The sequence below is a fragment of the Mesorhizobium sp. M3A.F.Ca.ET.080.04.2.1 genome (assembly GCF_003952525.1).
In the GTDB taxonomy this organism is placed as follows: domain Bacteria; phylum Pseudomonadota; class Alphaproteobacteria; order Rhizobiales; family Rhizobiaceae; genus Mesorhizobium.
Genome location: NZ_CP034451.1, coordinates 403,701 through 460,315, shown reverse-complemented (window position 1 = coordinate 460,315; position 56,615 = coordinate 403,701). Strand labels below are relative to the sequence as shown.

General features: G+C 62.3%; 56 protein-coding genes and 3 pseudogenes (2 of these 59 cut by a window edge). 31 read left to right on the top strand and 28 right to left on the bottom strand.

The features are described from left to right. The 5 genes from trpD to lexA form a co-directional block, all read left to right on the top strand. Positions 1-628, top strand: partial view of an anthranilate phosphoribosyltransferase gene (gene trpD / locus EJ074_RS02065; RefSeq protein WP_095805883.1) — the 3' portion only. It extends 383 nt beyond the left edge of the window; the window shows 628 of its 1,011 coding nt (coding positions 384-1,011); the start codon falls outside the window, past its left edge; its stop codon occupies positions 626-628. Between the two features lie 4 nt (positions 629-632). After that, positions 633-1,445, top strand: a complete 813-nt coding sequence (gene trpC, locus EJ074_RS02060) for an indole-3-glycerol phosphate synthase TrpC (protein ID WP_095805884.1) — start codon at positions 633-635, stop codon at positions 1,443-1,445. Position 1,446: 1 nt separating this feature from the next. Next, positions 1,447-1,926 (top strand): cyclic pyranopterin monophosphate synthase MoaC, encoded by a 480-nt coding sequence (moaC, locus tag EJ074_RS02055; RefSeq protein ID WP_095805885.1) that lies wholly within the window; start codon positions 1,447-1,449, stop codon positions 1,924-1,926. Beyond that, positions 1,927-3,132, top strand: a complete 1,206-nt coding sequence (gene glp, locus EJ074_RS02050; protein ID WP_129552748.1) for a gephyrin-like molybdotransferase Glp — start codon at positions 1,927-1,929, stop codon at positions 3,130-3,132. 117 nt (positions 3,133-3,249) lie between these two features. Further along, positions 3,250-3,990 carry a transcriptional repressor LexA gene (gene lexA / locus EJ074_RS02045; RefSeq protein ID WP_095805887.1) on the top strand — a complete coding sequence of 247 codons (741 nt, stop codon included), beginning with the start codon at positions 3,250-3,252 and terminating at the stop codon, positions 3,988-3,990. Here the strand turns inward: lexA and EJ074_RS02040 are convergent. Then, positions 3,984-6,434 carry a ComEC/Rec2 family competence protein gene (locus EJ074_RS02040; RefSeq protein ID WP_129552747.1) on the bottom strand — a complete coding sequence of 817 codons (2,451 nt, stop codon included), beginning with the start codon at positions 6,432-6,434 and terminating at the stop codon, positions 3,984-3,986. The genes lexA and EJ074_RS02040 overlap by 7 nt on opposite strands. A gap of 102 nt (positions 6,435-6,536) precedes the next feature. Between EJ074_RS02040 and gltX the strand changes: the two genes are divergently transcribed. After that, positions 6,537-7,961 (top strand): glutamate--tRNA ligase, encoded by a 1,425-nt coding sequence (gene gltX, locus EJ074_RS02035; protein WP_095805889.1) that lies wholly within the window; start codon positions 6,537-6,539, stop codon positions 7,959-7,961. A gap of 180 nt (positions 7,962-8,141) precedes the next feature. Further along, positions 8,142-9,470 (top strand): citrate synthase, encoded by a 1,329-nt coding sequence (gene gltA, locus EJ074_RS02030; protein WP_095805890.1) that lies wholly within the window; start codon positions 8,142-8,144, stop codon positions 9,468-9,470. A gap of 111 nt (positions 9,471-9,581) precedes the next feature. On the opposite strand, the gene lpxB is transcribed toward gltA, so the two are convergent. The 15 genes from lpxB to EJ074_RS01955 all read right to left on the bottom strand — a co-directional run bounded on the left by lpxB (position 9,582) and on the right by EJ074_RS01955 (position 24,570). Continuing rightward, positions 9,582-10,757: a lipid-A-disaccharide synthase gene (lpxB, locus tag EJ074_RS02025; protein ID WP_095805891.1), complete on the bottom strand. Its 1,176-nt coding sequence runs from the start codon at positions 10,755-10,757 to the stop codon at positions 9,582-9,584. Then, entirely contained in the window at positions 10,747-11,655 is a 909-nt protein-coding gene (gene lpxI / locus EJ074_RS02020; protein WP_245420348.1) for a UDP-2,3-diacylglucosamine diphosphatase LpxI, read from the bottom strand. Before lpxI ends, lpxB begins: the two co-directional genes overlap by 11 nt. Beyond that, positions 11,636-12,472 (bottom strand): acyl-ACP--UDP-N-acetylglucosamine O-acyltransferase, encoded by an 837-nt coding sequence (gene lpxA / locus EJ074_RS02015; protein WP_095806144.1) that lies wholly within the window; start codon positions 12,470-12,472, stop codon positions 11,636-11,638. Before lpxA ends, lpxI begins: the two co-directional genes overlap by 20 nt. A gap of 15 nt (positions 12,473-12,487) precedes the next feature. After that, positions 12,488-12,949, bottom strand: a complete 462-nt coding sequence (fabZ, locus tag EJ074_RS02010) for a 3-hydroxyacyl-ACP dehydratase FabZ (RefSeq protein WP_095806145.1) — start codon at positions 12,947-12,949, stop codon at positions 12,488-12,490. Beyond that, a complete protein-coding gene (gene lpxD / locus EJ074_RS02005) occupies positions 12,942-13,997 on the bottom strand; it encodes a UDP-3-O-(3-hydroxymyristoyl)glucosamine N-acyltransferase (protein ID WP_095805893.1) in 1,056 nt (351 codons plus the stop codon). The genes fabZ and lpxD overlap by 8 nt, the downstream gene beginning before the upstream one ends. A 76-nt stretch (positions 13,998-14,073) precedes the next feature. Further along, a complete protein-coding gene (gene bamA, locus EJ074_RS02000) occupies positions 14,074-16,440 on the bottom strand; it encodes an outer membrane protein assembly factor BamA (protein WP_095805894.1) in 2,367 nt (788 codons plus the stop codon). 218 nt (positions 16,441-16,658) lie between these two features. Beyond that, complete coding sequence (rseP, locus tag EJ074_RS01995) at positions 16,659-17,801, bottom strand: RIP metalloprotease RseP (protein ID WP_095805895.1); 1,143 nt, start codon at positions 17,799-17,801, stop codon at positions 16,659-16,661. Positions 17,802-17,906: 105 nt separating this feature from the next. After that, on the bottom strand, positions 17,907-18,725 hold the full coding sequence (locus EJ074_RS01990; protein ID WP_095805896.1) for a phosphatidate cytidylyltransferase: 819 nt from the start codon (positions 18,723-18,725) through the stop codon (positions 17,907-17,909). 11 nt (positions 18,726-18,736) lie between these two features. After that, positions 18,737-19,456 carry an isoprenyl transferase gene (locus EJ074_RS01985; protein ID WP_095805897.1) on the bottom strand — a complete coding sequence of 240 codons (720 nt, stop codon included), beginning with the start codon at positions 19,454-19,456 and terminating at the stop codon, positions 18,737-18,739. Between the two features lie 32 nt (positions 19,457-19,488). Continuing rightward, positions 19,489-20,043, bottom strand: coding sequence for a ribosome recycling factor (gene frr / locus EJ074_RS01980; RefSeq protein ID WP_095806146.1), 555 nt, complete (start codon positions 20,041-20,043; stop codon positions 19,489-19,491). 104 nt (positions 20,044-20,147) lie between these two features. Next, positions 20,148-20,870: a UMP kinase gene (gene pyrH / locus EJ074_RS01975; protein WP_095805898.1), complete on the bottom strand. Its 723-nt coding sequence runs from the start codon at positions 20,868-20,870 to the stop codon at positions 20,148-20,150. Between the two features lie 299 nt (positions 20,871-21,169). After that, positions 21,170-22,090 (bottom strand): translation elongation factor Ts, encoded by a 921-nt coding sequence (gene tsf / locus EJ074_RS01970; protein ID WP_095805899.1) that lies wholly within the window; start codon positions 22,088-22,090, stop codon positions 21,170-21,172. A 118-nt stretch (positions 22,091-22,208) separates the two neighbouring features. Next, positions 22,209-22,988: a 30S ribosomal protein S2 gene (rpsB, locus tag EJ074_RS01965; protein WP_095805900.1), complete on the bottom strand. Its 780-nt coding sequence runs from the start codon at positions 22,986-22,988 to the stop codon at positions 22,209-22,211. Between the two features lie 391 nt (positions 22,989-23,379). Next, a complete protein-coding gene (locus EJ074_RS01960; protein ID WP_095806147.1) occupies positions 23,380-23,658 on the bottom strand; it encodes a DUF4031 domain-containing protein in 279 nt (92 codons plus the stop codon). Positions 23,659-23,739: 81 nt separating this feature from the next. Beyond that, positions 23,740-24,570: a cell envelope integrity EipB family protein gene (locus tag EJ074_RS01955; RefSeq protein WP_095805901.1), complete on the bottom strand. Its 831-nt coding sequence runs from the start codon at positions 24,568-24,570 to the stop codon at positions 23,740-23,742. 138 nt (positions 24,571-24,708) lie between these two features. Between EJ074_RS01955 and EJ074_RS01950 the strand changes: the two genes are divergently transcribed. The 4 genes from EJ074_RS01950 to EJ074_RS01935 all read left to right on the top strand — a co-directional run bounded on the left by EJ074_RS01950 (position 24,709) and on the right by EJ074_RS01935 (position 27,700). Then, positions 24,709-25,170, top strand: a complete 462-nt coding sequence (locus EJ074_RS01950; RefSeq protein ID WP_095805902.1) for a RidA family protein — start codon at positions 24,709-24,711, stop codon at positions 25,168-25,170. A gap of 11 nt (positions 25,171-25,181) precedes the next feature. Continuing rightward, entirely contained in the window at positions 25,182-25,910 is a 729-nt protein-coding gene (locus tag EJ074_RS01945) for a glycerophosphodiester phosphodiesterase (protein WP_095805903.1), read from the top strand. Between the two features lie 54 nt (positions 25,911-25,964). Then, complete coding sequence (locus EJ074_RS01940) at positions 25,965-27,179, top strand: GNAT family N-acetyltransferase (protein ID WP_095805904.1); 1,215 nt, start codon at positions 25,965-25,967, stop codon at positions 27,177-27,179. A gap of 89 nt (positions 27,180-27,268) precedes the next feature. Beyond that, positions 27,269-27,700, top strand: coding sequence for an HIT family protein (locus tag EJ074_RS01935; RefSeq protein WP_095806148.1), 432 nt, complete (start codon positions 27,269-27,271; stop codon positions 27,698-27,700). A gap of 81 nt (positions 27,701-27,781) precedes the next feature. Here the strand turns inward: EJ074_RS01935 and clpA are convergent, their stop codons facing one another. The 3 genes from clpA to EJ074_RS01920 all read right to left on the bottom strand — a co-directional run bounded on the left by clpA (position 27,782) and on the right by EJ074_RS01920 (position 31,185). Further along, positions 27,782-30,241: an ATP-dependent Clp protease ATP-binding subunit ClpA gene (gene clpA, locus EJ074_RS01930; protein WP_095805905.1), complete on the bottom strand. Its 2,460-nt coding sequence runs from the start codon at positions 30,239-30,241 to the stop codon at positions 27,782-27,784. Between the two features lie 6 nt (positions 30,242-30,247). After that, complete coding sequence (clpS, locus tag EJ074_RS01925) at positions 30,248-30,574, bottom strand: ATP-dependent Clp protease adapter ClpS (RefSeq protein WP_165350036.1); 327 nt, start codon at positions 30,572-30,574, stop codon at positions 30,248-30,250. 281 nt (positions 30,575-30,855) lie between these two features. Next, positions 30,856-31,185: a phasin family protein gene (locus tag EJ074_RS01920; RefSeq protein ID WP_095805906.1), complete on the bottom strand. Its 330-nt coding sequence runs from the start codon at positions 31,183-31,185 to the stop codon at positions 30,856-30,858. 286 nt (positions 31,186-31,471) lie between these two features. Here EJ074_RS01920 and EJ074_RS01915 point away from each other — a divergent pair, with 286 nt between their 5' ends. Then, complete coding sequence (locus EJ074_RS01915; RefSeq protein WP_095805907.1) at positions 31,472-32,932, top strand: D-alanyl-D-alanine carboxypeptidase; 1,461 nt, start codon at positions 31,472-31,474, stop codon at positions 32,930-32,932. A gap of 42 nt (positions 32,933-32,974) precedes the next feature. Here EJ074_RS01915 and EJ074_RS01910 read toward each other — a convergent pair whose 3' ends face one another. The 3 genes from EJ074_RS01910 to EJ074_RS01900 all read right to left on the bottom strand — a co-directional run bounded on the left by EJ074_RS01910 (position 32,975) and on the right by EJ074_RS01900 (position 35,716). Continuing rightward, positions 32,975-33,673 (bottom strand): molecular chaperone DnaJ, encoded by a 699-nt coding sequence (locus EJ074_RS01910; protein WP_095805908.1) that lies wholly within the window; start codon positions 33,671-33,673, stop codon positions 32,975-32,977. Between the two features lie 125 nt (positions 33,674-33,798). Next, positions 33,799-34,236 carry a DUF1489 family protein gene (locus EJ074_RS01905; RefSeq protein ID WP_095805909.1) on the bottom strand — a complete coding sequence of 146 codons (438 nt, stop codon included), beginning with the start codon at positions 34,234-34,236 and terminating at the stop codon, positions 33,799-33,801. 76 nt (positions 34,237-34,312) lie between these two features. Beyond that, on the bottom strand, positions 34,313-35,716 hold the full coding sequence (locus EJ074_RS01900; RefSeq protein WP_095805910.1) for an L-serine ammonia-lyase: 1,404 nt from the start codon (positions 35,714-35,716) through the stop codon (positions 34,313-34,315). 197 nt (positions 35,717-35,913) lie between these two features. On the opposite strand from EJ074_RS01900, the pseudogene EJ074_RS01895 reads away from it, so the two are divergent. Beyond that, positions 35,914-36,632 (top strand): annotated as a pseudogene (locus EJ074_RS01895) (DUF599 domain-containing protein). Here EJ074_RS01895 and EJ074_RS01890 read toward each other — a convergent pair. The 5 genes and pseudogenes from EJ074_RS01890 to EJ074_RS01870 form a co-directional block, all read right to left on the bottom strand. After that, positions 36,605-37,402: a YdcF family protein gene (locus tag EJ074_RS01890; RefSeq protein WP_095805912.1), complete on the bottom strand. Its 798-nt coding sequence runs from the start codon at positions 37,400-37,402 to the stop codon at positions 36,605-36,607. The pseudogene EJ074_RS01895 and the gene EJ074_RS01890 sit on opposite strands and share 28 nt — an antisense overlap. Positions 37,403-37,432: 30 nt before the next feature. Beyond that, a complete protein-coding gene (locus EJ074_RS01885; protein ID WP_095805913.1) occupies positions 37,433-38,998 on the bottom strand; it encodes an amidase family protein in 1,566 nt (521 codons plus the stop codon). Next, positions 38,998-39,456, bottom strand: coding sequence for a GNAT family N-acetyltransferase (locus EJ074_RS01880; RefSeq protein ID WP_095805914.1), 459 nt, complete (start codon positions 39,454-39,456; stop codon positions 38,998-39,000). Before EJ074_RS01880 ends, EJ074_RS01885 begins: the two co-directional genes overlap by 1 nt. Positions 39,457-39,459: 3 nt before the next feature. Next, a complete protein-coding gene (gene gatC / locus EJ074_RS01875; protein ID WP_095765337.1) occupies positions 39,460-39,747 on the bottom strand; it encodes an Asp-tRNA(Asn)/Glu-tRNA(Gln) amidotransferase subunit GatC in 288 nt (95 codons plus the stop codon). Positions 39,748-39,833: 86 nt separating this feature from the next. Next, positions 39,834-40,115, bottom strand: a pseudogene (locus EJ074_RS01870) (metal-dependent hydrolase); the annotation flags it as partial. A 278-nt stretch (positions 40,116-40,393) separates the two neighbouring features. On the opposite strand from EJ074_RS01870, the gene EJ074_RS01865 reads away from it, so the two are divergent. From EJ074_RS01865 to EJ074_RS01765, 18 genes are all read left to right on the top strand, one after another. Next, complete coding sequence (locus EJ074_RS01865) at positions 40,394-41,410, top strand: FAD-dependent oxidoreductase (protein WP_129552746.1); 1,017 nt, start codon at positions 40,394-40,396, stop codon at positions 41,408-41,410. An 834-nt stretch (positions 41,411-42,244) separates the two neighbouring features. After that, positions 42,245-42,685: a hypothetical protein gene (locus tag EJ074_RS01855; protein WP_129552744.1), complete on the top strand. Its 441-nt coding sequence runs from the start codon at positions 42,245-42,247 to the stop codon at positions 42,683-42,685. Between the two features lie 528 nt (positions 42,686-43,213). Further along, positions 43,214-43,894, top strand: a complete 681-nt coding sequence (locus tag EJ074_RS30060) for a hypothetical protein (protein WP_245454789.1) — start codon at positions 43,214-43,216, stop codon at positions 43,892-43,894. A gap of 677 nt (positions 43,895-44,571) precedes the next feature. Then, positions 44,572-44,745, top strand: a complete 174-nt coding sequence (locus EJ074_RS30050; protein ID WP_245454895.1) for a hypothetical protein — start codon at positions 44,572-44,574, stop codon at positions 44,743-44,745. A 204-nt stretch (positions 44,746-44,949) separates the two neighbouring features. Beyond that, positions 44,950-45,267 (top strand): helix-turn-helix domain-containing protein, encoded by a 318-nt coding sequence (locus EJ074_RS01830; RefSeq protein ID WP_129552741.1) that lies wholly within the window; start codon positions 44,950-44,952, stop codon positions 45,265-45,267. Then, on the top strand, positions 45,239-45,631 hold the full coding sequence (locus EJ074_RS01825) for a hypothetical protein (RefSeq protein ID WP_129552740.1): 393 nt from the start codon (positions 45,239-45,241) through the stop codon (positions 45,629-45,631). The genes EJ074_RS01830 and EJ074_RS01825 overlap by 29 nt, the downstream gene beginning before the upstream one ends. 139 nt (positions 45,632-45,770) lie before the next feature. After that, positions 45,771-46,580 (top strand): amino acid ABC transporter ATP-binding protein, encoded by an 810-nt coding sequence (locus EJ074_RS01820; RefSeq protein ID WP_129552470.1) that lies wholly within the window; start codon positions 45,771-45,773, stop codon positions 46,578-46,580. Then, positions 46,577-47,224, top strand: a complete 648-nt coding sequence (locus tag EJ074_RS01815) for an amino acid ABC transporter permease (protein WP_129552469.1) — start codon at positions 46,577-46,579, stop codon at positions 47,222-47,224. The genes EJ074_RS01820 and EJ074_RS01815 overlap by 4 nt, the downstream gene beginning before the upstream one ends. Further along, positions 47,221-47,883, top strand: a complete 663-nt coding sequence (locus EJ074_RS01810; protein ID WP_129552468.1) for an amino acid ABC transporter permease — start codon at positions 47,221-47,223, stop codon at positions 47,881-47,883. Before EJ074_RS01815 ends, EJ074_RS01810 begins: the two co-directional genes overlap by 4 nt. 36 nt (positions 47,884-47,919) lie before the next feature. Beyond that, positions 47,920-48,759 (top strand): transporter substrate-binding domain-containing protein, encoded by an 840-nt coding sequence (locus EJ074_RS01805; RefSeq protein ID WP_129552467.1) that lies wholly within the window; start codon positions 47,920-47,922, stop codon positions 48,757-48,759. Between the two features lie 71 nt (positions 48,760-48,830). Then, the gene (locus EJ074_RS01800) at positions 48,831-49,685 is read left to right on the top strand and encodes an NAD(P)H-binding protein (RefSeq protein ID WP_129552739.1); all 855 of its coding nucleotides are present in this window, start codon (positions 48,831-48,833) and stop codon (positions 49,683-49,685) included. 35 nt (positions 49,686-49,720) lie between these two features. Then, on the top strand, positions 49,721-50,089 hold the full coding sequence (locus tag EJ074_RS01795; RefSeq protein WP_129552738.1) for a nuclear transport factor 2 family protein: 369 nt from the start codon (positions 49,721-49,723) through the stop codon (positions 50,087-50,089). A 25-nt stretch (positions 50,090-50,114) separates the two neighbouring features. Beyond that, positions 50,115-50,879 (top strand): SDR family NAD(P)-dependent oxidoreductase, encoded by a 765-nt coding sequence (locus EJ074_RS01790; RefSeq protein WP_165349823.1) that lies wholly within the window; start codon positions 50,115-50,117, stop codon positions 50,877-50,879. Between the two features lie 33 nt (positions 50,880-50,912). Further along, positions 50,913-52,124 carry an acyl-CoA dehydrogenase family protein gene (locus EJ074_RS01785; protein WP_129553984.1) on the top strand — a complete coding sequence of 404 codons (1,212 nt, stop codon included), beginning with the start codon at positions 50,913-50,915 and terminating at the stop codon, positions 52,122-52,124. Next, complete coding sequence (locus tag EJ074_RS01780) at positions 52,111-53,142, top strand: phosphotransferase family protein (RefSeq protein WP_129552736.1); 1,032 nt, start codon at positions 52,111-52,113, stop codon at positions 53,140-53,142. Before EJ074_RS01785 ends, EJ074_RS01780 begins: the two co-directional genes overlap by 14 nt. A 21-nt stretch (positions 53,143-53,163) precedes the next feature. Beyond that, positions 53,164-53,928 (top strand): SDR family oxidoreductase, encoded by a 765-nt coding sequence (locus tag EJ074_RS01775; RefSeq protein ID WP_129552735.1) that lies wholly within the window; start codon positions 53,164-53,166, stop codon positions 53,926-53,928. 132 nt (positions 53,929-54,060) lie between these two features. Next, entirely contained in the window at positions 54,061-55,275 is a 1,215-nt protein-coding gene (locus EJ074_RS01770; RefSeq protein WP_129552734.1) for an acetyl-CoA C-acyltransferase, read from the top strand. A gap of 64 nt (positions 55,276-55,339) precedes the next feature. After that, complete coding sequence (locus EJ074_RS01765; RefSeq protein WP_129552733.1) at positions 55,340-56,305, top strand: D-2-hydroxyacid dehydrogenase; 966 nt, start codon at positions 55,340-55,342, stop codon at positions 56,303-56,305. 41 nt (positions 56,306-56,346) lie between these two features. Here the strand turns inward: EJ074_RS01765 and EJ074_RS01760 are convergent. Next, positions 56,347-56,615: pseudogene (locus tag EJ074_RS01760) on the bottom strand (GSU2403 family nucleotidyltransferase fold protein); it runs 198 nt beyond the window's last position.

The window sequence follows — 56,615 nt, the reverse complement described above, 5'->3', positions numbered from 1 at the left end:
TGGCGTCAAGATCGATATTTCGCCGGAGACGATCGGCCGCTGCATCCAGGAGGCGGGCGTCGGCTTCATGTTCGCGCCCGCGCACCATCCGGCGATGAAGCATGTCGGGCCGACGCGGGTCGAGCTCGGCACGCGCACCATCTTCAACCTGCTCGGGCCGCTGTCGAACCCGGCCGGCGTCAGCCGCCAGATGGTGGGCGTCTTCCTGCCGGAATGGATCGTGCCGGTGGCCGAGACACTGAAGGCGCTTGGCGCCGAGCATGCCTGGGTGGTCCATGGCGACGGCTATGACGAGATCACCACCACCGGCGAGACGCAGGTGGCCGAGCTTGCCGGCAGTGAAATCCGCACTTTCACCCTCACCCCCGAAGCAATGGGCCTGAAGCGGCACGCGAAGGAAGAGCTGCGCGGCGGCGATGCGGCCTACAACGCCAAGGCGCTGCGCGATATGCTGGGTGGCGCGGCCGGCGCCTATCGCGACACCGTGCTGATGAATGCCGGCGCCGGCCTAGTGGTGGCGGGCAAGGCGACGACGCTCGCCGACGGCATTGCGGCCGCCGCACAAGCCATCGACAGCGGCCGGGCCCTTGCGGTGCTCGACAAGCTCGTCGAGATTTCGAACGGTTAGAACCTTGTCCGACATTCTGCGCAAGATCGAGGCATACAAGCGCGAGGAGATCGCAGCGGCGAAGCTGGCCGTGCCGCTTGCCGAGATCCAGGCCAGGGCGAACGGCGCCGAACCGCCGCGCGGCTTCCTTGCGGCGCTCGAGGCGAGGCGGAAGGCCGGTGGCTTCGCGCTGATTGCCGAGATCAAGAAGGCCAGTCCCTCGAAGGGTCTGATCCGGGCCGACTTCGACCCGCCCGCACTCGCCAGGGCCTATCAGCAAGGCGGAGCGGCCTGCCTCTCGGTGCTCACCGACGGTCCGTCCTTCCAGGGCGCGCCAGGATTTCTGACCGCCGCACGGGCGGCCGTCGCGCTACCTGCCCTGCGCAAGGATTTCCTGTTCGATCCCTATCAGGTCTACGAGGCGCGCGCCTTGGGCGCCGACGCGATCCTGATCATCATGGCAAGCGTCGATGATGCGCTGGCCCGCGAACTGGAAGCGACGGCTTTCGGACTTGGCATGGATGCCCTGGTCGAGGTGCATGACGAAAAAGAAATGGAGCGTGCGCTCGCGCTTAAGTCCCGGCTGATCGGCATCAACAATCGCAACCTAAGGACGTTCGAGACCAGCCTCGAGGTATCCGAGCGGCTTGCAGCCATGGTGCCGGCCGAGCGGCTGCTGGTCAGCGAAAGCGGCATCTTCACCCATCAGGACTGCCGTCGGATGGAAGAGAGCGGCATCGGCACTTTCCTCGTCGGCGAGAGCCTCATGCGGCAGGATGACGTGGCGGCGGCAACGCAGCTGTTGCTCACCGGCAAGGCGCCTGCCGAGGCTGTTTGAGATGGCCGCCCTCACCCATCTGAGCGCCAAGGGCGAAGCCAACATGGTCGATGTCGGCGACAAGGCCGAGACGACACGCACGGCAATCGCCGAAGGCTTCGTCTTCATGCGGCCCGAAACCCTGGACATGATCCTGGCCGGCGACGCAAAGAAGGGCGATGTGCTGGGCACGGCCCGCATCGCCGGCATCATGGCGGCCAAGAAGACGCATGAGCTTGTGCCGCTCTGCCATCCGCTCCTTCTGACCAAGGTTGCCGTCGACATCGAGCCAGACCGTTCGCTTCCAGGCCTGAAGGTCACAGCGCTTGCCCGAGTCACCGGCAAGACAGGTGTGGAGATGGAAGCGCTGACCGCGGCATCGGTCGCCTGCCTCACTATCTACGACATGGCCAAGGCGGCCGACCGCGCCATGGTGATTTCCGGCATACGGCTGGTCGAGAAGACTGGCGGCAAGTCGGGCGACTACAAGGCAGGTGCCTAAATGGCGTTGGTGCCAGTCGCGGAGGCGCTCGAACGCCTGCTGGAAGGCGCCGCGCCACTGCCGGGTGAAAGCGTTCCGCTCGCCGATGCGGCAGGCCGTGTGCTGGCCGAGCCGGTGCTGGCGCTGCGCACCCAACCGCCCTTCGATGCTTCCGCAATGGACGGCTATGCCGCACGCTCCGCGGATGTGGCGTCGGTGCCGGCGCGTCTCTCCGTGATCGGCATGGCATCCGCCGGGCGCGGCTTCGCGGGGTCAGTCGGCCAGGGCGAGGCCGTCCGGATCTTTACGGGCGCACCAGTCCCCGAAGGCGCCGACACGATTGTCATCCAGGAGAACGTGCGCGACATCGGTGGCGGCAGCATCGAGGTGACCGAACCGACCAAAGCGGGCCGCAATATCCGCCTCCGCGGACTGGACTTCGGCCAGGGCGACATGCTGCTCGAGAAAGGTCGCCTGCTCGATCCGGCAGCACTTTCACTCGCGGCATCTGCCAATCATGCAAATGTCAATGTCGTCCGGCGGCCGCTGGTCGCGATCATCGCCACCGGCGACGAATTGCAGCCGCCCGGCAGCGAACTTGGACCCGACCAGATCATCTCGTCCAACGCCTATGGTGTCGCCGCCGTGGCGCAATCGGTTGGAGCACGCGCGCTCGACCTCGGCATCGCCGCGGACCGGCACGAAGCGATCGCAGCTCTGGTCAGGAAGGCCGTAGCGGCCGGCGCCGATGTCATCGTGACGCTCGGCGGCGCCTCGGTCGGCGACCACGATCTGATCCATGGCGTGCTGACCGGCGAAGGCATGCAGCTCGATTTCTGGAAAATCGCCATGCGGCCCGGCAAGCCATTGATGTTCGGCCGCCTCGGCAATACCCGCTGCATCGGCCTGCCTGGGAATCCGGTCGCAAGCCTTGTCTGCTCGCAGCTGTTCGTGAAGCCGCTTCTGGCGCGCCTCGCAGGCCGCAGCTTCAGCCAGGACGTTCGCAGGGCTCGGCTGGGCGCCGCATTGCGGGCCAACGATGTCAGGCAGGACTATGTGCGTGCCGTTGTGCGCGACGATCGCGGAGCGTTGGTTGCGACTCCGTTCGGCATCCAGGATTCCTCGATGCTGAGAATGCTGGCCGATGCCAACGGCTTGATCGTGCGCGAACCTTTTGCGCCGGCAGCTGAAGCCGGCGCCGCATGCAGCGTGCTGATGCTACGCTGAACAAAACGTCAACACATTCATTAAACTTTAAACGGTTGCGGAACACAACTGGAACAGATAGTGTTTGTTCTGGGTTTGTTTTTCCGATTCTGGTTCCAGAACCCGTTGGGGGCCGCCATGCTGACGCGTAAACAACATGAACTGCTGATGTTCATCCATGAACGGCTCAAGGAAAGCGGCATTCCGCCGTCTTTCGACGAGATGAAGGAGGCGCTCGACCTTGCCTCGAAGTCGGGCATCCATCGGCTGATCACGGCGCTGGAAGAGCGCGGCTTCATACGCCGGCTGCCGAACCGGGCGCGCGCGCTCGAAGTGCTGCGGCTGCCCGATTCGATCGCGCCCGGCCTCAACGCCGCCAAGAAGTTTTCGCCGAGCGTCATCCAGGGAAGCCTCGGACAAGGCAATCTCGGCCGGCAGATCAAGCCGGCGGCGCCCTCGCGCACACCCGCACCCAGCAATGACGATGACGCTGTTTCGGCGGTGTCCATTCCGGTGATGGGCCGTATCGCCGCCGGTGTGCCGATCGACGCCATCCAGCACCAGACGCATTCGATCACAGTGCCGCCGGACATGATCGCCGGCGGCGAGCACTATGCCTTGGAAGTCAAAGGCGACTCGATGATCGAGGCCGGCATCTTCGACGGCGATACGGTCATCATCCGCAACGCCAATACGGCGAGCCCCGGTGAGATCGTTGTGGCGCTGGTCGATGATGAGGAAGCGACGTTGAAGCGCTTCCGCCGCAAGGGCGCTTCGATTGCGCTGGAAGCCGCCAATCCGGCCTATGAGACCCGCATCTTCGGGCCGGACCGGGTCAAGGTTCAGGGCAGGCTCGTCGGGCTGATCCGCCGTTACTGAGCGGTTTGTGGCTTGGCGTCGGGCTTTTCGGGCCGCTTGTAAGGCGGCAGCCCCCTTGCCTCGCGCGAGTATTTTCGCTGCTCATGCCAGGGCCGATAGGGCCTGTGGACGGCATACTGAATCTCGGCTCGCGCGGTTGCCGATTGCGGGTCGAAGAAGACGGCAGCGCTTCCGTCGCGTGCCAATTGCCGCTTGGTCACGACGAGGATTCGGGGATCCCGGCAAGGATTGTAGGCCGTGGCGTCATTGATGACGATGAGATCGGCGAAGCCGCAGGCCGGCTTGGCGCTGTCGCGATTCTCTGCGAGCGCGACGATCGCACCGGAAGGATGCCGGCCGATGCAGAGGTCGCCGGTGCAATAGAAGGGCGAACCCGGCGGCAGGTCGACAGGATCGGCGATGTCCGTCGTCCCGTTTGCGAATGTCTCGGGCGGCACGATCGTTTCGGCCAGCAGCGCCCGTTTCCAGTTGTCGGTTATGAACTCGTTCGAGCTTGCTCGATTGATGGCGAGTTCGCCGCCGCCGATCGGCATCGCAACCAGATGCGCATCCTCGGAGATGAGCACATCCGGGGTACGGACATGCGGAATGGCCAACAAGGCCGCAATCGCGAAGGGAACGGCGCCGAGCCTGAGCCAGGTGGTCGCCATGGTCGCGATGACCAGCGCGACCGTCGCCAGCAGCACAGACTGTATCGAGATCAACCCCACTGCATCCACTGGTGAACGTTCGGAAAACCATCCCGAGATGGCGACCATCGCCGTCAGGCCTTTGCCCATCACATAGAGGAAAGGCCCGTCGAAGCCGAACGGCATCATCAGCACGCTGAAGACCGCGAACGGCATGACAACCAGCGAGACGATCGGCATCACTGCCAGATTGGCCAGCAGGCTGAGCGGCGATACGCGCTGGAAATGCCAGATGGCAAACAGCGCCGTTGCGCTTCCGGCGATGATTGATGTCATCGCGCCGCCGCCCACGCCAACCGCCAGCTTCCGGGACAGGTATCCGAGAAACGAGCGCTTTGCCGGTGGCGCTCTCACTTTGTCGGCGCGGTAGTCAGCCCAACCGGCATAGGCGCCGACAAGGGCGGCGGTCGCGGCGAACGACATCTGAAAACTTGGGCCGACCACTTCATGCGGCGAAACCACGATCACCGCGATTGCCGAAATCGCCAGGTTGCGCATGGTCAGCGCCGCCCGGTCGAAGACAACGGCAACCAGCATCACCGCCAGCATGATGAAGCTTCGTTCGGCGGCCACAACGATGCCGGAAATGACCAGATAGGCTGCAATCGACAGCAGCGCGATCGCCGCAGCATATTTCTTGACCGGCCGGCGGGAAGAGAAATCGGGAAGCAGCGCGAAGGCGCCGCGCAGCAAAAGCATGATCGTGCCGGCGACCAGCGCCATGTGCAGTCCCGAAATCGAGATGATGTGGTAGATGCCGGTCCTTCGCACCGCCTCGTTGATGTCTTCTGGAATGCCGGCGCGAACGCCAACGATCAGCGCCGCCGCGATCTCGCCTTCGGGACCGCCGACGGTGCTTCTGATGTGATCGGCAATGGTCTCGCGCGCGTTTTCTATTGCGGACGCGGTGCGTGCGCCGAACGGTGCCTCCGTTGCCGTCACAACCTTCGGATCGCCCAGGAAAAACCCGCTGGCGCCGATACCAGAAAAATAGCTGTCGAAGGAAAAGTCGTAGCTGTCGGGGCGAACGGGGCCTGTTGGCGATAATAGGCGTGCATAACCCGTCACCAGCGATCCAGCCGTCAAGCCTGGCGGGATCCGCCGTGCCGAAAGTCGGACGCGGTCGGGTGCATAGCGCAGCTTCGGGTGCGCGGTTGAGACCAGGTCGATGGTCAGCCTTACGCGGCCATTGGCCATCGGCTCCGCGATGACGACGCGACCTGTCAGCCTTGTCTGGATTTCGCCGCCGAGCATCGGCGTTGCCGCTCGCAAAGTCTCGACCTTCGCAGCGACAAAGCCGACCGCGCAAAACAGCGCGGCCATGAAGAGCAGATGCGTCTTCGGCCAGGAGCGCGAAACCGCGGCGCAGGCGGCCATAAGCGCGACTGTCGCCAGCGGCCTGTAGAGATCTGGTTCCGTAGACAGCGAGAAGTAGAGGATCACGCCGGCGGCAAGGAAAACCGGCACGAGCAGGAAGCCAATGCCGCGATCCAGCTCCTTCGTGCCTGCGGCAGCGACGCTTTGGCCGAACGCGGACAATGAGGCACGGCGGAACTGCCGGCGGACGCGATCGATGGTGGCCGGCGGAGGGCGGTCGACCGTGCCGTCGGGAGAAACAATCTGCGCAGGCTGGCGCGGCTCCAGGAGCAAGACCGGTCCTGCTTCAATCGGCGCAGTGCCGGCAAACAGCAGGCGTTCGCTGACGCCAGCTGCCGTCCCACCGCCATCCTCCGCACCCCGGCCACGTCCAGCCATCGGGCCTGCCCCTTGCGCCCCAGACCTCCTATGCTACATGAACGCCGTCCGCGCGAAAGCCCGCCGCAATCACGCCTGCTTCAGTGCTTCTTCGAGAGTCCCATGTCCGACAAGGTCGTCACCCGCTTTGCCCCCTCGCCCACAGGCTACCTGCACATCGGCGGGGCGCGCACCGCGCTGTTCAACTGGCTCTACGCCAAGCACACGGGCGGCACGATGCTGCTGCGCATCGAAGACACCGATCGTGAGCGCTCCACCGAGGCCGCGACCGCTGCAATCCTTGATGGATTGACCTGGCTCGGTCTTTCATGGGACGGCGAGGCGGTTTCGCAGTTCGAGCGCGCGCCGCGCCACCGCGAGGTGGCCGAGGAGCTCGTGCGCCTGGGCAAGGCCTATTACAGCTACGAAACCCCGGCAGAACTCGAGGCGATGCGTGAGGCGGCGCGCGCCAAGGGCCTGCCGCCGCGCTACAACGGACAGTGGCGCGACCGCGACCCGTCCGAGGCGCCCGCCGGCGTCAGGGGCGCGATCCGCATCAAGGCGCCGACCGAGGGGGAAACCGTGGTTCACGACCGCGTGCAGGGCGAGGTGCGCTTTCCGAACAAGGATCTCGACGACTTCATCATCCTGCGTTCGGACGGCAATCCGACCTATATGCATGCCGTCGTCGTCGACGATCACGATATGGGCGTCACCCACATCATCCGTGGCGACGATCATTTGACCAACGCTGCGCGCCAGACCGTGATCTACAACGCCATGGGCTGGGCCGTGCCGTCGATGTCGCACATCCCGCTGATCCATGGCGCCGACGGCGCCAAGTTGTCGAAACGCCACGGCGCGCTCGGCGTCGAAGCCTATCGCGCCATGGGCTATTTGCCTGAAGCGCTGCTCAACTATCTGGCCAGGCTCGGCTGGAGCCATGGGGACGATGAGGTGATGTCGATCAAGGACATGGTCTCATGGTTCGACATCGGCGATGTCAACAAGGGCGCGGCCCGGTTCGACTTCGCCAAGCTCGAGGCGCTGAACGGCGTTCATATCCGCAGGATGGACGATCAGGCTCTCCTGGACATCTTCGTCGCCACCCTGCCCTATCTCGAAGGCGGTCCGGCGCTTGCCGCGCGGCTCGACGATAAGCGCAAGGCACAGTTGCTCGCCGCCATGCCTGGTCTGAAGGAGCGGGCAAAAACCCTGGTGGAACTGGTGGACGGCGCCGCCTTCCTGTTCGCGGAGCGGCCGCTGACGCTGGATGACAAGGCTGCCGGCTTGCTCGGCAGCGATGCCCGCGCCATCCTGCGCAGCGCGCACGCCGCGCTGACCGCGCTGTCGGGCGATTGGTCCGCCGCGGCCGCGGAAGCTGCCGTCCGTGACGTTGCGCAGGCAGGCGGCCACAAGCTCGGCGCCGTGGCCCAGCCGCTGAGAGCAGCCTTGACCGGCCGCAGCACATCGCCGGGGGTGTTCGACGTGCTTGCCGTTCTCGGCCGCGAGGAGAGCCTGGCGCGGATTGGAGATCAAATCGATTAGCTGTGAACTGGCCCAAAAAGATTGGCATTGAAAGGATTGTTTCGCAGTGCAACATTAGGCCTTGGCCCAATCTGGCACGCACCTCCTAAAATGCGGTGGGTAGTTCGCGCATTCCGGTGATTTCGACGTGTCGTTTGCAGGAATTGCCTTGCCGGCATGAGAAACATAAAGGAGTTTGCAATGAGCGAAGCTGCGACGAAACTGGAACCGGCCGGCGAACCGCGCGAATCCACCGCAAGGCTGGAACTCGCGGGCAAGACGCATGAGCTCAAGGTGCGAAGCGGTTCGGTTGGGCCTGACGTCATCGATATAGGCTCGCTCTACAGCACCACCGGCGCCTTCACCTACGATCCTGGCTTCACCTCGACGGCAAGCTGCGAGTCGGCGATCACCTTCATCGACGGCGACGCCGGAATCCTGCTGCACCGCGGCTATCCGATCGACCAGCTTGCCGAACATGGCGACTTTCTCGAGGTCTGCTACCTCCTGCTCTACGGCGAACTACCGACCAAGGCGCAGAAGGACGACTTCGACTACCGCGTGACGCGCCACACCATGGTGCATGAGCAGATGTCGCGCTTCTTCACCGGTTTCCGCCGCGACGCCCACCCGATGGCGGTCATGTGCGGCGTGGTCGGCGCGCTGTCGGCCTTCTATCACGACTCGACCGACATCTCGGATCCGTACCAGCGCATGGTCGCCTCGATGCGGCTGATCGCCAAGATGCCGACGATCGCGGCGATGGCCTATAAATACCACATCGGCCAGCCCTTCATTTATCCGAAGAACGATCTCAGCTTCGCGGCAAACTTCCTGCACATGTGCTTCGCCGTGCCCTGCGAGGAATACAAGATCAATCCGGTGCTGGCGCGCGCCATGGAGCGCATCTTCATCCTGCACGCCGACCACGAGCAGAACGCCTCGACCTCGACCGTGCGCCTCGCCGGCTCTTCGGGCGCCAATCCGTTCGCCTGTATCGCCGCCGGCATCGCTTGCCTGTGGGGTCCGGCGCATGGCGGCGCCAACGAAGCGGCCCTCAACATGCTGAGCGAGATCGGCCATGTCGACCACATCCCGGAATTCATCGCCCGCGCCAAGGACAAGAACGACCCGTTCCGCCTGATGGGCTTCGGCCACCGCGTCTACAAGAACTACGACCCGCGCGCCAAGATCATGCAGAAGACCGCGCATGAGGTGCTTGGCGAGCTCGGCATCAAGGACGATCCGATGCTCGACATCGCGATGGAACTGGAAAAGATCGCGCTGACCGACGCCTATTTCATCGAGAAGAAGCTTTATCCGAATGTCGATTTCTATTCCGGCATCACGCTGAAGGCGCTGGGCTTCCCCACCACGATGTTTACCGTGCTGTTCGCAGTCGCCCGCACCGTCGGCTGGATCGCGCAGTGGAAGGAAATGATCGAGGATCCGCACCAGAAGATCGGCCGCCCGCGCCAGCTCTACACCGGCGCCACGGAGCGAGACTACGTGCCGATCGCGAAGCGGTGAACGATGAATGGTGAATGGTGAATGTGAATGGTGAAATAGTATAGCGAGGGACACCTTCTCACTCACTATTCACTATTCACTATTCACTATTCACTATTCACTATTCACTATTCACCACTTCCTCTTGATGCATTCCAGCACCACCTCGGCGGCGAGTTCTCCGGAGGGCTTCTCGGTCGCCATTCGCCTGGCGATCTCTGCGAAGCCGGCCTTCTGCCACGCCCGCATGCCGCTATCGGCGAACAGCGCTTCCAGCTGACGTGCCAGATTCTCGGGCCTGACAAACTGATTGTAGAATTCGGGAACCAGGACTCGATCGGAGATCAGATTGGGCAGCAGCGCTGACCAGGTCGTGATCAGATGCGGCAGCAATTGCCTCGCTATCGGATCGACCTTGTAGGTAGAGATCATTGGGACGCTGCAGAGCGCAAGTTCCAGCGAAACGGTTCCCGAGGCGATCAGGGCAGCATCGGCCTTGCCGAAAGCCTGCCATTTGCGCTCCGCATCGGTGATGATCTCGGGCTTCTCGTCCCAGGTCGCGATCGACGCCCTGACCAGTTCGGCGACATGCGGCACCGTCGGCAGCAATAGGCGCAATCGGTGGCCGCGCTGGTGCAGGACCGAGATTGTCTTGCCGAATGGCTCGAGCAGCCGGCGCACCTCACCGCGGCGCGACCCCGGCAGCACGAGCAGCGTCTTCACGCGGTCGGCGGAAAGGTCGCGCGGCGCCGCTTGCGCCTTGGCAGCACCAAGCACACCCTGATCCCGTGTCAGGCGGTGACCAACATATGTGCCGGGCGGGCCGCCGAGGGCAGCGAGCGCCTTGACCTCGAAAGGCAGGATGCAGAGGATGTGGTCGACATAGGGCTTCATCGCCACCGCCCTGCCCGGCCGCCAAGCCCACACGCTTGGGCAGACATAGTGGACGATCGGTATGGCCGGATTGGCGGCACGAACCTTCTTCGCGACGCGCAGCGAAAAATCCGGGCTGTCTATGGTGATCAGGCAGTCCGGCCGCTCGGCGGCGATTGTCGCGGCCGTCTGGCTGATGCGCCGCATCAGGCGCGGCAGGTCGCGCAACACCGCGCTGAAACCCATCAGCGCGATATCGCTGCCGTTGAAGAGCGGCGCGAGCCCCAGTTCCTGGAGATGGCGGCCGCCGATGCCGAGGAGTTGGATTTTGCGGCCCGTCGCCCGTTCGAGCGCCCGCACGATGTCGGCGCCCAGCAGGTCGCCGGATTCCTCCCCGGCCACGATCGCGATCCTGAGTGCCTTCTCACCGGCCATCGGCCGGCTCCGTCGCGGGCAGGCCGACGATGAACAGACCCAGCGCGTTGGCACGCGCCAGCGTCGCCGGGCCTTCGAGGATAAGCGAGCGACCGGCTTCGACAGCTATGCCGGCCAGGCCCGCGGCATGCGCCGCCTCGACCGTCTGCGGGCCGATCGAAGGCAGGTCGGCGCGCAGTTCCTGGCCGGGCTTGGCGCATTTGACCAGCACGCCGCGCGTCTTTCCGGCGAGCCTGCCGTGTCCCCGCAACTCCCGTGTTCTTTCGAGCAGGCCGTTGGTGCCCTCAATGCCTTCCAGCGCGATGGCCCGCCCGCCGATCGCAATCGCAGCCTGGCCGACATCCAGCGCGCCTATGGCCTTGGCCGCCGCGCGGCCCGCCTCGATGTCGCGCCAATCGGATTGCCTTGGTCCGGCCGTGGTGAGTGTGCCCTGGCTGGCAGCAAGCTCAGGAACAATCTCATGGGCACCGACAACCGTGATGCCGCGCCTTTCGAGCCAGCGTGTGAGAACTTTCAACAGCCCGTCGTCGCCACGCGAGAGTCCCATGATCACGGTGGGGATCATCGCCAGCAGACCCGGGGTGGGACGCAGTCTGGTCAGCCGTGGCCTGCGCCTGATCTCGCCGGCAAGAACCAGATGGCTGATGCCTTGACGTCTCAGCACGGGGAGCAGCGAACCGATGTCTTCCAGCGCGAGGGTCGCCTGTTCGTAGACGGCGAAGTCCGCCTCGCGATCCACCTCGCCTTCGGCGAGGATGACGAAAGGCGAATGTCCCTGGCTGGCCAGACCTTCCGCCACTTCAACCGGCAGGCTGCCGCCACCGGCGATGATGCCGACCCTGGAACCCGGCGCGAGTGCAGGCCCTTGTCCAGCGGGCTCAGCCCTCGTCATCGCCATCGTCATCGTCGCCGCCACCCTTGAGCGGCGGGACGGCATAGTGCCGCTTGCCACGACTGGTGATGAAGTCGATCATCTTCATCGCCGTCGGCGACGAGCCGAACTCCGCCTTGGCAAATTCGACATTCTCTCCGACGGTGCGGGAATGGTCGAAGATCATCCTGTAAGCCTTGCGCAGCAAATAGATTTCGGCACGCGGCAAACCTGAGCGCTTCAGGCCGACGATGTTGAGCCCGCGCAGCTTGGCGCGATTGCCGACGGCGATCGCAAAGGGAATGACGTCGCCGACTACGGCCGAGCAGCCGCCGATGAAAGCGTTGTTGCCGATGCGGACAAACTGATGAACGGCAGTGAGGCCGCCGATATAGACGTTGTCGCCGATCTCGCAATGTCCGCCGAGCGTCGCCCCGTTGGCGAAGGTGGCGTTCCTGCCGACGACGCAATCATGGGCGATGTGGGCATAAGCGAGGAAGTTGCCATTGTCGCCGACCGTCGTCTCGCCGCGGCTGGAATCCGTGCCGAGATGCATCGTGACGCCTTCGCGGATGGTGCAATTCTCGCCCACGACCAGTGTGGTGCGCCCGCCCTTGTGCTTGGTATTCTGCGGCGGCGCTCCGAGCGTCGCCATCGGATAGACCTTCGTCGCCGCGCCAATGGTCGTCGCGCCCATCACTGAGATGTGGCTGACCAGTTCGACCCGGTCCCCGATCACGGCGTCGGCGCTGACGTGACAGAAGGGCCCGATACGCACGCCCTCGCCAAGTTGGGCGCCCTCTTCGACGATCGACGAAGGATGGATTGATGTCTGGAGTTTCATAAGCATTTCAAACCGTCAGCCGGTGACCATCATAGCCGAAACCTCGGCTTCAGCGGCCTTTGCGCCATCCACCATCGCCTCGCAAGCGAATTTGAGCAGATTGCCGCGCTTCTTGATTTTCTTGACCTGGATCCTGAGCTGATCGCCAGGCACGACCGGCTTGCGGAATTTCGCGTTGTCGATCGTCATGAAATAGACCAGCGACGGCTTTTCCGTATTGAGGCTGCGGATGCAGATCGCGCCCGCCGTCTGTGCCATCGCCTCGATGATCAGCACCCCGGGCATCACCGGCTGTTGCGGGAAATGGCCCTGAAAATGCGGTTCGTTGATGGTGACGTTCTTGATGCCAACGGCGGAGTCGTCGCCGTCGATGTCGACGATGCGGTCGATCAGGAGAAACGGATAGCGGTGTGGCAGGAGCTTCATGAGCTCCATAATGTCAACCGCTTCCAGCGTCGTCGTCACCATGTCAGCCATTTCCATCGCCCTGCTTGCGCGTCCTTGCCAGCCTGCGCAGCATCGCGATTTCGCGCATGGCTTCCGCCATCGGCTGCGCCGGATAGCCGCCCCACACCTCGCCTGCCGGAACGTTGCTCATGAATCCGCTTCTTGCAGCAAGCTTGGCTCCTGGTCCAATCGTCAGATGATCGGCGAGGCCAACGCCGCCGCCCATGGTGACGCCGTCGCCGACGACGACGGACCCGGAAATACCCGAAAGCCCGGCTATGATGCAATTGCGGCCGATGCGAACGTTGTGGGCGATCTGCACGAGATTGTCGATCTTGGTGCCCTGGCCGATAATGGTGTCGGACATGGCGCCGCGATCAACTGTGGAATTTGAACCGATTTCCACGTCGTCCTGGATGATGACGCGGCCGATCTGCGGGACGCGCTCCGGGCCTTTGGCGCCGCCCACAAAGCCGAAGCCATCCTGGCCGATCCGCGCGCCGCCATGGATGATGACGCGATTGCCGATCAGCGCGTATTGGATGCTGGCGCCCGGGCCGACATAGCCGTCGCGGCCGATCTTGCAGGAACGGCCGATGACGGCATGCGGCGCAATGACGGTGCCGCTGCCTACCGATGCGTCCGGTCCGATCACGGCGCCGGCCTCGATGACCACGCCCTCTTCGACATGCGCCGACCGATCGATGTGTGCATGCGGCGAAACGCCGGTTTCGCCGGTCATCGGACCTGGTGTGGCGGCCAGCGGAAACAGCAGGCGTCCCACCATTGCGAAGGCCTGTTGCGGACGCGGATGCACAAGCACGGCAACGCCTTGTGGCGCCTTGCTGGCAAAGTCGGCTGGACACAGGACCGCGGCCGCCTTGAGCGACTGCATCAGGGCGAAATTGCGCTTGCCGTCAACGAAGACGAGCGCACCCTTGCCGCCCTCGTTGGCCGGGGCGAGCGCTTCGATAGCGATATCGGCCTGACCGGAATCGACCAGGGTCGCGCCGGTCAGATTCGCGACTTCGCCAGCCGTATACCGGCGTGAGGGCGCGAAGAACACCGGATCGGTCATCCAGAAGCAATATCCAGCTAGGTCGGATCAGTCACTTCCAGGCCGCCTGGCAGCCCGGAAGATCGCAACCCGCGGATCAGAAGCGGGTCGCTATGCCGAAGTTGAATTCCTGCACGTCGTCGGTCGGCTCTTTCTTGACCGGGACCGCGTAGTCGATGCGGATCGGGCCGAACGGCGAAGCCCACATCAGGCCGACACCAACCGATGCGCGCCACTTCATGTCGGTCGAGGACTGGGTGACACCAGGAGTGTCGATCGCGCTGCCATAAAGCGTCGCGGCATCGGCAAATACTGCACCGCGCAAACCGAAGCTTTCCGGTATGACAGGCAGCGGAAACTGTGCTTCGGCCGAGGCATTGAAATAGGTCGTACCGCCGAGATGGTCACCGGTGTTGGTATCCACAGGGCCGATGCCGCCATATTCGAAGCCGCGGATCATGCGATCGTTGCTTTGGAATTGATCGAAGATCCGCAGGCCATCATCGCCATAGCCCGAGACATGGCCAGCGCCGCCTGAGACGAGGCCGACGAGGTCGAGCTGCTCGGACAAGGTCTGGTAGACGCTCGCGCGTCCGGTCACCTTCACCCACTTGGCATCGCCGCCCAGACCGGCGACCTCGGTCGTGCCGTTGACGTATAACCCTTCATGCGGGTTCTTCATGTCGTCGATGGTGTTGTAGACCAGGCCAAGGCTGACCGACGACTTTATCCACGGGCTATCGGCGACGCCCTCCTGAATGGCCGCGGAGACATCGCACTTTGCTGGATCCAGCACGCCGTTGGTCAAACAGCTATCCGGATAGGAATATTCTTCCTTGGAGATGTTGTAGGCGAGCTGCGTCGAGACGCTGTCGGTGATCGGAAGACCGAAGCGGATAGTCGCACCGGTCGTTTCGGTGTCATAGTGATCGTATTCGCGGGTGGACTGATAGACATCGAAGCCCGCGGCGATACGCCGCCCGAGGAAATAAGGCTCGGTGAAGGAAATGCTGTAGTCGCGGGAGTGCTTGCCGCCGCCGGCCGCCAGCTTGATGTACTGGCCGCGCCCGAGGAAATTGCGCTCGGTGATCGAGCCTTCCACCGAGGGACCGGGCGTGTCGCCGCCGGTCGAATAGCCGGCGCCGATGGAGAATTCACCGGTCGACTTCTCGACCACGTCCACCACCAGGACCACCTGGTCGGGGGCAGAACCCGGAACGGTCGAGATTTCGACTTTCTCAAAATAATTGAGCGCTTCCAGGCGCTTCTTCGCACGCTGGATGAGCACCTGGTTGAAGGCGTCGCCCTCGCTGACGTCGAATTCGCGGCGAATGACATAGTCGCGGGTGCGGTCGTTGCCGCGAATCTCGATGCGTTCGACATAGGCCTTGGTGCCCTGGTCGATGGTGTAGACGACCGAGATCGTATGGTTCTCGAAATTGCGGTCGCCGCGCGGCGTCACCTGGGCGAAGGCATAGCCCGAACCCGCAACCTTCTCGGTCAGGGCTACGATCGTATCCTCGACATCCTTGGCGTTGTAAACGTCGCCCTTGTGGGTCTCGACCACTGATTCGAGCGACTTCGAGTCGACTTCGGGAATGGTGCTCTCGACACTGACGTCGCCGAACGTGTACCGCTCGCCTTCCTGCACGGTGATGGTCACCGTGTATTTGTTGGTCGCCTCGTCGAGTTCGCCGACGGCGGAGACGACCTGGAAGTCGGCATAGCCGTGATTGTAGTAGAACCGGCGCAGCAACTCCTGGTCGGCGCGCAGCTTGTCCTCATCATAGACGTCGTCACGCAGCACGAACGAAAGCCAGGTCGAGCGCTTGGTGTTGATGACGTCGGACAGGCGGCGGCTGGAATAGGCATGATTGCCGACGAAATTGACAGCCGCGATCTGGGTACGCGCGCCCTCGACGATGTTGAAGACGACGTTCACGCGGTTGTCGCCGAGATCCATGATCTGGGTCGTTACCGCGGCATCGTCACGGCCAATGCGCCGGTACGCCGCCTTGACCGATTCGACATCGGCATCAAGCGCTTGCTGCGAAAAGGTCGCGCGCGGCTTCAACTGGATCGCGGCCTGGAGCGCGTTGTCCTTGAGCTTCTTGTTGCCCTGGAAGAGGACCTGGTTGACGACCTTGTACTCGGAAACCTTGACGACCAGCGTGGAGCCGACCTGATTGATCTGCACATCCGAGAACAGTCCTGTGCCGAACAGCGCCTTCACGGCGTCGTCGATATCGGAACTGGAAAACGGCTTGCCAGGCTTGATCGTGATGTAGTTGCGGATGGTGTCGGCATCGACACGCTGGTTACCGCTGACCTCAACCCTCGAGATGACGGCCGCTTCGGCTGCCGATGTCGCAACGAACTGCATTGCGACCGCGCCTGGCAAAACCAGGGCGGCGGACAAAGCCGCCGCGGACGCGGCGCTTAAAAACTTGGATGCTGCCTTCATCGGGCTTTGGTACCTTTTTCTCGTAGTCCCCACGGCGAGAAAACCGGACGTGCGGTAATTTCCCGTACCGTATTAACCGGATTTTCCCTACACGCAAGGCTCCGGGTTAATTTGTATTTACTTAACCGTGATGCGTGGCTTTCGCGTCACGCATATCCCCACGCATGGTAAACGGCGTCTCAACATAGGTGGTGCCGAAGCCAAATTCCTTCATGATTTCAGCACCCAAACAGATCATTCCAGAAAACGAAGAGCATGAACCCGAGCACCAGAAACAGTCCTGTCCGGTAGGCCATTTCCATCATCCGTTCCGACACCGGGCGCCGGATGACCGCCTCGACCCCGTAGAACAACAGATGGCCGCCGTCGAGAGGGGGAATCGGCAGCAGATTGAGAATTCCTATCCCGACCGACAGGAATGCAACAAGCTGTACCAACCACTCGAAGCCGAGCCTTGCTGCCTGGCCAGACATTTTTGCGATCTTGATCGGCCCCCCCAGCTGGCATTTATCCTCGCGGCCGGCAACGAAACGCTTCAGGAACTGACCGGTCCGCTGGATGACATGGCCGGTTTCCTCGACCGCCGCGGCCAGCGCCCCGGCAGGACTGTAGGAAATCAGCCGGGGTTGGCCGAGTTCGGTGTTGTTCACCACTCCGATCACGGCCATTTTGACCTTGTTGCCCAGCGCGTCCTCTTGCTCCATGGGCTCTGGCGTCGCGGTTACGGTGACCTCCTTGCCGTCGCGCAGCATGGTGAAAGCGATGGCGTCGCCGGCGCGGCCGGAAACCATGCGCTGCACGTCGGCAAAGGTTTCCACCTTGCTGCCGTCGACTTTGACGAATCGGTCGCCGGGCTGGATTCCTGCGCGTGCCGCCGGGCTGCCGGTCGTGACCTCGGCTACCATCGGCTCCATGACCGGGCGGCCATAGACAGTGAACAGCACCGCGAAGACAGCTATCGTGAGCAGGAAATTGAACAGCGGGCCGGCGACCACGGTCACCGCTCGCTTCCAGATCGGCTGCGTATGGAAGGCAACCCGGCGCTCGGCCTCGCTCAGTGATTCGATGTCTTCGGCACTCGGCTGGCTCGATGTCGCGTTCATGTCGCCGACAAATTTGACGTAGCCGCCGAGGGGGATGGCGCACAGCTTCCAGCGCGTGCCATGGCGATCATTGAACCCCAGCAGCTCGGGACCGAACCCGATCGAGAAGGCCTTCACGCCAATGCCGCACCAGCGGCCGATCAGGTAATGGCCCATCTCGTGCACGAACACGACGACTGTCAGCACGAACAGAAACGGCACCAGCGTGCCGAGGACAAAGCCTTGCGTGCTGAAGACCGCGTGAAGAATCTCGTTCAACTCATGACCTCAAATTCGCCCGCAGCGAGCGACACTCTCCGCGACTGTGGCATCAATCCGGGCAAATGCGTGGCGCGCCCGGATTTTCGCCAAACGGCAACGCACTCAGTTCGGAAACAGCCCCAGTGCCGGATGGTCGGCGCCCGCCGCAATCCAACCAATGACGTACAGGGCGAAAGCCGCCGCGACAAGCCCGTCCACCCGGTCCATGACGCCGCCGTGGCCCGGGATGAGGTTGCTTGAATCCTTGCAGTCGTGCCGACGCTTGACCCAGGATTCGAACAGGTCGCCGATCTGAGAGACGATCGAGAGCGCCAGCGCAACGAAGCCAAGCTGAACGAGGTTGCCGGCTCCAGCCAGAACTCCCAGCAGCAGGCCGGCGACCACGCCGCCGACCGCGCCGCCAAGCGCGCCGCTCTGTGTCTTGCCTGGCGAGATCGATGGCGCCAATTTCGGTCCGCCGACAGCGCGACCGACGAAATAGGCGGCGATGTCGGTCGCCCACACCACCGCGAACAGGAACAGTATGGCGACCAGGCCGGAATGGTCGTCACCGCGCAGATAGGCCAGCGCAAAGCCGGAAAGTGCCGCATAGGCCAGCCCCGCGGCTTCCCACTGCGCAGTCCGCTGCATGCGTGTGGCGAAAGCCGCGACGGCGACGAGGATCGCGGCAAGGAGCAGCAGCCACAGGGCTGGCAGGCCGGCAATGAGCGCGCCGATGAAAACCAGAATCAGTGCTTCCGGGAGCAAGCCGAGCACGCCGCCCGCGGCGGTCGGACGCGACATGCGCGTCCATTCATAGAAGATGACGGCTGCGATCGCCGCGCAGAACAGGCGGAAAGGCAGTCCGCCAAGCCAGGTGAGCATCAGCGTGACGGCCGCCATAACGATGGCCGAGATGACGCGCTGCTGGAGGTTGCTCATCGCGCGGGTAGCTACGAGGCGACTTCATGGGCGGCCAGCCCACCATAGCGGCGCTCGCGGCCAGCGAAATTGCGAAGGGCCTCGGCGAAATACTCTGCGTTGAAGTCGGGCCAGTAGCAAGGCAGGAAGACGAGCTCGCTGTAGGCCGCTTGCCAGAGGAGAAAATTCGACAGCCTGAGCTCGCCGCTGGTGCGGATGACAAGGTCTGGATCGGGAATGTCATTGGTGTCCAGCGAGCCGGCGAAGCTCTCCGCCGTGATCGCATCGCAATCCATGTCGCCGCGCGCGACGGCAGCAGCCAGCTTGCGCGCCGTGCGCACGATCTCGTCGCGGCCGCCATAGTTGAAGGCAATGACCAGCGTCAGCGCCTCGTTGCCGGCGGTCAGCGACTCGGCCTCCTGCAGCAGCCCTCTGATGTCGGGCTGCAGCCCTTCCCGGTCGCCGATCACCCTCACCCGCACGCCGTTCTGGTGCAGTTCGGCGAGATCGCGGCGAATGAAGAGCTTCAGCAGGCCCATCAGGTCGCTGACCTCGGATTTCGGCCGCGACCAGTTTTCCGAGGAGAAGGCGTAGACGGTCAGGAACGAGATGCCGAGTTCGGGAGCCGCTCGCACCGTCTTGCGCAGGGCTTCGACGCCGGCGCGATGGCCGGCAAGCCTCGGCATGCCGCGCGCTTTGGCCCAGCGTCCATTTCCGTCCATGATGATCGCGACATGCGCGGGCGTTGTCATGGTCTCGCTTTCGAGCCGGTGAGCGACCGACTCTAAACCTGCATGATTTCAGCTTCCTTATCGGAAAGCAGGTGGTCGATGGTGCTGATCATCTCGTCGGTCAACTTCTGGACCTGATCGGAGCGCTTGCGGTGATCGTCCTCGCTGATGTTGCCGTCCTTTTCAGCCTTTTTCAGGAAGTCCATGCCGTCGCGGCGGACATGGCGAACAGCGACGCGGGCGTTCTCGGCATAGCCATGCGAGATCTTGACCAACTCCTTGCGGCGCTGTTCGTTCAGTTCGGGCAGCGGAATCCTCAGATTGGTGCCGTCGACGATCGGATTGAAGCCGAGATTGGCTTCACGTATGGCGCGGTCAACCGCGCCGACCATCGACTTGTCCCAGACCGAGACCGACAGCATGCGCGGCTCCGGCACCGAGATGTTGGCCACCTGGTTGATCGGCATCGCCGTGCCATAGGCCTGAACCTGGATCGCATCGAGCAGGTTGCTGGAGGCGCGGCCGGTTCTCAGCGAGGCGAGATCGTGCTTGAAGGCGGCGATCGCCCCGTCCATGCGTCGCTTGAGGTCGTCGTACTCGCCACTCATGTTCATCTCCTCGACCCGTTCGCCGGGTTCACTGCTTCTCTTCTAGCCCAGTTCTCTTCCAGCCAGGTCCAAAACCGGCGGTCATTCGGCCGACCTGGTCTCGATCAGTTGTCGGCGACGATCGTGCAACGGCCGCCGCCCCTGAGAATGTCGCCGAAACCACCCTTTTCGTGGATCGAATAGACGATTATCGGAATGTTGTTTTCACGCGCAAGTGCAATCGCGGCCGTATCCATGATCGTAAGGCCGCGTTTGATGACTTCGGCATGGCTGATGCGGTCGAAACGTGCCGCATTCGGATCCTTCTTGGGATCGGCCGAGTAGACGCCGTCGACCTGGGTGCCCTTGAACAGCGCGTCGGCGCCGATCTCGGCGGCGCGAAGCGCTGCGGCCGAATCGGTGGTGAAGAACGGATTGCCGGTGCCGCCGGCGAAGATGACCACCTTACCCTGGTTCATATAGGCGGTCGCCTGGCGCTGGGAGAAGCTCTCGCAGAGCTCCGGCATGGCGATGGCCGAAAGCACGACGGCATCGACGCCGATCTTGTTCAGCGACGTGCGCAGCGCCAGCGAGTTGATGACGGTAGCCAACATCCCCATGTGGTCGCCGGTGACACGGTCGCCGCCCTTGGAGGCGACGGCCACACCGCGGAAGATGTTGCCGCCGCCGATGACGACGCCGACCTCGATGCCCAGCGCGCGCGCCTCGGCAATATCGGCCGCGATACGGTCGACGACCGAAACGTCGATGCCGAAATGCTGTTCCCCCATCAGCGCTTCGCCCGAAGCTTTCAGCAAGACACGTCGATAGAGGGGCTTCACCGTCATCTGGTTCCTCGAAAATCTCGGCGCGGCAAATCTGGAGGCGGAAACTGCTCGCCTCGCCTGGCGGCGCTGGCATGACGGGTTGACCCGATACACGAAGGCCGCCGCGATGTCACGCGGCGCCCTTGCGCAAAATACCAGGCTTTTTCGATCATTTGCCATGCTGACCGCGTCGCCTTCTGCCGGGATCGGCGGGGACAGCCGGCAGAGCATTCATCGCCCCCCAAAACGAAAATCGGCCAGGCATCCTTGCGGACACCCGGCCGAGTTGCCTGAGCTGCTTAGCCTTGCTGTGCTTCGGGCTATTTCTTGACCGCGGCCGCGACTTCCGCCGCGAAGTCGGTCTCTTCCTTCTCGATGCCTTCGCCGAGCGCGTAACGCACGTAGCCGGTGATCTTGGCCGGGGCGCCGATCTCTTTCTCGGCATCCTTCAGCGCCTTCTCGACGGTGACGTCGGGGTTGAGCACGAAGGCCTGCTTCAAGAGCACGACCTCTTCATAGAACTTGCGCAGGCGGCCCTCGACCATCTTCTCGATGATCGCTTCCGGTTTGCCGGACTGGCGCGCCTGATCGGAGAAGATTGCCTTCTCACGCTCGACCAGTGCCGGATCGACTTCTTCCGCCGTCAGCGCAACCGGATTGGAGTTTGCGACGTGCATAGCGACCTGGCGGCCAAAGGCATTTGCGGCCTCCGCATTGCCGGTGGTTTCGATAGCAACAAGCACACCGAGCTTGCCGAGGCCGTCCGCGACTTTGTTGTGCACATAATTCGCCACGACACCGTGCGCGACCGCAAGCTTGGCCGAACGACGGAAGCCCATGTTCTCCCCGATGGTGCCGACCGCGTCCTTGATGGTGTCGGTAACCGACTTTTCGGAGCCCGGGTACTTGGCCGCTGCCACGGCCTCGGTCGCGCCGTAAGCGAGCGCGACCTTGGCGACGTTGGCGACGATCTCCTGGAAGGCCGCGTTGCGAGCGACGAAATCGGTCTCGGAATTGACCTCGACGATCGCCGCCTCACGGACGCCGGCATCGACGCCGATCAGGCCCTCGGCCGCGGTGCGGCCGGCCTTCTTGTCGGCCTTGGAGATGCCCTTCTTGCGCAGCCAGTCGACGGCTTCTTCCATGTTGCCGTTGGTTTCATTCAACGCCGCCTTGCAATCCATCATGCCCGCGCCGGTCAAGTCGCGGAGTTCTTTGACCTGTGCAGCCGAAATGCTCATTTTCGCCTCTTTGTTTCAAAAGCGCCGACGCACCATCGAATCTCGATGATGCGCCCGGCAAAAGCGCTCTAGCGCGCCAATTTATTGGAAAGATGAAGGCCGCAGGCGGCCTTCGCTATCAAGCTTCCGGAGCCTCGGCGGCCGGGGTGTCGAGTGCAGGCTCAACCGGAGCCTCGGCCGACGCGCCGATATCCATGCCGAGCGCGCCCTGCTGGCGGGCGATGCCGTCGATCGCAGCCTTGGCGATCAGATCGCAATAGAGCTGGATGGCGCGCGCTGCGTCGTCATTGCCGGGGATCGGGAAGTCGATCTTCTCCGGGTCGCAGTTGGAATCGATGATGGCGACGACCGGAATACCCAGGCGCTTGGCCTCGAGGATAGCGATCGCTTCCTTGTTGGTGTCGATGACAAACATCAGATCCGGCGTCGAGCCCATGTCCTTGATGCCGCCCAGCGCCTTGTTGAGCTTCTCGCGCTCGCGGTCGAGGTTGAGGCGCTCCTTCTTGGTCAGGCCCTGGGCCTCGCCGGCGAGCGTCTCGTCGAGCTTGCGCAGGCGCTGGATCGAGTTCGAGATCGTCTTCCAGTTGGTCAGCATGCCGCCCAGCCAACGCGAGTTGACATAGTACTGGGCCGAACGCTGCGCGGCGTCGGCGACGATGTCCGACGCCTGGCGCTTGGTGCCGACGAACAGCACGCGGCCGCCCTTGGCGACGGTGTCGGAAACCTGCTTCAGCGCCTGGTGCAGCAGCGGCACCGTCTGCGACAGGTCGATGATGTGGATGTTGTTGCGGGCGCCGTAGATGTAAGGCGCCATTTTCGGGTTCCAGCGATGGGTCTGGTGGCCGAAGTGAACACCAGCTTCCAAAAGCTGGCGCATGCTGAAATCTGGCAGAGCCATTCTTTAGTTCCTTTCCGGTTGGCCTCCACGGACACAGGCATTTCGGATGGATTTCCTAGATGCCACCGGAGGTTTCAGCCGGATTTCTCCCGGGCAGACACCAAAGTCCGTGTGTGGAATGAGCGCGCATATAGAGGGGAAGCGCCACAAACGCAAGCCGGGCGCCGGCAAACTGTCGTAAGCACATGGTTGTCCGGATTAGGCAGCAGATGATCTGTCCGGTTTTATCGGCAGTCCGATGGAGGCTGCGGACGGGCCGGACGGCATGGCAGAAGTTTCGGGACGTTTTGAGCCCGCTGGAACGCGGGGCGCCGTTTTGCCTGCGGCGATATGCGCAGCCAAAGCATGTGCGCCCAGAAACGTGCTGCGGTTCTGGGATAACGATATGCAGTCAGCGTCTTATCTTGCCGTTCGGCACCCGCACCCGGCGAAAGATAGCGACGATCTCCTCGCGGCTGCATTCGACCGCGCCCAGCCGCACGGCGCGGTCGCGCTCGAAACCGGTGATATCGTAATGGGGGGCCGAAGTCTTGGGCGGCCCCTGGTAGGACGAACGCTTGAGGCCGAGTTCGGCGGCAAAGCGATGGAGTTCGTCCGTATCGTCCGCCAGCAGGTGGCACCAGCGATGGCCGGCCCATTTCCAGATCGCCGCATCGACATAGACCGCCATCAGGTCCACCGCCTCGCAGAAGCCTTACGCATGGCATCGGAGCCAAGCGCACAAGGCGGGCCACCTGTCGTCAAAGCGCTGCTATTTGGAAGCCGGGCAAGGCTTGGTCTGATCGAATAGCGACAGGTTGACCAGCTTGCCGGTCATCGAGAAGTCGCCATAGTCCATGACCAGGTCGCGTGTGATGCCGTTCTCGTGCAGCTTGAAGCTGATCCGGTACTCCGGCACCTCTTCGCCGCTCTTGTCGGTCTCGTCGAAATAGGCGATGTCGACGGGCCAGTATTTGTCGGTCGCGAGCTTCGCCAGCGCCGGCGCTTCCGGGTCGGACTTGTCGGAATCCGTCTTCTTGCCGACCACGACCGTGGTCGTCATCACCTTGTTGGCGTCCTCCGAGCCGTCGAACAGATTGGTCTGGTAGAAGTTCTGGCCCTCCTCGGCCTTGCCGATGAGTTCGACGAGATGCTGGGTGGGAAACTGGGTGGCGGCGAGCTCGAGGGTGTTCTTTTCGGGCTTGTCGATATCGACCTTTAGGCCCTTGGCCTCTCTGATCGCGGTGCCCTTGACCTCCTTGTCGAGGTTCTGGTCGACGAAGGACTTTGTCACGAAGGAAAAGGTCTTGCCTTCCGCGTCCTCGAAGGTGGTCGTCTGCTGGTCGGTCAGCCTTGTGTTGTCGTTGGTCACGATCTGGGTGACGAAGCGAAACTTCACCGTGTAGCCCTCGCAGGGCGAGCCGTTGAACTCATACACCATGCGGCCGGAAATGCCGGTTATCCCCGAGCGGTCGGACGCCTTGTTGAGGGTCAGATCGTAAACGGCCCGATGCGCCTGCAGCGCGGGCACGGCAAAGGCCGGAGCCATCGGGATGGCCGTCGACAGGAGAGCGGCGGAAAGGAAAAGGCGCGTCACGCGCATGAAGTGCTCCGATCGTCGCGGCCGATGGCAAGCCGCAGGGAAAGATGGTCCAGCTTAAAAAAAGTCGTGGCGGAAGCGAGGCAAAAATAGCAATTTCGGCCCCACCGACGCGCCACCTTCCAGCAATAGGGAAAACCAATGAGCGAAACAATCGAAAAGCGGCTAAGCGATCTCGGCGTCACCATTCCGGCCGCCGCAGCCCCTGCCGCCAACTATGTGCCTTATTGCAGGACCGGCAACACCTTGTTCACCGCCGGCCAACTGCCCATCTTGGACGGCAGGCTGGTAACCGGGCTGCTTGGCCGCGACATCGACACGGCCGCCGCCAAGGAGGGGGCGAAGTTCTGCGCCATCAATATATTGGCGCAGGCTAAGGCCGCGCTCGGCGATCTGGAAAAGATCCGCCGGCTGGTCAAGATTACGGTGTTCGTCGCTTCGGCGCCCGACTTCGTCGAGCAGCATCTGGTTGCCAACGGCGCTTCCGATTTTCTGGTCGCCGCGCTTGGCGAACGCGGCAAGCATGCCCGCTCGGCCGTCGGCACGGCCTCGCTGCCGCTCAATGCCGCGGTGGAAATCGAAGCGATCTTCGAAGTCGAGTGAACGAGCCTGATATGACCGACCTTTCCTGGCTGATTGCGCGCCCCGTCGCGCATCGCGGCTTTCATGACACGAACAAGACGCGGTGGGAGAACACGCTGTCGGCCTTCGCGGCGGCAGCCGAGCGCGGCTATGCGATCGAATGCGACGTGCATATCTCGGCCGACGGCGTCCCGATCGTCATCCACGACGGTGATCTGAAGCGCCTGACCGGCGAGGACGGTTTCATCTGGCAGCGCACTGCGGGCGAACTGGCCACGCTCAAAGTAGGCGGCACCGCCGACCATCTGCCGACGCTGCAGGAAGCGCTGGATCTGATCGACGGCCGCGTCCCGCTTGTCGTCGAACTGAAAGGCGTGCCCGGCCATGACAAGGATCTGGTGGCGAGCGTCGGCCGGCTGCTCAAGCGCTACAAGGGCAAGGTCGCGATCATGTCGTTCGACCACTGGCTGATCCGCGATTTCGCCAGGGACGCGCCGGGCATTCCGGGTGGGCTGACCGCCTATGGCAAGGAGAACCAGTTGATCGAGGCGCATTTTTCCATGCTGGCGCATGACATCGCCTTTACCTCCTATGCTGCTGGCGACCTGCCGAACCCCTTCGTCAGCTTCGTGCGTGAAAAGCTCAAGATGCCGGTGATCACCTGGACCGTTCTCGACCAGCCGGCGGTCGACCTCACCTTTAGATATGCCGACCAGATGACCTTCGAGGGATTCGAGCCCGATCTGGTCAAAATCGCCTGAGGCAGTACCTGAAACGTGACTTGTAGCGCCCTCGGCAACGCTTAAATAAGCGCCATGGATCAGGGTGAAGACGACGATGGACACGCGGCGGATGCGAACTATGCGATCCGCGTCGCGGCGGGCATCGGCGCCTTTACCTGCGAGGAATGGAATGGCTTTGCCGGAACCTCGCGGGGCGACAAAGAAAACGGCTACAACCCGCTCGTTTCGTTCGCCTTCCTAAGCGCTCTCGAAGACTCCGGTTGCGCCGTGCGACGCACCGGCTGGCAAGGCCACCACCTGAGGCTGGAGACGGCCCAAGGCAAGCTGCTCGGCGCCGTTCCCTGTTATCTCAAGTCGCACAGCCAGGGCGAATATGTATTCGATCATGGCTGGTCCGACGCGTTCGAGCGCGCCGGCGGGCGCTATTACCCCAAGCTGCAGTGCTCGGTGCCGTTCACGCCGGTGACCGGCCCTCGCCTGCTCGTCGGCAAGGGTGAGGACGCCAGCGCCGTGAAGGCGGGCCTCGCCGCCGGTCTCAGGATGGTGACCGACAGGCTTGGCGTCTCCTCTGCCCATGTCACCTTCGCGAGCGAACCCGACGTTAGGACGCTGGAAGCGGCGAGCTTCCTGCACCGCACTGACCAGCAGTTCCATTTCTTCAACGAGGGGTTTTCCAGCTATGACGACTTCCTCGCCACGCTTGCCTCGCGCAAGCGCAAGGCGATGAAGAAGGAGCGGCGCGAGGCGCTGGCGGACGGCATCAGCATCGACTGGCTGACCGGCAAGGACCTGACCGAAAAGGTATGGGACGACTTCTTTGCCTTCTACATGGACACCGGCGGGCGGAAATGGGGCCGGCCTTACCTCAACCGCCAGTTCTTCTCGCTGATCGGCGAGCGCATGGCTGACGACATTCTCCTGGTGATGGCCAAGCGCAGCGGTCGCTACATCGCGGGGGCCATCAACTTCATTGGATCGGACGCGCTCTACGGCCGCAACTGGGGCTGCATCGAGGATCATCCCTTCCTGCATTTCGAAGTCTGCTACCATCAGGCGATCGACTTCGCGATCGAGCGCAAGCTGAAGGTGGTCGAAGCTGGCGCGCAAGGCGAGCACAAGCTGGCGCGCGGCTACCGGCCGGTGACCATGCATTCGGCGCACTACATCTCCCATCCGGGCCTGCGCAATGCGGTCGCCGACTATCTGCGCCGCGAGCGTCGCGAGGTCGAACGGATGGGCGAATATCTCGAGGAGCACACGCCGTTCCGCAAGGATCTCGGGGAATAGGCCCAGGCGTGTCCCGGCTTGCCGCACCGTCTTGCCGCTTGGAACCGGCTTCGCTACACCGGACGAAACAGCAATCGGGAGTGCCGATCATGACCGAAGCCGCTTACGACCCCGGCAACATCTTCGCCAAGATATTGCGCGGCGAGATTCCGTCGCAACGCGTCTATGAGGATGACGCTGTCGTTGCCTTCATGGACGTGATGCCGCAAGGGATTGGCCATACGCTGGTGGTGCCGAAGGCGCCCTCGCGCAACATCCTCGACGCCGATCCCGCCTCGTTCGGTGCGCTTTTTGCCGTTGTGCAGAAGGTGGCTGTCGCCGTGAAGAGAGCCTTCAGCGCCGACGGCGTCACCATCCTGCAGTTCAACGAGCCCGCCTCGGGACAGACGGTCTATCACCTCCACGTCCACGTCATACCGCGCTTCGAAGGCGTGCCGCTGAAGCCGCACAGCGGGCAGATGGAGAAACCTGAGGTGCTGGCGGAAAATGCCGGCAAGATACGCGCGGCGCTCGCAAGCTGAGACAGGCGCCTCTGCATTCTCGTGCGCCGCCCTAAAAAAAGCCCCGTCGCCGGGGCTTTTTTGCATTTTGAGAAGGACTTCTTAGCCCTTGCGCGGCAGTTGCGGCACCAGGCTGCGCTTGCCGCCGTCCTTGCCCTTCGGCTCCTGCTTCGCCACTGCCTTCTTGGCCGGCTTCTTCGCCGGGGCCTTGCGGGCTTTCGGCGCGTTCTCGGGCTCTTCCTTCTTCGGCTTCACCGGGGCCTCGTCGGCCAGCGACTCGAGCTTCAGCCCGGTCTCGCCGGTTTCCTTCTTCTCGACGGTGACGCGCACCGTGCCGCCCTTCTTCAGCTTGCCGAACAGCACCTCGTCCGCCAGCGGCTTCTTGATGTGTTCCTGGATGACGCGACCCAGCGGACGCGCACCCATGCGCTCGTCATAGCCCTTGTCGGCCAGCCAGGCGATCGCCTCGGGAGCAAGGTCGAAGGTAACGCCACGCTCGGAAAGCTGGGCTTCCAGCTGCATGACGAACTTCTGCACCACCTGATGGATCACCGGCACCGGCAGCGAGCCGAACGGAATGATCGCATCGAGACGGTTGCGGAACTCCGGCGTGAACAGCCTGTTGATCGCCTCGACGTCGTCGCCTTCCCGCTTGGTCGAGCCGAAGCCGATCGCCGCCCGCTGCGCATCCGACGCGCCGGCATTGGTGGTCATGATCAGGATGACGTTGCGGAAGTCGATCTGCTTGCCGTTGTGGTCGGTCAGCTTGCCGTGATCCATGACCTGCAACAGTATGTTGAACAGGTCCGGATGCGCCTTCTCGACCTCGTCGAGCAGCAGCACGCAATGCGGATGCTGGTCCACGCCATCGGTCAGGAGGCCGCCCTGGTCGAAGCCGACATAGCCGGGAGGCGCGCCGATCAGCCGCGAGACGGTGTGGCGCTCCATATATTCCGACATGTCGAAACGGATCAGTTCGACGCCCAGCGAGGCGGCAAGCTGCTTGGCGACTTCGGTCTTGCCGACGCCGGTGGGGCCGGAGAACAGGTAGGATCCGATCGGCTTTTCCGGCTCGCGCAGGCCGGCCCGCGCCAGCTTGATCGCCGAGGTCAGAGCGGTGATCGCGGTATCCTGGCCATAGACGACGCGCTTCAGCTCGACATCGAGGCCCTGCAGCACCTTCTCGTCGTCGGCCGAGACCGTCTTCGGCGGGATGCGCGCCATGGTGGCGATTGTTGCCTCGATCTCCCTGATGCCGATCGTCTTCTTGCGCTTGGCCTCCGGCACCAGCATTTGCGAGGCGCCGGTCTCGTCGATCACGTCGATCGCCTTGTCGGGCAGCTTGCGGTCGTTGATGTAGCGGGCCGAGAGTTCGACCGAGGCCTTGATGGCTTCGCTCGTGTAGCGGACCTTGTGGAACTCCTCGAAATAGGGCTTCAGGCCCTTCATGATCTCGATGGCGTCCTCGACCGTCGGCTCATTGACGTCGATCTTCTGGAAGCGCCGCACCAGCGCGCGGTCCTTCTCGAAGAACTGGCGGAACTCCTTGTAGGTGGTGGAGCCGATGCAGCGGATGGCGCCGGACGAGAGCGCCGGCTTCAACAGGTTCGACGCATCCATGGCACCACCGGAAGTGGCCCCTGCCCCGATCACCGTATGGATCTCGTCGATGAACAGCACCGCGCCCGGATAGTCCTCGAGTTCCTTGACGACCTGCTTCAGCCGTTCCTCGAAGTCGCCGCGATAACGCGTGCCGGCCAGCAGCGTGCCCATGTCGAGCGCGAAGATGGTGGCGTCCTGCAGCACTTCTGGCACATCGCGTTCGACGATGCGCTTGGCCAGGCCTTCGGCAATCGCCGTCTTGCCGACGCCGGGATCGCCGACATAGAGCGGGTTGTTCTTGGAGCGGCGGCACAACACCTGGATGGTGCGGCTGATCTCGCTTTCACGTCCGATCAGCGGGTCGATCTTGCCGGATCTCGCCTTGTTGTTGAGGTTGACGCAATAGGCCGTCAGCGCGTCCTGCTGCTTCTTCTTGCCGCTCTCTTCCTGCGGCTCGGCGCCGTTCTGGCCGCCCTGCTCGTCCTCTGCGCCGCGCGGCGTGCGCGACTCCGAGGCACCGGGCCGCTTGGCGATGCCATGCGAGATATAGTTGACCGCGTCGTAGCGGGTCATCTGCTGTTCCTGCAGGAAATAGGCGGCGTGGCTCTCGCGCTCGGCGAAGATGGCGACGAGCACGTTGGCGCCGGACACCTCCTCGCGGCCGGACGACTGCACATGGATGACGGCGCGCTGGATGACGCGCTGGAACCCGGCGGTCGGCTTGGAGTCTTCATCGTAGCCGGTGACGAGGTTGTCGAGCTCGGTGTCGATATAGGTCAGAACCGTGTGCTTGAGCTCGTCGAGATCGACATTGCAGGCGCGCATCACGGCGGCCGCCTCGGTGTCGTCGATCAATGCAAGCAGCAGGTGCTCGAGCGTGGCATATTCATGATGCCGCTCGTTGGCGAACGTCAGCGCCTGATGCAGCGCCTTTTCCAGGCCTTGTGAGAAAGCCGGCATGTTACCTCACTTCTTCTCCATCACGCATTGCAGCGGATGCTGATTCTGTCGGGCGAAATCCATGACCTGAGACACTTTGGTCTCGGCCACCTCGAATGTGTAGACCCCGCACTCGCCCACTCCATGATTATGAACATGCAGCATGATGCGTGTGGCGGCCTCGCGGTCCTTCTGGAAGAAACGCTCCAGCACGTGAACCACGAACTCCATCGGAGTGTAGTCGTCATTCAGGATGAGGACCCTGTAGAGACTGGGCTTCTTGGTCTTGGTTTTGGTGCGCGTGATGACAGCGGTGCCGCGACCGGGATCGTTGCGGTCGCCGTCATTCTGCATTCGCACCACGTCTGCCGTGGCAGTCAAACCGATCGTCACGTAGTCCTGCCTCTTCGAATCCCCATGCGAGTTCAACATGTAGGTTCTCGATGGCCGATTTTAAGCCCTTCTGTTTAGCTGACAATATGGCTAGGTGAGCAAACCTCAGCGAATTTCTCAATCGTGAATGCGGCAGGGGCCAAGCGGTTGCGGCCGCGCACAAAAAAACCCGGCCGCGCATGCGCGGCCGGGTCTCTTCTACGGGCCAATCGGCGGCCCTTGCCAGACAGTGACCGGCGAAATTACTTCGCTTTGGCGACGATCGATTCGAACGGCTTGTACGCTTCCTTGGCGAGTTCGGCATAGAGATCGCTGATCTTGCCGGCCTCGGCCACGAAGCTCTCGTAGCTCTGCTTGGCATAGTCGGTCTGGATCTCGATCACTTTTTCGATCGACTTGGCCGAGAACAGCTTCTCGAATGCGGCGCTGCCGGCTTCGAAGCTCTTCTTGGTGTAGTCGCCCGCCTCGGCGGCGATCGCCTGCGCGCCCTTGGTCAGCGAAGCGAAGCTCTTCAATCCGTTGTCGGCAAACTCCTTGCCGTATTTCGCGAAGTCCTCATAGGTCTGGGTCATTTCTCACTTCCCTTGGTTGAAACGCCCATTTTGCCCCGGGCGCCCTTGTGCAATGCACCCCAATATATTGTGCGCTGCACAAAAGTCAAGTTTCCCTTGATATGCAAGGGTTGCAGCGCCTGCAGCGGCTAAAAACCGAATAAAAAGAAGCTCAAATCGCCGCAAAATGGTGAACGCCGCGGTTACCATAAACGGATTGGTAACGCTGACCGCGATAGCTTGGCCGGAAGCGAGGCAGGCTCTCTCCCGCCGCCTCCGGGGCAACGAAAATTCAGGGTAAGTAGCGGTGCGTCAGACGTTGTCGGGCTTGGTCTCGAAATTCTCATTCAAGACCATCATGGTCGCCGCGCTCGCGGTCACGTTCGTCGCGGCGGATGCCGCTTCGGCTCTTGCCGCGAAGTCCGCGGCCATCGTCGTCGACGCCAAGACCGGCAAGGTTCTTTATTCGTCCGACGCGAACGGCCGGCGCTATCCCGCTTCGCTGACCAAGATGATGACGCTCTACCTGACCTTCGAGGCGCTGGCCAAGGGCAGGATCAGCAAGAACACGCCGGTGCCGTTTTCGGCGCACGCGGCCTCCGAGCCGCCGACCAAGCTCGGCGTGCGTGCCGGCGGCGCGGTGCCGGTCGAGACGGCGATCCTTTCCATGGTGACGAAGTCGGCCAATGATTCGGCGACCGCCTTGGGCGAGCTCCTCGGCGGCAGCGAAGACAATTTCGCGCGCATGATGACGGCAAAGGCACGCCAGCTCGGCATGAGCGGCACCGTCTTCCGCAATGCCAATGGCCTGCCGGATCCCGGCCAGTTCACCACCGCTCGCGACATGGCGACGCTCGGCATCGCGCTCAGGGAGCACTACCCGCAATATTACGGCTATTTCTCACAGCGCTCCTTCCTTTTCGGCCGTCAGCGCATCAACGGCCACAACCGCCTGCTTGGCAGAATCAAGGGCGTCGACGGCATCAAGACCGGCTACACCCGCGCTTCCGGCTATAATCTCGTCTCCTCCGTCGCCGACGGCGATCGCCGCCTCGTCGCAGTGGTGATGGGCGGTGCCTCCGGCCGCAGCCGCGACAATCAGATGGCCTCGCTGATCAACACCTACCTGCCGCGGGCCTCGACCCGCGGCGGCGGCAATCTGGTCGCCAAGGCAGGCAGCGACAGCCCGATCAAGACCTTGGCCAAGGTCCTGCTCCCCAAGCATGACGCGCCGACCCCGGACGAAAAGCCGGCGGTTGAGGACGTTGTGGTTGCGTCGGCGGATGACAGCGCGCCAGTCGTGGACACGCCAGTGGTGGACGCGCCGGTCGCTGAAGAGCCCAAGCCGCTTGTTCCGATCAGGAAAGTCAAGACGGTTGCGGTGTCCGCCATGGCTCCGGTCCCGGCGCCCCAGGACGTTCCATCCCAGGCTGAAACCACGTCCCCGGCCGTTGCCGCCTACGCCGAGCCGGCGCCGGCTGCCGCGCCGACCGTCGATCCGGTCAAGACGGCGTCGGTGCCTACGGGATGGGTGGTGCAGGTCGCCTCATCGCCTACGCAATCGGGGGCTCAGGCGCTGCTCGACAAAGCGAGCAAGCAGGCGCCGAGGATCCTCGCTGACGCTTCGGGCTTCACCGTCGCCTTCGACAAGGACGGGGCCACCTATTACCGCGCCCGCTTCGGCGGCTTCGGCTCGAAGACTGCTGCTTGGAAAGCCTGCGATGCGCTGAAGCGCAAGAAGATCGAGTGCTACGCCGTCCAGCAATAGGCGGTTTTTGAAATCTCCCGGAAAGTTCCGCGTCGAAGGAGACTAGTCGTGATTGGAGAGCAAGACGTCCTTGGCTTCATTGATCCGCGCCGCCAGGACAGACGTGCCGCCGACGTCGCCGTGCAGGCGCTGCATCAGGCGGCGGTGCGCCTTGCGGATATCCGCCGCGGCAGCCCCCGCTTCAAGACCAAGGATCTTGTAGGCCTCCTCCTTAGTCATGGCGCCAGGACCTGGCGCAACACTCAGCCCTTCGCCACGGTCCGGCTGCGCGTCCTTGCGCCAGACGGGAAAACGGCCGTCAAGATACGTCTCTAGGAGCTGTCGGCTCTCCGGGTCGGCGGCGAGTTCGCCGTAGAGCCGCTGCAAGTCCGCGATCCCCATGGCGCCGAGTATCTTGCCTTCGTAACGGCCTGCCAAGACAAGACCCTCGAGCTTGCCGCTCCTATGGTCGAGCTCCATCTCGAGTGCGGCAGTCCGCACGGTCGAGCGTCTCGAGGCGATAGCTCTAGCGGCTGGCCGCCTCGTCCGCATCCAAGCATACCAAAGTGCTGCCGCCGTCAGTATCAGGCCGCCAATGCCGCTGCGGCCGACCAGCAGCACCACTGCGCCGATCAGTCCCAGCAGCGCAGGTCCAAGGGTGCGCAGACTGTCCGCCATCTTTGCCGCGTCGGCACGCACGAAAATTGTCACGAAGCCGAAAAGCACCGCAAGCACAGCCGCCAATGCTATGATCACGCCCATCGGTTTGCACCGCCATCCAGATGATTGTGCATGCACTTCAAGGATGGGGTTCGGATCCGCCGCTTGCAAGTCCCACATCGGGCAAGCCGAAAGGCCAGCGCCGAAATGATGGCGCGAGCGCAGCGTTACAGGAGGCCGAGCTCGGCGAGTTCCAGCCGCAGTTTCGGAGGCATTTCGGCGAGCGCTGCCTTGCCCTTGCCGAGGTCGGCCGGCGCATCGGAAGGCTTGAGATAGCGCCAGCCCTGGAAGGCGCGGCGCGGCTGCCAGTCGGTGCGCACCACGTCAGGATCCAGCACCAGATGGCAGCGGCCGATGCCGTCGCCGTCGACGAAGGGCCGGATTTCGGTGATCAGCTGCCGGCACTGCACGTTGCCCTTGATCACCCAGTAGAGCGATCCGCCGTCCGTGATCTCTTCGCCGCGCGTCGGCACCATGCGCGTGGTATGCCAGTGCTCCGCCTTCTCGCCGGCGCGGCGCCGCTCGTCGAGACGGAAGGCGATCCACTCTTCCAGGTCCTCGACGCTGTCGCAGCCGACGCACAGTTTGATGAGATTGAGAGACATGGCCCCAAGATTTAGCCCTGCAGCCGGATGCGTCAACGCCCTGTGCGGCATCGTCCACAGGGCCAAACGACGCGGTTCAGCACTCGACCACGTTGACGGCCAGCCCGCCTAAGCTGGTTTCCTTGTACTTCTCGCTCATGTCCAGGCCGGTCTGGCGCATGGTCTCGATGGCCGCGTCGAGCGGCACGAAATGCGTTCCATCGCCCTTGATGGCAAGCGAGGCTGCTGTCACGGCTTTGACCGCGCCGAGCGCGTTGCGCTCGATGCAGGGCACCTGCACCAGACCGCCGACCGGATCGCAGCTCATGCCGAGATGGTGTTCGAGCGCGATCTCAGCTGCGTTCTCGACTTGCTGAGGCGTGCCGCCCATCACCGCGCAGAGCCCTGCCGCCGCCATCGCCGAAGCAGAGCCCACCTCGCCCTGGCAGCCGACCTCGGCTCCCGAGATCGAGGCGTTGAACTTGATGATGCCGCCCACGGCAGCGGCCGTGAGCAGGAAGTCCCGGATGCTCGGCTGGTCGGCCTCAGGGTAGAAATGCAGCCAATAGCGCAGCACCGCAGGCAGCGTTCCGGCAGCTCCGTTGGTCGGCGCCGTCACCACGCGTCCGCCGGCTGCGTTCTCCTCGTTGACCGCCATGGCGTAGATCGACAGCCAGTCGTTGGCAAGCAACGGATTGGGCCGGTTCTGCTGCCACTGCTCCTGCAGCTTCTCATGCAACCGGCGCGCGCGGCGGCGCACCTTCAGCCCGCCCGGCATGATACCGTCCTGCGACAGCCCGCGATCGATGCAGCCATTCATGGCGCTCCAGATCGCGTCGAGCCCGGTATTGAGCTCCTCGCGCGACATCTGCGTCTCCTCGTTGACGCGCTTCATCTCGGCAATGGAAAGCCCGCTCCTGGCCGCCATCGCCAGCATCTCGACGGCGTTGTTGAAAGGGTACGGCACCTTCTTGCCTTCCGTCCTCACGGAGCCCTTGGCCTTGATGCGCTGAAGTTCTTCCTCGGAGACAACAAAGCCGCCGCCGATCGAATAATAGATGCGCTTGACCAGCAGCCGGTCGGATGCGTCATAGGCATAGAAGGCCATGCCGTTGGCGTGGCCGGTGAGCCGCGTCTTGCGGTCGAGCACGAGGTCCTTTGACGGATCGAAACGATAGGTCGGATGACCGGGCGGCGAGATGTGCTTTTCATCGTTGATGCGCTCAAGGATTCCATCCGCCTCGTCCGGATCGACGGTCTGCGGCGTCTCGCCGGCCAGGCCGAGGATGACGGCGCGGTCGGAGCCATGCCCGACGCCGGTATAAGCGAGCGAGCCATGTAGGCTGGCGCCGATGCGCTCGACCTTGGCACCCGCCGGCCGGGGCCAGTCGCCGGCGAGAATTTCGTCCAGGAAACGGCGCGCAGCCGTCATCGGCCCCATCGTGTGCGAGCTCGATGGACCGATGCCGATCTTGAACAGGTCGAAAACCGAAAGGAACACGCGCCCTTGTCTCCTGAAGGCTGCTCGAATCCAAATATAGGAATTCCTACACACATATAGGAATTCGCACGATGTTTCCGCTGTTTTGAGTGTCGCGGCGCGGCCGCTGCCGACCCGCTTTGCCTCGACAGCGACATCGCCGGCGTCCAGCCTTCTCGGGCGTCGAAGCGTCCTCCGGACCTGTGTTAGAAGAATGGATGGGCGATTCCTTCAATCTGTCGACGGCCGATCTTGCGGCGCTCGCTTTCTTCCTACTCACATGGGTGCTGCACACGCTCGCCTCGGACGGCAGGCTCGTCAGCCGCGTTTCGCTGACAATGGCAATGAACGCCCAGCGCGAGGCCTGGATGCGCAACATGGCGAGCGGGAGGTGCGCATCGTGGATACCGCCATCATGAGCGGCCTGCAGCAAGGCACCGCCTTCTTCGCCTCGAGCTCGCTCATAGCGCTCGGCGGCTGCTTTGCACTGCTCGGGGCTTCCGACCGTGTTCTAACCGTGCTGGCCGACCTGCCGTTGGCGGCGACTTCTTCCCGCGAAGCTTTCCAGACCAAGGTCTTCGGACTGGTGCTGATTCTCGCTTTCGCATTCTTCAAATTCGGCTGGGCCTACCGCCTGTTCAACTACTGCTCGATCCTCATCGGCGCAGTGCCGATCCCGCATGGCGCGGCCTCGCGCAACCCCGTCAGCGAAACGGCGGTGTGGCGGGCGACGCGCATGAACATCCTCGGCGGCAAGCACTTCAATTCCGGCCTGCGCGCGGTCTTCTTCGCGATTGGCTATCTGGGCTGGTTCGTCGACCCCGTGGTGTTCGTGATTTCGACGCTGCTGCTGCTTGCCGTGCTGGTGCGCCGCCAGTTCTTTTCGGCTGCAAGGCAAGCGGTGATCGGTCAGGGACCTGGTGCAGGGAAGAACTGATCGATCTTGCCGGTCAGCCTATAGGCGAAGAGCCCTATCCATTCGCGGATGGCCATGGTGGTCGCCTCAAGCGAGTCGGCCGGGTTGTCGCGAAACAGGCCGATGCCTTCCCGGCCGCTGGTTCGGTAGTCGACCGGCCACGGAACTGTCGGAAAACCTGCCTTGTCGAACAGCGCCTTGGCCCGCGGCATATGGAAGGCGGAGGTCACCAAAAGCCAGGTCTCGCCCGGTTTCGGCTCGATCAAGTTGCGGGTGAAGACGGCGTTCTCGTAGGTGTTGCGCGACCTGTTCTCGAGCACCAGGCGATCGGCCGAAACGCCGAGCGCGCCGAGCAGGCGCGGCGCGGTGTCGCTATCGCCTTCGGCGTCGAGGAAAAGCGAGCCGTTGCCGCCGGACACGACCACTCTTGCTTGCGGGAAGCGGCGGGCGAGGATCGCGGCTTCCACCATGCGGTCGCCGCTGCTGTTCAGTTCGTAGCCACCGCGCGCAAAGTTGATGGCGCCTTCCAACCCGCCGCCGAGCACGATGATACCGTCGACGTTCTGCGGCAGCGGCGGCTTGGGAAAGCGCTCCTCCAGCGGGTTGAGCATCATCGCGCCAAGCGAAGTCCAGGCTGAGAGGGCAAGGATCAGGAACGCGAGCCCGCCAGCCCTGACAGCAAGGCGTTTGCGGCCCAAAGCTATTGCCAGCAGACCGGCAAGCAGCAGGAAGATCGCCAGGTTGAGCGGCTGGATGAAGAACCAGAAAATCTTGGAAAGGTAGAAGAACATCCCCCAGCCCTATTCAGATGAGGGAGGACGTTACCACCACTTTTCCGGCTGAAAATTACCGGCCGCCTGTTCGATGACATGCGCTGTCTGGAACAGCGTTTCCTCGTCGAACGGCCGGCCAATGAGCTGAAGCCCGAGCGGCAGGCCCTTGCCGTCGAGGCCGGCCGGCACCGAAATCCCGGGAAGGCCGGCCATGTTCACCGTCACCGTGAAGATGTCGTTGAGGTACATCTTGACCGGATCGGAGGCCATGTCCTCGTCGGCGATGCCGAAGGCGGCCGACGGCGTCGCCGGCGTCAGGATGACGTCGACGCCGGCGGCAAAGACGTTCTCAAAGTCGCGCTTGATCAGCGTGCGAACCTTTTGCGCCTGCAGATAATAGGCGTCGTAATAGCCGGCCGACAGCACATAGGTGCCGATCATGATACGGCGCTTGACCTCGCGGCCGAAGCCGGCAGCGCGCGACTTCTCATACATGTCGACAATGTCCTTGCCGGGCACGCGCAAGCCGTAGCGCACGCCGTCATAGCGGGCGAGGTTGGACGACGCTTCGGCGGGAGCCACGATGTAATAGGCTGGCAGCGCGTATTTCGTATGCGGCAGCGAGATGTCGACGATCTCGGCGCCCGCATCCTTCAGCCAGGCGATGCCCTTCTGCCATAGCGCCTCGATATCCTGGGGCATGCCCTCGATTCGGTATTCCTTCGGAATGCCGACCTTCATGCCCTTGATTGGTCTGCCGATTGCCGCCTCGTAGTCCGGTACTGGGCGGTCGACGGAAGTCGTGTCCTTCGGATCGACGGAAGCCATGGATTTCAGAAGGATCGCGGCGTCGCGCACATCGCGCGCGATTGGTCCGGCCTGGTCGAGCGACGAGGCGAAGGCAACGATGCCCCAGCGCGAGCAGCGGCCGTAGGTCGGCTTGATGCCGACGGTACCGGTAAGCGCTGCCGGCTGGCGGATCGAGCCGCCCGTGTCGGTCGCGGTGGCGCCGGCGCACAGGAAGGCGGAGACCGCCGAAGCCGATCCGCCGGACGAGCCGCCCGGCACCAGCTGGGCATTGTCCAGCGTGCGCGCCGTCTTGGTGCCGCCGTCGGAGACGAAGCCGCCGTCGCCCTGATGCGTGGTCGGCATCACCACCGTATCGAGACGCGAACGCCGCCACGGATTGATGACCGGGCCGTAATAGGAGGTCTCGTTGGACGAGCCCATGGCGAACTCGTCCATGTTGAGCTTTCCGAGCATGACGGCGCCGTCGGCCCACAGATTGGTGGTGACGGTCGATTCATAGTGCGGCTTGAAGCCGTCGAGCACATGGCTGCAGGCCTGGGTGTGGATGCCTTCGGTGGCGAACAGATCCTTGATGCCGAGCGGAATGCCTTCGAGCGCACCGCCCTCGCCCTTGGCGAGTTTCATATCGGAGGCCTTGGCCATGTCGCGCGCCTTGTCCCCGGTCACGGCAATATAGGCATTGAGCACTGGATTGGCGCGCTCGATCGCTGCGAGATAGGCCTCCGTGATCTCGGCGGCCGTGATCTCCTTGCCGCGCAGCCTGGCGCGGGCCTCGGAAATGGTCAGATGTGTGAGATCGCTCATCAGGCAAGGCTCTTTTCGTAAAACACCGACCACTCGGAGTCGGGATAATCCAGCACCGGCCCGCAGCGCGAGAATCCGGCGCGCTCATAGACGGCCCAGGCAGCGGGGTGGCGGTCCCCGGTTTCGAGAACCAGGCGCTTCAGTCCTTCTTGCCGCGCCAGCGCCTCGACCCGGGCGACGATCTGCGCGCCGATCTTGCGGCCGCGATGCGATGGCCGCGTGTACATGCGCTTGACCTCGCCAATGGCATTCTCATGCCGCTTCAGCGCGCCGCAGCCGATGGCCAGGCCATTGTCGCGGGCAATGAACACGGTCGTATCCTGGCCGGCCATCTGCTCGACGGTCAGGTGGTAGCAATGTTCCGGCGGCGTCAGCTCGAGCAGCGCGTCATTGAGCTCCGCCACCAGCGCGCGCACGTCGTCCTGCAAGGGCGTCTCGACGGCAATCTCGATGGCCACGCTTTACTCCACCACCTTCGGAACGAGGAAGAAATTCTCATCCGTTGCCGGGGCGTTGGCGACGATGTCGGCAGCCTTGTTGCCGTCGGTGACGGCGTCCTGACGCTTCTTCATCTCCATCGGCGTGACCGAGGTCATTGGCTCGACGCCCGAGACGTCGACCTCGTTCAATTGTTCGACGAAGCCGAGGATGGCGTTCAGTTCGCCAGTCATGCGCTCGGCATCCTCCTCGCTCACAGCAATGCGGGCAAGGTGAGCGACGCGCTTCACGGTCTGAAGATCAACGGACATGTTCTATTGCCTCGGGAAAACCAGTGCGGGCTATAGCGGCGCGCCGCTTGCCGCGCAACATCGATCGTGCCGGATGGCGGGATAGCCTAGACGGTGATCGCTTTGCCGATCTCCGGCAGCGCCACCTTGACCCCTGACCCCTCCATGCCTGCCACGAATTTGTCGGCGGTCTGATCAATCAGCGGGAAGGTGCCGAAATGACAGGGAACGACGGTATCGAAGCGGAAGAAGCGCCGGCAGGCCAGAGCCGCCACGGCGCCGCCCATGGTGAAGCGGTCGCCGATCGGCACGAGGCCGATCTTCGGTTCGTGCAGCTCATTGATCAGCGCCATGTCGGAGAAGATGTCGGTATCGCCCATGTGGTAGATGTGGTGCCTGATGGATCCTCGGCACCTAGTGTCGCGAGGCCAGGCGTAAGCCGTCGAAGTTCGATGCCGTGAAAAATGGCCGGGGAGGCTCCGCAACGCATTGACTACTTATCGAACAGTCGATAAGTTTTGGTCTATCGATCGTTCGATAATTTCGTTGAGGTGGCCTTATGACGGATCTTCCGATGGGGTGTTCTCAGGAATTTAGCCGGCCCTCTGGGCCTGCCACGACATTGGGATCTGAAAAGTGACGAGCGGATCGGATCGCAGGACTTTCGATGCAATCATTGTCGGCGGGGGCATTGTCGGCGCGCGCGGCAGCACGCGCGTTGGCCAGTGAAGGCCTCGACGTGGCCTTGTTTGAACGCAACCGGCTTGGATTCGGCGCTTCCTCGCGCAACATCGGCTTTGTATTTCTGCATGGCCGGAAAGGGGTGTCCTTGGATATTGCGCGGCGCAACCGCCTTCTCCTGGACAACTTTCATGATGAGATGGGCGGCGACTTTGAATATCGCAGGAACGGCGGCCTCGTCCTATGCGAGAGCCAGGGGCAGCTGTCACTGATCAAGGAGTTCGTCGACGCGCGCCGCCGCGACGGCCTGAACATCGAATTCATCGACCGGCAGTCGCTCCTCGAGCTCGCCCCCGACGTTGATGAAAACGTCGTCGGCGCGAGCTTTTGCAGCGAGGACGCCCAGATCGGCACGGCTACTGTGGTGAGAGCGTTGGCGGGGTCGGCCGTGAGATCAGGGGCGACCGTTCTCGAAGGTTATGAGGTTCTGGAGATATTGACGGCTGGCGGTCGTGTCACCGGGATAAGCACACATGCTGGCCGGTTCGATGCGCCTATCGTGGTATGGGCGACCGGGCCGTGGCACAGGATGGCCACGAGCAGCGGGCCGCTTGAGCTTCCGGTCAAGAGCATGAGGAATCAGCTCATCGCCACAACGCCACAGCTGCCACGCCTCAAATGTGTTCTCTACGGTGCCATTTGCTTGGCGGCCTACACACCGCTCGTCAAGGACCTGCCCAGCTTCTCGCCTGATCTGTTCGACAGACGGGAAACCAAGGCCGGCGAGTGCATGATGGACGCGATCTCGCAGCGCAGCGACGGCTCATACGTCTTCGGCGGACCGGTCGATGATGCCGGTTTCAGCTGGGAGCCTGACGTCGACGGCGTCGGCAGGATACTCAGGCGCTTCGTGCGCCTTTTTCCAGGTCTTTTCCGCGAGCGGATTCAAGGAAAGCTGGGCCGGCCGCATTCCCTATACCTCCGACAACCTCCCCATCATTGACCGTCATCCAGCAGCGACCGGGCTCCTCGTGGCGTCGGGATTCTCTTTCGGCAACAGCTCGGCCCTGGTCGCAGCTGAGGGACTGGCCGACCTGGCGATGGGGCGGCCGAAATCGGCGCTCATCGCGCAGCTCGGAATTGATCGCTCAACGCTTACCAACGATTTCAGTTATTCCTTGGGCTAATGGAGCATGTAATGCAGGAATCATATGGTGCCGGGCAAGTCATCTGCGAAATCGAAGACGAGACCGTCTTCATAGGGTTAATTCGCCTCGGTCACTCAATGCCATGGATCCGTCATGGTCTCTGGCATTGTGGAGGCCACCGAGGATGCCGCGCGATCGGGCCACCGATGGATTGTCCTTCACGGCAAGGGCGAGAACTTCTCCTCTGGTGCTTCCCTCGATGGTTACCAGGATCTCGTGGAGTCGGTCAGCCCAGGCCCGGATTCCGGCATGTACGAGTTGATTGCTTCCGAGCGCGGCCTCACGGACCTGGCGCGCATCTTGAGGCACCCCCACATCAACTCAATCGCAGCCGTGCATGGCTGGGTCATCGGCCAGGCTTTGGAAATTGCCTTGGCGTGTGATTACGTAGTCGCCGCCCCAGATGCGATTTCTGGCTGCCGGAACCCAACATGGCTGAACGTCGCATGGGCGCCACATACCTGCTTACGCACACGCTGGGCTCGGATGGCACGCCGCATGCTGTTGCTCAATGAGAAGCTTCCGGCTGCACGTGCCGAGCAGTTGGGTCTTGTAAGCCGGATTGCCGCCGACAACGACATCAGGGCCGAGTCCCTGAAGCTAATAATCAACTGCGCAAATCCTCACCGATGGCGCTGCAGTTCCAGAAGAAATTGTTGGATATTTTGCCTTCGATGTCGCTCGACGACAGCCGCGAAATGGAGATCATGACGGCATATCTTCTGGCTTCGACACACGATCCGCGCGAAGCAATGACGGCTTTTCGTGCCGGCCGCGCGCCAATTATGCTCAGCCACGGACCAACAATGGCGCAAGCAAGAGCTGACCAGACGCTTTTCCTGCCTGGAGCGCTACGCCAGCGAGCGGCCCGACTGCCTGTTCCTGATTGGCCCTTGCAACGAGCAGGCGACTTACGGCGGGTTCTGGCTGCAGCCGGAACCGCGGCTACGGCAATGCTTGCCCAAGGGGTGAAAGCCGGCGAACGGGTCGTTACAATCTGCGAGAACAGCATCGAGCTGTTCGTCGTAATCGTGGCGGCTGGCGGATCGGCGCAACACTGGTTCCCTTGAATCCCGGCCTCGGGAGCGACCTTCTTGGCGAGATGATCGCGACAGCCGAGCCCACCTTACTCGTAGTCGACGGTGGCTCAACAAAAATTGCCAGTGCGATCGAAATAGCCGACCTGCTCAAGCTCGACGGCCGCCCGAACCTCCTGCCAGCCCACCAGGGCCTGGCACGGATGCCTTGATCATCTTCAGCTCGGGAACCACTGGCAAATCCAAGGGCTGTGTTTTGTCCCACGGCTACCTGCCTTCTTCGGTCGGGAATTCTCGGCCATGGCGAGCTGGACGAGGATGACAGAGTGTTCTGCGTGACTGCGATGTATCACGTGAATGCATTCTGGGCGTTTGCGGGAAGCGTGGTCAACGGCACGCCCACGCGTTCGAGAAGAGGTTCTCTGCTTCGATCTTCTGGCAGCGCTCCAGCGAAGTCGAGGCAACGGTCTTTGACTATGTGGGTGCGATCCTTGCCATTCTTCTTCGCTCCGCGGAGAGCGCACGTCCGGCAACCGGCTGAGGGCGTGCCTTGGCGGAGGTGTGCGCACCGAGGATCTGGCGCAGTTCGAAAAGCGCTTCCATTGCAAAGTTCTCGAAGGCTACGGGCTAACCGAATGCTGCCAGCCCATTTACCAGACAGAACGCGACCGAAAGCACGGCTCTGTCGGCGGACGTCGATCTATTTCGATGCCAGAGTGGTCGATGAACACGATCGGGATGTCTCGCCCGGGACGCCCGGACAGTTGCTGCTGCGGTCCCGCACGCCACATGGCTTGTTCCGGCGATACTGGCGCGACCCTGAGCAAACCAAAGCCGCATTCAAGGGCAAATGGTTTGCAACCCGAGACCCGGGACACGGACGGATATTTTTTCATCGAACGCCTCGGGCATGTCGTTAGGCGGCGCGGAGAAAACGTCAGCTGCTTCCAGGTGGAAGGGGTTTTCGCCAGCCACCCGATGGTGCAGCTCGCTGCAGCGGTTGGCGTCCCCGCTGATCTTGGCGACGAAGAAATCCTGTTGGCCGTCGAACTGGTCGACGGCGCAACGATGACGCCGAAGGAACTCCACAGCTGGGGTATCGAAAAACTGCCCAAGTTCATGCATCCGCGCTACGTTCGTATCGGGACATTGCCGCGCACCGCCAGCCAGAGGGTTGAGCGCCATCGCGTCAAAAGCATCGGCCTGACCGCCGATACCTACGATTCCGGGACCATCGGTTAAGCAGGCACTGCAACGGCGGTGCGGCTTGCGCCTGGGCTTTCGGCATGGACGGCGGTTCAACTGAAGGGACTTATCAATTGAGGAGGACAGCCATGGCAAAACAGCCGCACGACAACGGCCAACACCCTCCATGAAGGCGAATGGGAGCGGCGCGTCGACCTTGCCGCCGCTTTTCGCCTGGCGGCGATCAATGACTGGCATGAGGCCGTCGGCAACCACTTTTCACTCGCCGTTTCGGTGGACGGAAAACGGTTCTTGATGATCCCCGCTGGAAGCCTTTTCGGCCGTCCGAGCCAGCGATCTGCTGCTGCTGGACAGCGATGACCCGTCGACTATGGACCGCCCCGATGCCCCGGACGTCACTGCCTGGTGCATCCACGGGGCTGCACGCCCTGGCGCCGCAGGCGCGCTGCGTGCTGCATCTCCATCCGGTCTACGCCACAGTATGGCGAGCCTTGCGAACCCTGAGATCAAGCCATCGACCAAAACACCGCGCGGTTCTTCACCGTGTGGCCATCGATCTCGGCTACCAGGGTCTTGCAAACAGCGAAGCCGAAGTGAACGCTGGCATCCGTTCTCGGCAACCGTTCGGTTCTAATGATGGGCAACCATGGTGTTCTGGTGGCAGCAGAGACGGTAGCCGAAGCCTTCGACTGCATGTACTACCTGGAACGTGCTTGCCAGACCATGGTCTTGGCCTTGTCGACTGGGCAGCCACTCAGTGTTTTTCCGCCGACGTCGCGGAAAAAACCGCGATGGAATGGCAGGAAGGCGTCCACGACTACGCCATCGCGCATTTCGACGAGATGAAGAGGCGGCTGGACGTGCTCGATCCTGACTATGCCAACTAGTCGGTAGCGGTGCGCCCATCTCGTTGCGAGGTACCGCAGCGGTGGCGTTTTGGCGACACAGCCGCGCCTTGCTCGATTTTGCGCCAATGGGTTTCCCCGAAAAACATCCGTGAAGGCGCGCGGGGCGACGATATCGGATTGACAAGTTATCGAGCGTTCGATTACAAATTTCCAATCGATCGTTCGATAAAAAGCGGAGATGAAATGGCACGGTTCCAGACTGCCAAAAAGGCTCCGCCTCCGCTTCCTGCGGAACTGAGGGATGCCGCGATCGCGCTGTTTGCCGAGTTTGGCTACGCGGCCACCGGTATTCGCGAGATTGCTCGTCGCACCGGCCTGTCCAGCGCCGCGATGTACCATTACCTCCGCTCCAAACAGGATCTGTTATTCGAGTTGATGTATGATTCGATGCAGGACCAGTTCAGCGTTGCCCGGGCCGCCCTTGAGCGCGCAGGACCCGCAAGGCCGAGTCACGGCCTTAGCCCGAAGCCACGTGCTTTTGACCGCGTCGCGCAGGCTTGAGACCCTTGTTACCGAAAACGAAGTTCGGTCTCTGACGGGCGAAAACAGGCAAGAAATTACGGCGTTGCGCGACGAGTATGCCGCGCTCTGGCGAGCAGCCATATCGGATGGTGTAGCCCAAGGCATTTTCGGTGTCGCCGACGTCAAGCTTGCAAGCTTTGCCGCCATAGAAATGTGCACCTCCGTGTCGAGATGGTATTCGCCACAGGGCCCTCTGACCCCGGAGGAGATCTCGCAGACGTATGCCGGGTTCGTCCTGGACATGCTGCGCGGCGGCGGCGCCGTGTCCGCAACGAATAAGACGGTCGACCAGCAGAAAGGAAAGGCGGGCAAGAGCGGGAGGGTCAAGCCGCCCGCGGATTAAGTGCGCCAGACAAGACAAGCAGGCCGAACTCGGCCGATGGGGAACTGACAGGCCAAGACTTCAAGAGCGAACGCTCCTTGCCGTGGTGGCTGGAGGCGTTTGCCAAAACCGAAGCTGGCCGGCATGAAATAGGTGGAGAGTGAACCTAGCAAGCGTCAAATCGCGCCAGGTAGATGTGGCGGGGCCAGGTTTCGAAGGTCCTGCCATTGAGCTCCGAAACATCTCCAAATCGTTCGGTGCCTTTGCCGCGATTCATAACGTCTCTCTTACCATACAGCGCGGCGCGGTGGTGTCGCTGATAGGGCCGAGCGGAGCAGGCAAGAGCACGCTGCTTCGGTGCGTCAATCTGCTGGAAATGCCTACGCAAGGCGAGATCATCTTTGCCGGAGACACCATCTTCTCGGCGGGCAAAGTCCAACCCAAGGCCTCGCAGCTATCTCGCTACCGGGGCCATGTAGGCATGGTCTTCCAGTCCATCAATTTGTTCCCGCACCTGACCGTGCTGAGAAATGTGTCATTACCGCAGGAGCGCGTGCTGGGCCGGTCGCAGGCGGAGGCCGATGACATTTCGCGCCAGCTCCTTGAACGGCTCGGTGTCGGTCGAAAGCTCAATGACCTCCCAGCTCAGTGCTCGGGTGGCCAGCAGCAGCGTGTCGCCATTGCCCGTTCGCTCGCCCTCAATCCCAAAGTCATCCTCTTTGACGAGCCGACCTCAGCTTTGGATCCCGAACTTGGTCTGGAGGTGCTGTCCGTCATGCGAAAGCTCGCGGACGAGGGCATGACCATGATGGTGGTGACTCACGAAATGCACTTTGCGCGCGATGTCTCCGATGAGGTCGTCGTGATGGTGGATGGCAAGATCCTCGAGCAGGGACCGCCTGACCAGATCATGGGCCATCCGCGCGAAGAACGGACACGTCAGTTTCTGCGGGCGGTGTTGGACAGATGATCGAGGCAAGTTTCAACGCCATTGTCAGTGGGATTCCCTACACGATCGTGTTGACGCTGGTGAGCTTCATGATCGGGGCCCTGCTGGCGGTTCCTATCACCGTGATACGCATGGCGCCGAACGCGTGGGCGAGGCACTTGGCCCACTTGTTTGTCGATGTGCTCCGTTCGGTGCCTCCAATCACGTGGCTTTTCCTCATTTACTTCGGGCTTCCCGATCTTGGAGTGACCTTGGGTGCTTTCACATCGGCGCTAATCGGACTGTCGCTCATTTCAGGGGCATATCTTTCCGAAACATACCGGGCTGGCATCCTTGCCATCGCACCCGGCCAATGGGACGCCTGCAAGGCTTTGGGCTTCAAGCCATTCGACACCGCCTTCTACATTGTCACCCCGCAGGCGCTGCGCGTGGCTGTGCCGCCAGCGGGAACATACGGAATTGGCCTGCTTAAAGACACCGCGGTGGCCTCGACGATCGGGGTATCGGAGGTTGCTTTCAACGCCCTGCAGGAAGCGCAACGCACTGGTCATGCCATCCAGGTCCTGACCTTGAGCGGCCTGACGTATCTGCTGCTCAGTCTGCCGCTCGCCTACCTGTCACGCAACATCGACAGCCGGCTCAGAGCGAGGTTCTCACTGGGATGAACTGGGAGGCGTTCACAGAGACTGTCCGCGATGCCAGCAACAGTCTGCTTTCGGGCCTGGTTGCGAGCCTGGAGTTGACCTTCGTTGCGTTGCTGTTCGGCTATGCGTTGGCCTTGCTACTTGCCATTTGGGTGATGACCCGCAACAGGCACATGCGCGCGGTTGCCTTGTGCGTGATTGAAGTCGGGCGAGGTCTTCCGCTGCTGGTAATGCTTCAGCTCCTTTACTATGGCCTGCCGGATGTGGGTATAACCATGGGTGGGTTCGTCGCGGCCGCCGCGGCGTTGGCCTTCCAGACCGGAGCCTATGGCAGCGAGGTGGTGCGCGCCAGCATCCAGGCCGTGCCGAAGGGGCAGCAGGAAGCCGCCGACGCATGCGGGCTATCGCGGTGGAGCAGTTTCCGGGATGTCATCCTTCCACAGGCGGTCCGCATAGCCATCCCACCGTTGCTCAGCATTGGAATCGCGATCTTCGTGGCGACCTCGCTGGCCTTCGTGGTCACTGTCCCCGAGATCATGAGCCAGGCTTATGGCTACGGCAGCAAGACCTTCCAGTACATGGCGGTGTTTGTCCTGGCGGGGATCTTCTACGCCGCCATAGCCATCCCGGCGTCGGCCGGTGTCGCGGTGATCGAACGCAGGCTCGACCCGCACGCGTAGAGGTGGCCCTGCACAAGCAACAATAATGGGAGAGAAATGATGACAATAAAGAAGATAGGCCTATTCAGCCTAGTGCTCGCCTTGACGCAAATGGCGGGCGGCTTCTCATTCGCCGCTAGTAGCGATTGCAAGCCAAAGCATGATCTCAAGACTGTCGAAGACGGTGTGCTCACCGTTGCTGCCTATCAGGCGCCACCTTACATCGGCATCGAGGACAACAAGCTCGTCGGTGTGGATGGCGAGGTCCTAGCCCGTATTGCGGAATTGAATTGCCTTAAGGCAAAGCCGATGGCGCTCGACATCGCCGCCGTCATCCAGGCCGTCCAAAGCGGACGTGCCGACGTGGCTTCGGGCGATTGGTACCTATCGAAGTCACGCGCCAAGGTGATGGGTGTCACGGAGCCCATCTACAGGGACAATCTGTCGATCGTCTCACCAAGCGGGTTCAAGACCCTCGATGCCTTGGTCGGGAAGCGTGTTGGAACCCTTCAAGGGAACATGTGGAACGACGATCTGCAGAAACTGATCGGGTCCACCTTCACGCTCTATCAATCCCAACAGAGCGTCTATACCGACCTCAAGAATGGGCGCCTCGACGCCGTTATCGACGCGGCCGCATCGTCTCCGGCCCAGCTCAAGCTGTTGGACATCAAGGCTGAGGTAACGGTCCCTCCTCCCGACAAACGTGTTGGCCAAAGCCTGAAGCCCGCGCTGAATACGTTCCCCATCAAGAAAGGGAACGATGAACTAGTTAAGGCGATCAACGATGGCATCAAGGAGATGCGCGATTCAGGTGAGTTGAAAGCAATTTTCGACAAGTACGGTTTTCCAGAGGCGCTTCGGAAGTTGCCTGACCCCATCTACCTCATTGAATGATCATTTGATCCCACCCGGAGGAGGCGCAACGGCTCCTCCGGGCCACCCAAATTCGACACAGGCACAATCAGATGCAGCGGAAGATACTCGTTACCGGCTCGACCGGTAAGGTTGGCACGTACCTGTCGCAGGCATTGCAGAAAAGCGGCGGCCAACCCCATGTCTTGGGCGTTCGAAGCCTGAACTGTGAGACACAGGAAGGCTCGGTCGAACGGCGCCGCTTCGATTGGGATGATCGCACTACCTGGAGCAGCGCTCTGGACGGCATCCAGGCAGTCTATCTGATCAAGCCGCCACACGATGAGCCGGCTCCCGCGATCAGAGAATTGCTGGCCTCGGCTTCCCGGTTGGAGCGCGTTGTCATGATGTCGGAGATCCACTGCCAAGCGCAGAACGACACCGAGCCGCAGAGGGCTGCAGAAGTGGCCGTGGAACGGTCGGGACACTCCTTTTGTATCCTGCGGCCAAACTGGTTCTTCCAAAACTACACGACCGGTTCCTACGCCCCCAAGATCAGGCAGCAATCCATCCTTGAAACAGCATCCGCAAGCCAGCCGGTGAGCTATATCGACGTCCGCGACGTCGCGGCGGTCGCGGCTTTTGAACTCTTGAACGACGATGCGCGTTCACATCATCTGCTTCTGACCGGTGGCGAGGCCCTTACAAGTCGTGACCTCGCCAACATCATCGGCGCTGCCGCCGGCCGGCCGATCAGCGTCAGCGAAGTTCCATTGGACGACATTCGCACCAGAGTATTGGCGAGGGGCGGCAGCGAAGCCATGGCCGACTTCATCGTCGGTCTGAGCAGGAACATCGCTGAGGGTCGCAACGCCATCGTTACCGACACGGTCGAGCGTCTGACCGGTCGAAAACCAATCTCATTTTCGACCTTTGCGTCGCAAAACGCGCAATTTTTCAACGACTGACCGCCCCGCCGCAACGTCCCACAGACGAGAAAACCATGGAACCCGAGAAGGTTTTCAGAAGCCAAATGGCCGCGCTGCTTGCAAACGACACAGACGCCATCGTTGCTCATTTCACGCCGGACTGCAGACTGTTCGACATGGCAAGGCCAATGCAGCCATTCGTGGGGCGTGAGGGACTGAGGACATTCCTGGTAGCCTACTTCAAGACCTGGCGTGTTGCCGGGCTGACCATCACCAATCTTGTCACCCAAGGGTCGCGGCTTGCCGCGGAGATAGAACTCTCGCTCGAGGCGAGGGATAGTTCGGGTTCGCGACTGATCCGCAGCAGCCTTTTTGACGACATAGAAGGTGGATTGATCGCGCGCGAGCGAGCCTATCGCGATCCCGCCGGGAGGAAGGAGTGAGCCAGTGACATCCAGCAGATCCCCAGTGGCGATCGTAACCGGAGGCGCCACTGGGATAGGGGCCGCTATCAGCGAGCGGTTCGCCAGCGCAGGTTTCGACGTTGTTCTATTCGGTCGGCGTCTTGACCGTCTTCACGAGCAGGCCACACGTATCGAGGCCAAAGGAGGCAAGGCACGTGTTTGTCAGGGCGACGTAAACGACGAAGCGGACGTCAGACGCCTTGTCGACACTGCCGCGACGGACGACAGGCGAATAAACGTTCTTGTCAACAGCGCTGGCGTGGCCCGAAAAGTGTCCTTCCTCGATATGACGGCGCGAATCTGGGACGAGACGCTTGATATCAACCTGAGGGGAGCCTTTCTTGTCACCAGACATGTGGCCCTCCATCAAGCGAGCCATGGCGGCGGCGTGATCGTTCACATTGCGTCGATCGATTCCTACGGGGCGGAGGCCGGCTACAGCGTCTACCACGTCTCGAAATCCGGCCTGATGGGGCTTGTGCGTAGCGCGGCCCTTGAGCTTGCGCCTCACAACATCCGCGTCAACGCCGTCAACCCCGGCTACGTCCATACCGAGATGGCTCCGAAGCCGCCAAAATTGCATGCCCATCTTGAGCAAAACTTTGACCGGGTCCCGATACGCCGAGTGGTCACTGGCGAGGAAGTGGCAAATGCAGCGTTTTTCCTGTCTTCGGATGCTGCCTCCGGCATTACAGGTACCGGGCTGACCGTGGATGGTGGGCTGCTGACGAACCTTTACATCCTTGAGACGATCCCGAAGCTCGATTGAGGAAAAAGGACGATGGAGAAGCGCAACCCCCAGCTGCTCTTTTCGTTCTCGGAGCAGTCGTCCGAGCTTCGGATAGAATTAGAGGACTTCATGCGGGATCATATTTATCCCAATGAAGCAAAGTATTTCGAGGAGGCCAAGTCCAAGGGAGCCTGGAAAACATACGACATAGTCGAAGAGCTCAAAAGCCTGGCCCGCCAGCATGGCCTTTGGAACCTGTTTTTGCCGGAGCATGCGGGAGGGGCCGGCCTGACCAATCTCGACTATGCGCCTTTGTGCGAGATCATGGGGCGCTCACTGCTTGCGCCTGAAATTTTCAACTGTAGCGCTCCCGACACCGGAAACATGGAGGTGCTCGTCCGCTATGGCACCGCCGAACAACAGGAAAGGTGGCTGACACCGCTGCTTGCAGGCGAGATACGATCCTGTTTCGCCATGACTGAACCGGCGGTGGCCTCGTCTGATGCCACAAACATCGAGAGCACCATCGTTCGGGACGGGGACCACTACGTCATCAACGGGCGGAAATGGTACACCACCGGCGCTACCGATCCGAGATGCAAGATCATTATCTTCATGGGGCGTTCAGCCGCGGCCGGAGCCGATCGGCATCGGCAACATTCGATGATCCTTATCCCGATCGATGCCCCTGGTGTCGAGGTGGTACGGGCGCTTCCGATCTTCGGCTACGAAGGCGTTCCCGACCGCGCGTCCGAGGTCACGTTTACTGACGTTCGGGTGCCGGTTGCCAACATGCTTCTGGGCGAGGGCCGCGGCTTCGAAATCGCGCAGGGCCGCTTGGGACCGGGCCGCATCCATCATTGCATGCGCCAGATTGGACTTGCGGAGCGGGCGCTGGAGCGGATGTGCTTGAGAACATCCTCGCGCGTGACGTTTGGGCGCCTGATCTCGGAACAGACCGTGACCCAGGAACGTATCGCCGAGTCGCGGATCCTCATTGACCAGGCGCGCCTGCTTACTTTGAACGCCGCGCATGCCATGGACACCGTAGGCAACAAGGCGGCCCGCGCTGAGATTGCGATGATAAAGGTCGCGGTGCCGAACATGGCCTGCCGTGTGATCGACTGGGCCATCCAGGCGCATGGGGGCGGAGGGACGGGCGATGATTTTGGCCTCGCCATCGCCTATGCGATCTCGCGGGTGCTGCGCCTTGCCGACGGCCCCGACGAAGTCCATCGTAATCAGATCGCGCGCATGGAGTTGAAACGCCATGCAATCCAGTAGGGCGGGGCTGCCAGCGCAAGAACCTCTCGAGGCATGGCTTGCCGCCAACGTTCCTGGCTATAAGGGACCAGCGACGATCACCAAGTTTGAAGGCGGCCAATCCAATCCGACATTCCGCCTCGACGCCGCGTCGGGATCCGTCGTCCTGCGGCGAAGGCCGCAGGGTCAGGTCCTGGCAAGCGCGCATGCCATCGATCGAGAATACAAGGTCATGGCTGCACTGGCCGGTGCGGACTTTCCGGTGCCGCAGGTTATTGCCTACTGTGAGAATACAGAGGTTATCGGCAGCGCCTTCTACGTGATGGAATTGGTTCGAGGCCGAATATTCTGGGACCCGCGACTGCCGGGCTTCCTACGGCAAGAGCGCACCGCCCTGTTTCGGTCCGTGAATGAGACCATCGCTCGCCTTCACACGCTCGATCCGGAGGAACTGGGCCTTGGTGATTACGGCCGGCCAGAGAATTTTCTCAGACGCCAGGTTGCACGTTGGTCAAAACAATACCGGGCCTCCGAGACCGAACACATCGCCGCCATGGAGAATCTGATTGTGTTTCTCAATGACAATTTCCCGCCGGAGGAGCAGTCCCGGGTCGTGCATGGGGACTTCAGGCTCGACAATATCATAGTTCACCCGTCCGAGCCGCGGGTCGTAGCGGTTTTGGACTGGGAACTATCCACCCTTGGAAGCCCCGCGGCTGACTTTGCCTACCACATGACGGCTTGGCGGTGGTCCCCGGCGTTGCTGCGGGGTCTTGAAGGCGAAGATCTGCAAGCACTCGGAATCCCGAACGAGCCTGCGTATCGGCGCTTGTACACGCGAGCGACTGGCCGGGCTGATATCGAACACTGGGAATACTACCTTGCATTTGCGGTTTTTCGCATCGCGGCCATCTGTCAGGGCATCGCCAAGCGCGCCCTCGACGGTACGGCATCGAGCCCCGATGCCGTGGTCATGGGAGCCAAGGCCAGGCCTCTGGCCGAGATCGGCTGGAATATCGCGCGCCGGCTCACGGCCTGAACATGGATCGGAAACTCTGCGATGCTGTTTGATCTTTCGGCCAAAGTCGTAGTCATCACGGGCGCCTCACGCGGAATAGGAAAAGCCATCGCGACGGCAATGGCAGAAGCGGGCGCCAACGTCGTGATCTCTTCGCGTAAGCTGACCGCCTGCCAAGCAGTTGCTGACGAGATCAATGCCCGCTTCGGTGGGCAACGCGCACTCGCGGTGGAAGCCAACATCTCTTCAAAAAATGATCTCAGCCTCCTTGTCCAGGCCGCCATAGGCGCATTTGGCCGGCTCGACTGCGTGGTCTGCAATGCAGCTAGCAGCCCCTACTTCGGCCCGCTTGCCGGAATCAGCGATGAGCTGTTCCGCAAGACGCTCGACAACAACGTCTTGTCAATCAACTGGCTGGTGCAGTTCTCGACCCCGCAACTGCAACGCGCCGGCGGCGGATCAATCATCATCGTGTCGTCGGTGGAGGGCTTCCGCGGCTCGTCAACCATCGGTGCCTACAGCATCTCAAAGGCTGCGGACATGCAACTTGCCCGCAATCTCGCCGTGGAACTCGGCCCGCACAACATCCGCGTCAACTGCATCGCGCCTGGCCTTATCCAGACCGATTTCGCGAAGGCCCTTTGGGAGGACCCTGCCACCAAGGCAAGATATGAGGCCATGACCGCCGTCGGCCGTCTTGGCGAACCTGACGAGATTGCGGGCTGCGCGGTGTTCCTGGCGGCGCCAGCCGGGTCCTACACGACGGGTCAGACATTCACCATCGACGGCGGGATGATGGTGAGCTGACCGGAGCGTCGGCCGGATCGACGAAAATGGCAGCCAGCGACTTGGACAAAAATACGGGAGAACCAGAGATGCGTGATGGTACGGAAAGTACTCGAGCTGCCTTGCTGAAAAGTCCGGTTCGGGGGCTGGCAAATGCGTGAAGCCGTTATCGTTTCGACCGCGCGTACCCCGATCGGACGCGCATACCGGGGGGCTTTCAACGACACCCAGGCCCAGGCGCTTGGCGGCCATGTGATCGCTGAGGCGGTCAAGCGGGCGGGGCTCGATGCCACGGAAGTGGACGACGTCGTCATGGGTGCTGCCCTGCAACAGGGTTCGACCTACATGAATGTCGCGCGCTCATCCCTCCTTAGGGGAGGACTGCCGGCCAGTGTTCCGGGTATGACGATTGACCGGCAATGTGCTTCCGGCTTGATGGCGATCGCAACCGCGGCAAAGCAGATCGTGTCGGATGGCATGCGTATTGCGGTCGGGGGCGGACTTGAGTCCATTTCGCTGGTCCAAAACAAGAGCATGAATTTCTCGCGCTGGGAGGATCCTTGGCTGGTCGCCAACCGCGACGACATCTACATGGGAATGCTTGAGACCGCTGAGATCGTGGCTGCGCGCTACGGGGTTTCGCGCGAGGCCCAGGACGAATACGCGCTGCAGAGCCAGCAGCGCACCGCGGCCGCGCAGGCCGCCGGCAAATTTGACGACGAAATCGCGCCCCTGACTACGGTCAAAATCGAAGCTGACAAGGAGACGGGCGCAACACGTGCCGTCACCGTCACGCTGCAAAAGGATGAGGGTAATAGAGCCGACACAACCCTTGCCAACCTCAATGCGCTCAAGCCGGCGTTCCCGGGAGGGCGCCGCCTAAAGCAGCCCGGCGGCGCGATCACCGCGGGAAATGCCTCGCAACTGTCCGATGGCGCCTCAGCGTGCGTGCTGATGGCCTCCTCGGAGGCAGAGCGTCGCGGGCTTGAACCTTTGGGTATCTATCGGGGGATTGCTGTCGCCGGATGTGATCCGGACATCATGGGCATCGGCCCGGTTTTCGCGGTGCCGAAGCTTCTTGAGGCTCACGGCCTGGCCATGGAGGATATCGGACTGTGGGAGCTCAATGAGGCATTCGCGGTCCAGGTGATCTATTGCCGCGATCGCCTGGGCATTCCCAACGAAAGGCTCAACGTCAATGGTGGGGCGATTTCCATCGGACATCCCTATGGCATGTCGGGCGCGCGGCTCGTCGGCCACGCGCTGATTGAGGGCCGACGGCGCAATGTGAAATACGTCGTTGTGACTATGTGCGTTGGTGGCGGCATGGGGGCAGCCGGCCTTTTCGAGGTCTGCCGACCCGCATGACCACGTTGCGTGCATGTGCGTCCGTCTAAGGCCCCTGCCTGTCATTTGCACAAGGTCTCGCCAGATGCGCCGGCCCGTCGTTGTCATCCATTCGAACCGTCCCGAGACGGTAGAGAATGTCGTGCGGGAGGATCACCCCGATCTGGAGCTTCATTGCTGCGATACCTACAGGGCACTTTCCGGCACCATCGACGCGACGCGTGCCGATGTCGTTTACTCGGTCATGTTCGAGGGAAAGCCAACATTTCCACGCGATGTCCTGTTGAAGAGCGAGACCGTGAGATGGGTTTCGGTCGGAGGATCGGGTGTTGACCACCTTGGTTCTTGGGATCCGCAGACCGTCACGGTTACCAACGCCGCAGGTGTGGCCGCCGGTATGCTCGCCGAATATACGTTCGGAATGATGCTTTCTTTCGCGCTGGGGCTTCGTAGCTTTCAGAAAGATCAGCAGCAGCGCCGATGGGCTGCAGCGACCGTGGAGCCCCTTGAAGGCAAGACAGTCCTGCTGTTCGGACTGGGCAAAACGGGACAGGCCGTCGCCCGTCTTGCTCGAGAGTTCGGTATGACGACTTTGGGCATTCGTTCCCGGCCGGAGCCGCTGTCTTGCGTCGATGAGGTCCATGGCCCGGAGTCGTCGCAGATATTGCTGGGACGCGCAGACTATGTCGTGTGCTGCATGCCGCTCACATCGGCAACCCGGGGATTCCTGAACGCGAAGGCTTTCGCCGCCATGAAGCCGTCGGCGGTCCTGATCGACATATCGCGCGGTGGGATCGTCGATGAGACAGCCCTTCTAGTGGCACTGAGGGACGGCCTGATACGCGGTGCGGCTCTTGACGTCTTTACGGTCGAACCATTGCCCGCCGATCATGCGCTTTGGTCGTTCGACAACGTGATAGTGACACCTCATTGCGCATCGACCTTCGACGGCTGGGAATTGAACGCGGCTCGGATGTTTTCGGACAATTTGGCCAGATGGCGTCGCAACGAGCCGCTTGTGAACGTCGTCGACCCACTCCGCGGCTATTAGTCTAGCTGCATCGCAACCTCCCCCCAGACGTTGCGGCTCGCTCAAAGCGGGAACAGACCACGCGCGTCCTCGAAAACCTCCCGGGGCAGAACCCGAAGCTCACCTGATTCATACGGGAGATGCTCAAGATAGTGCGTCGAGAGTTCTGCAACCGTCTCGGCTTGGGCCAAGTCACGGCGGAGCCTGACGGGTTCGCGGTCAACTCGTTTCGAGACCCAGAATTTGTGAGCCGCAAAACCCCGAGGGTCGGGAACAACGAGCCGTAACGGGCCGCCTCTTTCGTCGATCGCGATTGCTTCGAAAGCAGGGC

Bases quoted from the DNA above. Each gene is read 5' to 3' on its own strand.
- EJ074_RS01910 (WP_095805908.1), bottom strand. From the start codon at position 33,673: ATGGGCGTGATCATAGCATTGGCGGCTGTGCTTGCGGTGCTTTTCGGC.
- glp (WP_129552748.1), top strand. From the start codon at position 1,927: ATGGCGTTGGTGCCAGTCGCGGAGGCGCTCGAACGCCTGCTGGAAGGC.
- EJ074_RS01920 (WP_095805906.1), bottom strand. From the start codon at position 31,185: ATGACCCAGACCTATGAGGACTTCGCGAAATACGGCAAGGAGTTTGCC.
- EJ074_RS01815 (WP_129552469.1), top strand. From the start codon at position 46,577: ATGATCGAGGCAAGTTTCAACGCCATTGTCAGTGGGATTCCCTACACG.
- EJ074_RS01780 (WP_129552736.1), top strand. From the start codon at position 52,111: ATGCAATCCAGTAGGGCGGGGCTGCCAGCGCAAGAACCTCTCGAGGCA.
- EJ074_RS01890 (WP_095805912.1), bottom strand. From the start codon at position 37,402: ATGTTCTTCTACCTTTCCAAGATTTTCTGGTTCTTCATCCAGCCGCTC.
- EJ074_RS01945 (WP_095805903.1), top strand. From the start codon at position 25,182: ATGACCGACCTTTCCTGGCTGATTGCGCGCCCCGTCGCGCATCGCGGC.
- pyrH (WP_095805898.1), bottom strand. From the start codon at position 20,870: ATGACGGTGAAGCCCCTCTATCGACGTGTCTTGCTGAAAGCTTCGGGC.
- EJ074_RS01885 (WP_095805913.1), bottom strand. From the start codon at position 38,998: ATGAGCGATCTCACACATCTGACCATTTCCGAGGCCCGCGCCAGGCTG.
- EJ074_RS01940 (WP_095805904.1), top strand. From the start codon at position 25,965: ATGGATCAGGGTGAAGACGACGATGGACACGCGGCGGATGCGAACTAT.
- clpS (WP_165350036.1), bottom strand. From the start codon at position 30,574: ATGCAGAATGACGGCGACCGCAACGATCCCGGTCGCGGCACCGCTGTC.
- EJ074_RS01905 (WP_095805909.1), bottom strand. From the start codon at position 34,236: ATGTCTCTCAATCTCATCAAACTGTGCGTCGGCTGCGACAGCGTCGAG.
- gltX (WP_095805889.1), top strand. From the start codon at position 6,537: ATGTCCGACAAGGTCGTCACCCGCTTTGCCCCCTCGCCCACAGGCTAC.
- EJ074_RS02040 (WP_129552747.1), bottom strand. From the start codon at position 6,434: ATGGCTGGACGTGGCCGGGGTGCGGAGGATGGCGGTGGGACGGCAGCT.
- EJ074_RS01800 (WP_129552739.1), top strand. From the start codon at position 48,831: ATGCAGCGGAAGATACTCGTTACCGGCTCGACCGGTAAGGTTGGCACG.
- fabZ (WP_095806145.1), bottom strand. From the start codon at position 12,949: ATGGCTGACATGGTGACGACGACGCTGGAAGCGGTTGACATTATGGAG.
- EJ074_RS01955 (WP_095805901.1), bottom strand. From the start codon at position 24,570: ATGCGCGTGACGCGCCTTTTCCTTTCCGCCGCTCTCCTGTCGACGGCC.
- lpxI (WP_245420348.1), bottom strand. From the start codon at position 11,655: ATGGCGATGACGAGGGCTGAGCCCGCTGGACAAGGGCCTGCACTCGCG.
- EJ074_RS01950 (WP_095805902.1), top strand. From the start codon at position 24,709: ATGAGCGAAACAATCGAAAAGCGGCTAAGCGATCTCGGCGTCACCATT.
- lpxD (WP_095805893.1), bottom strand. From the start codon at position 13,997: ATGACCGATCCGGTGTTCTTCGCGCCCTCACGCCGGTATACGGCTGGC.
- EJ074_RS01805 (WP_129552467.1), top strand. From the start codon at position 47,920: ATGATGACAATAAAGAAGATAGGCCTATTCAGCCTAGTGCTCGCCTTG.
- bamA (WP_095805894.1), bottom strand. From the start codon at position 16,440: ATGAAGGCAGCATCCAAGTTTTTAAGCGCCGCGTCCGCGGCGGCTTTG.
- EJ074_RS01935 (WP_095806148.1), top strand. From the start codon at position 27,269: ATGACCGAAGCCGCTTACGACCCCGGCAACATCTTCGCCAAGATATTG.
- EJ074_RS01990 (WP_095805896.1), bottom strand. From the start codon at position 18,725: ATGAGCAACCTCCAGCAGCGCGTCATCTCGGCCATCGTTATGGCGGCC.
- EJ074_RS01985 (WP_095805897.1), bottom strand. From the start codon at position 19,456: ATGACAACGCCCGCGCATGTCGCGATCATCATGGACGGAAATGGACGC.
- EJ074_RS01775 (WP_129552735.1), top strand. From the start codon at position 53,164: ATGCTGTTTGATCTTTCGGCCAAAGTCGTAGTCATCACGGGCGCCTCA.
- tsf (WP_095805899.1), bottom strand. From the start codon at position 22,090: ATGAGCATTTCGGCTGCACAGGTCAAAGAACTCCGCGACTTGACCGGC.
- gatC (WP_095765337.1), bottom strand. From the start codon at position 39,747: ATGTCCGTTGATCTTCAGACCGTGAAGCGCGTCGCTCACCTTGCCCGC.
- EJ074_RS01765 (WP_129552733.1), top strand. From the start codon at position 55,340: ATGCGCCGGCCCGTCGTTGTCATCCATTCGAACCGTCCCGAGACGGTA.
- EJ074_RS01810 (WP_129552468.1), top strand. From the start codon at position 47,221: ATGAACTGGGAGGCGTTCACAGAGACTGTCCGCGATGCCAGCAACAGT.
- EJ074_RS01770 (WP_129552734.1), top strand. From the start codon at position 54,061: ATGCGTGAAGCCGTTATCGTTTCGACCGCGCGTACCCCGATCGGACGC.
- clpA (WP_095805905.1), bottom strand. From the start codon at position 30,241: ATGCCGGCTTTCTCACAAGGCCTGGAAAAGGCGCTGCATCAGGCGCTG.
- EJ074_RS01960 (WP_095806147.1), bottom strand. From the start codon at position 23,658: ATGGCGGTCTATGTCGATGCGGCGATCTGGAAATGGGCCGGCCATCGC.
- lexA (WP_095805887.1), top strand. From the start codon at position 3,250: ATGCTGACGCGTAAACAACATGAACTGCTGATGTTCATCCATGAACGG.
- EJ074_RS01795 (WP_129552738.1), top strand. From the start codon at position 49,721: ATGGAACCCGAGAAGGTTTTCAGAAGCCAAATGGCCGCGCTGCTTGCA.
- moaC (WP_095805885.1), top strand. From the start codon at position 1,447: ATGGCCGCCCTCACCCATCTGAGCGCCAAGGGCGAAGCCAACATGGTC.
- rpsB (WP_095805900.1), bottom strand. From the start codon at position 22,988: ATGGCTCTGCCAGATTTCAGCATGCGCCAGCTTTTGGAAGCTGGTGTT.
- EJ074_RS01830 (WP_129552741.1), top strand. From the start codon at position 44,950: ATGGCACGGTTCCAGACTGCCAAAAAGGCTCCGCCTCCGCTTCCTGCG.
- lpxB (WP_095805891.1), bottom strand. From the start codon at position 10,757: ATGGCCGGTGAGAAGGCACTCAGGATCGCGATCGTGGCCGGGGAGGAA.
- EJ074_RS01865 (WP_129552746.1), top strand. From the start codon at position 40,394: ATGCAATCATTGTCGGCGGGGGCATTGTCGGCGCGCGCGGCAGCACGC.
- lpxA (WP_095806144.1), bottom strand. From the start codon at position 12,472: ATGAAACTCCAGACATCAATCCATCCTTCGTCGATCGTCGAAGAGGGC.
- EJ074_RS01855 (WP_129552744.1), top strand. From the start codon at position 42,245: ATGGCGCTGCAGTTCCAGAAGAAATTGTTGGATATTTTGCCTTCGATG.
- gltA (WP_095805890.1), top strand. From the start codon at position 8,142: ATGAGCGAAGCTGCGACGAAACTGGAACCGGCCGGCGAACCGCGCGAA.
- frr (WP_095806146.1), bottom strand. From the start codon at position 20,043: ATGAGTGGCGAGTACGACGACCTCAAGCGACGCATGGACGGGGCGATC.